A 56,431-nucleotide genomic window follows, 5' to 3' on the forward strand; every position below is an offset into this window, starting at 1 on the left:
CTTCAGTACCGCAGCGACGTGATCGACGGCTGCCTCACCGGCACCGGACTCACCCCCGCCCCACCATGACGACATCACGCATTCAAGGTCAGTAGTGCAGCCCGTGCGGTAGCTCGGCTCCACTTGGCCCCACGTTGTGCGGCGCTCACGAGCTATCAGCGGATCGGGGAACAAACCCGTTGTATCAGTGCAGATCACGATTCGTGCAGGTCGGACAACCCGCGAAGCGAAGCGCAAGCCTAGCTGGAGCGGCCGCTCACGGCCTCGTGATACCACGTCGGTGCCGCCGGTTCTGAGCTAAGAGACGCGGCGACCGTGGGAGGCTGGACAGTGGCGGACTCCTCCGAAACCTTCGATGCGAGGTGCGCGGGTTCCGCCAGGCTCACCACCACCCGGTCGGCCTAGGCACTGGTCCACTCATTGTTCTGGTCTTTGTCCAGTGCGCCGACGGCCGCCACCGTTCACCGCCGTACGCGCACCCCGTCTGACCTGCCTACTGAACCCTCACGAACACCCCCCGTACGGCCACGCGGACAGTTGGAAAGCGTGTTGGGGGCAACCCCTCACGAGTTCGAATCTCGTATCCTCCGCCAGTGCCTCACCGGGCACTACGTCGAAGGCCCCTACCGTTCGCGGTGGGGGCCTTCGTCGCGTGTGGTCGCAGTTTTGGCTGCAGATCCCGGTCGGCACCCGTTGAGGACGGCCCGGCACACGTTGCAGTACATGGCGGCGTTCCGCCTGTAGCGCCGCATCGGCCGGCCGGCCGCAGCTGACGCACAGCCCGAACTCCCACGGCGGGCGTCCCAGCGCGGCGGACCCGGTCGGCTGCCGACTGGGCGGGCAGCATCGAGGACATGCGGCTGATCTTCGGCTGGGTTCCTGTCGACGACCGCGCCTACGACCGCGCCTGGCGGGTTCAGGAAGCCCTCGCCAAGCTGGGAAACACCGAAGCGCCGGAGCCGTCGACCTGGTCGTCGCCGCGACCGCTGAGCTGCATGGGCTCACCCTGCTCCATCGCGATCACGAATTCGAGTGCATCGCCACAGCGACCGGGCAAGCCCTCCAGTGGTACGGCCCGGAACACGGCAAGTAGCCGGCAGCGGACGCAGTTCTGGTTCACCGCCGTACAACATCGTTCAGAAGCCCGCGGTGGCACCACCGGCCCGCCTTTCCCGCCCTGCAGGCCCCGCAGGGCCCCCGCTGGGCCCCCGTGTCCTCCCTGCTCACGCCCGTATTAGCTGGACGTTAGCGGGGCGGCAGTCTGGCGGTAGTGGTTCCGATCAGAGTGGTTGTCGTACGGAGGAGAGACCGACACCGACTTCCCTGGGGGACCCCGAAATGAGCGCCAGCACCTCTGCCCGCATCGCCCGTCGCCGCACCCTGCGCGTTGCCGCCGCGGCCCTGACCGCAGCCGCCGCGCTGTCCCTGACCGCCTGCTCCGGCTCGGACGCCGCCGCCCCCAAGGCCGGGGGCCAGTCGGGCGCGGCCGAGACCGGCGGTGCGGGCTCCGCCGAGTCCGGCGGCGCGGGTTCGTCCGCCGGAACGCAGGACTCCGGTACCCAGCCGGACAGTGCCAAGTCGGGCTCCGGCAACGGCACCTCGCCCCGCGCCGGCTCCGGCGGCGGTGCCCCGTCCCATGCCGGCTCCGGGAACGGTGCGGCGAAGGGCGGGGGCAAGAGCAAGTTCTGCCGGACGAACGAACTGATGATGCAGGCCGCGGACAGCTCGCCCGACCAGAAGACGGGCGATGTCACCGTCCAGATGACGAACAAGGGCGGGCGGACCTGCTCGGTGACCGGCTTCGCGGGCGTCGACCTGAAGGACGCCGACGGCACCTCCGCCCCTGTCCACCGCGGCGGTGAGCAGCCCCGCATCACCGATCTGAAGGTCGGTGACACCGCCACCTTCAGCATCTCGTACAAGGTCGACTCCAGTGGCGACAGCCTCGCGTCCCCGACCAACATCATCGTGACGCCGCCGAACGAGACCCACAGCGTGTCCCTGAAGTGGCCCGCGGAGGCGCTGAAGCTGGCCGGCCCGTACGACGAGAAGATCCAGGTCCACCCGGTCGGCATCGCCAACTGAGGACCACGAGGACCGCGGAGCGGTCTCTTCCAAAATCCAAAATGCGACGACAGCCCCCGGCGCCATGCCGGGGGCTTCATTCGCAGAGTCAGGCGATGTGAGGTTTCGTGGAAGGCACGCGTTGTCCCGGGCCCCTGGGGCCGGGGTGCCTCGTAGCTGGAGCATCCGACTCTGCCGACGCACACGCGGGCGCGGATGGTCCACCTGAGCGCAGCAGCGGACGCTGCGACAAAGGCTGGTGATGGCGTCCCACCCAGGGGGGCACCTCGGATCACGCTTTCGCGAGTCACAGGCGGGAGTATTCGGCCGGATGCTCAGTGTCGTGAAGGTCGCTCAGGTGGGGCGACGGGGCCAGGTATCAGATGGCGAGGCAACACTCCTTCCGCGGCGTGCCGGCCGATGACGGCCCACTTGACAGCCATTCGCCCATGAGCCCCGTTGAACCTGCAGAACACCGCCCGATACCCACCTCCACAGTTGAGCAGGGGGTTGGACCAGACACTTCTACGTTTGGTTCACCTGCCTCTGCACCCGTCAAAGGCAGGCGAAGGGCCCAGCCGGCTCGGCGGTCGGGCCCTTCGCCGTGTTGTCGCCATCTGCCGCCGGTGGGTGATACCCGCCTCGCGGCCCGCCGGGTCAAGAGGCGGTGAGGCGGCTGAGAACTTGTGGGTCGGGGGTATCACAGCCCGGTGACGAGGATACGTTCGGAAGGAGAGCACGGGCCCTGGATTCCAGAGCGTCGATGCGGGGGAGAACGGAAGCAACAGTGCGCACCGCGGCAGCAATGTCACCACCTGGAGCTCGAAGCAGCCGGGAAAAGCCCGCAACCGACTTCATCAGCGTCCCGAATTCGGTGATCTCCGCGGTTCCCGAACGAGTGGACTCCGCCATCTCGATGATCTGGCGGAGAAAGTGCTCGTGCTCCTCGTCACGCTCACCCGGGGGAAGCGCCTCCACACCGTCCAACAGCACATGGATGCCGGTGTCGATGTCCGCCATACGCTCGGCGAACGCTTCGCTGCCCACGCGAAAGGCGGTAGCCGGCTCGGCGATGGCCGTCGAGAACTTTCCGAAGAGCGCAAGACGAGCGCTTGCCGGAGCCTTGGAATCGTTGATCGCGTTCATTTTCGGCGTGTGCTCCTCCGCCACCGCGGCGATCCGCAGGAGTGCCTCGCCCATCGTTTCGATGTCGATGAGGACGGCTCCCAGCTGTTCCTCAGCCTGGGCCAGGCGGTCGACAGTACCGGGTGCGTCGTCCTCGTCCTCGTCCATCGCGGAAACCGTCCCCGGCGAGGGGGATGGCGCGGCGGTATAGGTCAGGGTCCGGAATCCTCGCGTGACGCCCTCGCGGAGGACACGGCTCAACTGATCGCGGGCCTCATGGAGGCTGGACTCATCCCGCCGGAACCGGATCGTCCTCAACTGGGAGATGTCGAAAGGTAGTCGGCCGCTCTCACCGATGAGGATCACCGGCTTTCCCCGGCCGATACGGAAGCCCAGTTCGTACAGCACGTTGGGGTTTCCGCCACTGACATCGGCGATCACGATGTCGTCCTCGTGAAGCCTCCGGTGGATCTGGTCGGTGATTTCCCCGGTGTCGGCGATGGCGTCGGCACGCAGCGGCATCAACCCGTGTTCACGGCACGCGGCGCGGACGATCTCGTCATAGACCCGAAGCGACTCCTCGTACAGCTTTCGCTCCGTGCTTCCGTGCTCCGCATATTTGTCGCCAATGGGGCCGATCACGAAGCAAGTCGGCGCGGTGACCTCGTGTGGGTCACCCGCAGTTGCATCGGTCACTGTGCTCACTGACTCTCCTCCTGCTCGTAAGAGTCTCGATTGATCAAAGCGGAGATTTCAGCACCGGCCTCGACGTCTTCCACGTGGACGGGGAGGTTCTCGATGCCGAGGACCCTCATGAGCGGGACGGTCGGAATGCGGTACTGACGTCCGAGGCGGAACACTGGGCAGGGGAAGCAGCCCAGGTGAATCAGCCGATATGCCGTCGCAGGGCAGACGGCGAAGGCGCGTGCGGCCGTGCGCAGATCGACACTCATGGGGAGGTCGAATGCCTCCGCGAAAGTCAGGGCTCGGGCGGAGTAGCTCATCGCGGGCTCCCGTAAGGGTGGAGGGACAGTGTGCCGATACAACGTCCGGGCCGGGGGCGGCGGGCGCGGTGGACAACGTCACGCAGGCCGATTCCTTCGGCGAGCGCCCCGAGCCGTTCCCCTTCGACGCGCTGTTTGGAAGCTGAGAACCGGAGTGGCGCAGCAAGTCCGCCGGGACCATCAGGGGGCGTGATGTGCACGATCCAGGCGTCCGAAAAGCCGTCCGGCACCACACAGTCCCGTGACAGCGTGTCAGCGTCGGGAACGCTGCACTCCCGAGCGGTCGGCCGCGCGAACCGCCAGGCCCGGGTGGATGCCCTCCGCATCAGGCGTTCACCGGCGCCGGGAGCCGCCGGTTCCACTGCGTGGACGCCTTCCAGGACGCCCTGTACAGCCTCGGCCTCCAGGTCGGCCCGTTCGGCCGGAAGGTAGGCGGCGATTCGGCGCACGGTACGGCGGAGCCTGGGGATGGTGAACCAGACGAGCAGAAGAGCAGCGATGTCTCCAGGGGATGGAGCCGTCACTGCTTCTCCGAGGACGTCGCACCAGATCGACTGGGCCATCGCCTCATGGCGCGACGGTCCGTGCACCAGCGCTCGGGCCTCCCGCAGCCCGAGGACACCAGGCACGGCGCCAGGAGCGACGCCGGAGAAATCATCCCCGAAAGCATCGATGTGCGACTCAACGTTGTCGAACAGGCTGTTGTACTTCAGCAGGGTCACACGCTTCTCCTCAACTGGTGGGCTCCGACGCGTCGGAGGAGCAGGAGGTGGACGAACGTGATCGCGCGTCTTCGGTAGGCAGCAGTCGGGCGGCAAGGGCCTCGGTCGCCGCGTGGGCGCTCTCGGCGAGCACGACGAGTTGGCCGGTCACGCTCCGGAGCAGCATCAGGGCCTTGAACGGGATGCCGGCAGGTTCTTTCTCGTCCTGCTGACTACAGAACCCCGACCGGTCCGATCGGCCCGGGCAAAGGCGGTTGGTGATGAAGATGGTGTCAGCTGATACTCCGCGGAGAGTCGCACCGAATCCCACTTGCTGCGTTTCCAGGATGGAAGGAGTCCGAAGGTGTGGGTCCACTCCCGGGCCGGGGTCGCCTTGCTCCGACGATGCCGTGCTCATGAGCCGTCCGGGGCCTGCCGAGGCGCCGAGTAGTGGTGGACGTCATGTACGGAACTGTTCATGACGGCAATGCCGAGCTCCACGTACTGAGTACAAGTCGACCCGGATGGCAGTTCTACCGGAACAGCGTGGCCGACCTCCGCCTGGTCCTCCTTTGCGGGCGCGGGCCGACCGGCGGTTCCGCGCAGCAGCCCGCCGGATGGAGACGGTACGTACATCCAGGCGGTCTGTGTGAAGCCTTTGCCCGGGACATCGGCCTGGACCTCGGTGAAGCGGGAGCCCGGCAACGCGCAGTACCCCCCGAGAACCACCGTGCGGTAGACGTAATCAGAAATGATTACTACTAGGGGCGTGGCGTTCTTGTCCGTCATGGCCAAACCCTTGCGCGCCGGCTGGGAGTCCAGGAGCCGGTGCGTCTCCCCGCGTGGAGTGGCATTACCGTCACCGGGCAGTCCCGACGCAACGGGCACCGGCCCGCAATGGACGCTCATCCGCAGCCTGATACAGGGACCGGCGCCGGCGTTGCGCTCCAGAAGAAGTGCGTTCAGCACGTCCATAAATGGACTGATCACCAGCGAAAGCCATTTCGGGTCGAACCCGAAGGCCAGGCCATCGCCGGTATTATTCTCAAATTCCCTGCGCATCTCCCGCAGGCCAGCAGCTTCGAGGCCTTTGTCCACCACCTCCACCAGCGCCGCACTGAGCGGCGCCTGCTGCACGGCCCGCAATTGCATTGAATCCTTCACGTCGACAGCCAGGAGACCGAAATGCGGCGGCAATAGATAGCTCTCAGACACGACGACACTCCTCCCTTAGAGGCGCCTTGGCATAACGAGACGGCTCAACTATCGAGAGGCCACGACACGGACGCGAGGAAGAATCTCCGCCTCATGATGTGACGCCGGTCACTCGACCATGGTCGTGGCCACGCGGGGCGACTCCTCCCCTCACTCGTCGCTGTGCGCCAATCCCCTCAGGACCGTCTCGTCGGTGAGGCCGATCACGGGCCAGCTCACCGACACGGCGCCGCGGCGCTCCAACTCGGCAACGGCCTCGTACAGCGTTCTGGGTGTCACCCCCAGGGCATACGCCAGCACCTTCTGCGGGATGCCGGCCACCAGTGGCGCACCCGCAGTCCCGGCGAGGTCCAGCAGTAGTCGACTCAACCCGTTGACCACACCGAAGCTCCGGAGGCCAACTCGTAGGTTGGCCTTCCGGTGCGACTCGTGCGCACGAAGCAGCACCCCGATCAAGTCGTCACTGCGACGCAGTTCGGCGGCGAACCGGTCGCCGTTGACGGCGCGGACGGTGGTGCGACAGACCGCCGTCACATCCGCGTTTCGCTGACCTCCTGTCAGGGCCGATGTCTCGCCCAGTAGTTGCCCCCGGCCGCGGAGTTCGAGAAAGGCACGACGGCCGTCCGGGTGCGGGTCGGTCACCAGGGCCCACCCCTCGACCACGCGCAGCACACAGCCCCTCTGTCCGCCTTTCAAGAAGATGGGTTGATCTTTTCGGTAGGTGAGGGTCCGACCTCGGTCGAAAATATTATCCCAACAGCGATCAGCATCCATCCGATTCGCTCCATACGCAGACTCTGACCGACGGAACATCACCGCCGCACCGAGAAATCATGGATTCTTGCCGCCCTTTGTAACAGAGCGCACGAGCGCGAGATGCGGCGCCCCGCAGACTGGTTGAATTTCTTGCGCCTCCACACGCCCGCCAGGTCTCCGAATTCACACCTTGCGCTCTCGACGCCGACCCAGAATGCAAATGGGCCAGTCGCTGGAGGCATCGGGCACTTGCGAGGTGCTCGCCGGATTCGGTAGGCACCCACCGGCGCAGAGCACGCCCAACACGCACCCCGTTGGGCACCCTGACCGACACCCGCACCAGCAGCCGCCTGTGAGCGAAGTGGACACCGGGCGTTTTCAAGGGCGCGATGTCGCGTGACCGACCGCGGGGGCAGAGACGAACGATTCCGGTGCGGTCGTTCGAAAGCAGAGTTGGCTGCGCAGGGCCGGGCCTTCGTGGACCGGCGAGCGGGCCGGTCTGAGGGCACACGTCGTTCAATCGCTGCTGCGCCGACGCGGCCGTACGCGTTGCGGAGTCGATGCAGGAGGCGTCCGGTCTGTCGCAGGGGGCGGAGTGAAGGGCGGGGGCGCACGCGAGTGCGTCGACGGGGCGTGGTGGTGGGGGATGACGGGCGGGGAATGTGGGGAATGCATTGGGAGGAATCGGTTGGGAGGGGTGGGCCAGGAGGAGGGGGTGGCGCTTGGAGGGGGGAAGAACCTATACGGGGGTGTTCAGGGGCATCACCGACTTGTGACTTCTGCGTTCTGGTTTCTCGTTCTTCGATTCATTGTTTTTCGCGCGGAGTTTGGTTACGGATCTGTTGTCTCGACCCCCACTACCGAGAGGAACCTCATGCTGCACGGCATCGACGTCTCCGCCCACAACACCTCGTACGACCCCAAGGGTCAGGACTTCGTGTTCGTCAAAGCGACCGAGGGCCGTTCCTACGCCAGCCCGCACCGGGCCGGCCAGGCGAACAAAGCCCGGGAGGCGGGGTGTGTGGTGGGTTTCTACCACTTCCTGTGGCCCGGGAACATCGCCGCCCAGGCCAAGTACTTCGTCGAGAAGTGCGGCGCGAAGGAGGGGGATCTCCTCGCCGCGGACTGGGAGTCGACGAGTTCCGGTACGCACGCGAGTGGCGCGCAAAAGGACCAGTTCCTGCGGGAGGTGAAGAAGCTGGCGCCCGGCCATCGCGTGTTGCTGTACACCAACGTGTCCTTTTGGAAGGGGTACGACAGCACTTCGTACGCCGCGGACGGTCTGTGGATCGCCGACTACGTCAGCCCGGGCAAGCCGCGGATCAAAGCGAAGTGGCTGATCCATCAGCACACCAGCAACCCTTTGGACAAGAACGTCGCGCAGTTCGAGAACCGTGACGCGCTCAAGAAGTGGGCCGCTGGTGGGAGGGAGTGAGGGGGCGTGAACCGGGTGGGGCTTCCGGGGCGATAGATGGGGCGTGAGACTGTTCCGCCCCGTGGGGGCAGATCGAGGCGATGACGCCGGCGTTGACGGTGGCCACGGCGATGGCGCTTGTGGTCGCGGTGGCGATGGTGAAGGCATCGGGGGTGAAGACGACGGTGTCCTGTTGCGTGCTGTCGCGCTGGGGGATCAGGCCGCGCTGGCCACGTACTACGACCGGCACGCCGGGTGGCTGCACGCTCGGCTGACGCGGCGCTGCGCGGACCCGGAGACCGTGCGCGAGGTGCTTCAGGACACCTTCGTCACGGTGTGGCGGTCCGCGGGCGCGTACCGCGCCGGGCCGCAGCGTGGTGGAGCGTCCGGCGGCTGGCTGTGGGTGATCGCCGCGCGTCGGCTGGTGGACGCGCGGCGCGCGCACGCCCGCGCCGAACGCGTCGGACAGGTGCCGCCGGAGCCCGCCCCGTCCGCCGAGGAGCGCGCGCTGGCCGGGCTGGAGTACGGGGACGTGGGCACCGCTCTGCGCCGTATCCCGCCCGAACTGCGCGAGGTACTGCGTGCCACGGTCGTCGACGGCCTGACCACCCGCGAGACCGCGTGCCTGCTCGGCATACCGGAGGGCACGGTCAAGACCCGCGCCATGCGCGCCCGGCGCGAACTGCGCGCCGCGCTGGCCCAGCTGCACGGCAGTGACGTTTCGTTGGGAGGGCTCGCGTGACGGGCAGGTTGTTCGAGGGGGCGGAGGCTTCCGTCCCGGCTGGGCCGGTTGCCGGTCATGCCTTCTGGCATGTGGATGTGGCGATGGGGGCGCGGTACGCGGACGGGGCGCTCTCGGAACCCGAGGCGTGGTCCCTGGAGAAGCACGTGGAGGGCTGCGCCCGGTGCGCGGCCACGGTATCGGCCGCGGTGCGTGCCACGGCGCCTGCCGGAGCGCTGCTGGGTGAGGTACGGGGAGCACTGCTGGATCAGGTACGGGGAGCGCTACCGGCCGGGGTACGAGGAGTAGTGCTGCCGGCCGGGGTCGCTGGTACGGCGACGGATGCCGATGTCCGTTCGGTGACGGATACTGCTGCGGCTGCGGCTGCCGATGCCGATGTGACTGCGGGGCGTTTGCCGCCTTCGCCGCGTCCGGCCGCTCCGCTCCCCCGGCGTCCCGCCATCGCCTTCCCCCGGCCGCTCGCCGCTGCCCTCCCCCGGCGCCTCACCCGTGTCCTCTGGTCGGCCGGGCCCGCCCTTCGGGGGTCGTGGCTGATCGCCTTGCTGGTGGTGTGCGCGGGAGCCGCCGGGCTGGCGTACGGCGCCGGATTCGGCGGTGCGCGGCCACTGTTGCTCGCGCTCGCGCCCGTACTGCCGGTGGCCGGCGTTGCCTTCTCGTACGGGCCGTACGCCGATCCGATGTACGAGATCAGCGCCGCGTCGCCGTCCTGCGGGCTGCGGCTGGTCCTGACCAGGGCCGCGGCCGTCCTCGGGGTGAGCCTGCCGCTGCTCACGGGGGTGAGCGCCCTCCTGCCGGGGACGCCCGGCCTGCCCGGCGCCGCGGCCTGGCTGCTGCCCGGCCTGGCGCTGACGCTGGGCGCGCTCGCGCTCGGTTCGTACATCGGGTGCCGGGCGGCCGCCGGGATTGTCGCGGCGGGCTGGTCATCGGCTGTCCTGCTGCCGGTGCTCGCGGCCCGGTCCGGCGGCAGCGGCGGTGCCGGGGCATTTCCGGTACGGGAACTGGCGGAGCAGTTGGGGCGGTACCTCTCCGGGGGTGTGACGCAGGGGGGTTGGGCCGCGGCTGCCGCTCTGTGTGCGGGGCTGGTCCTGTTGCGCCGCGACCGGTTGGAGGCCGCGTGAGGACGGAATCCGGGCGCGGTGGCGGATCGGTGGGGCTCGTGGGGCTGGTGGGCCGGAAGAGGCCGGTAGGGCCGAGGGGAGCGAGGGGCGCGGGCACCCCCGGCGAGAGCCCCGCGGGCGGCTACGGAAGCACCACCGACGCAAGAGCCCACGGAATGGCGGACGAGAAGGCTGCGGACGAGAACACCATGGCTACGAACATCAGGTCGACGAACACCACGCACGTCTCCGGGCTGACCATCCGGCACCGCAGGACCGTCGCCCTCGACGGTATCGACCTCGACTTCGGCCCGGGAGTGCACGGCCTCCTCGGGCCCAACGGGGCCGGCAAGACATCCCTGATCCGGGTGCTGGCGACGGTTTCCCGGCCGAGTGACGGACGGGTCGTCCTACTGGGCAACGACCTGTCCGGGCACCGCGAGCTGACGGCCGCCCGGCGCCGGATCGGCTATCTGCCGCAGGACTTCGGGTGCTACCCGGGGTTCACCGTGCGGGACTTCGTCGCGTACGTGGCGTGGCTGAAGGAGATACCGGGCCACGAGGCCGGGGCGGCGGTCGAGCGGGCCGTGGCGCGGGTCGGGCTGGCGGACCGTATCGACGCGAAATTGAAGACCCTCTCCGGAGGCATGGTGCGGCGGGCCGGAATCGCGCAGGCCATCGTCAACGATCCGGACATCCTGCTGCTCGACGAGCCGACTGCCGGAATGGACCCGGAGCAGCGCGTCGAGTTCCGGTCTCTGCTGAAGGAGTTGGGGGCGGACTGCACGGTGGTCGTCTCGACCCACTTGGTGGAGGACGTGGCCGTGGCGTGCAGCGGGGTCACGCTTCTCGAAGGCGGCCGGGTGGTCTACAGGGGTACGCCGGAATCGCTCGCGGCGGAGGGAGCGGCGGCCGGGCGTGGAGCGACGTCACAGCGCGAAACGGCAGTCGGGCCTGGGACGCCGACCGGCGATGTTCCAGCGGGCGGCCTGGGCGGCAGCCCCGTCGAGCGCGGCTACACCGCCGTCCTCCGCGCTTACCGTGCCAGCCGCCGAGCACCCGTCACGGCGCCTTCCACCACCTCCCCAGGAGCAGTCCGATGACCGCCACCACCCCCACCAAGACCACGGGCGCAGCCACCGAGGCGCACCCCGCGGCTGCGGGCCCGGCTCCCCACCACCACCCCCTTCGTACTGAGGCGCGCGCCGGTATCGCCCCCTGGGCCGTGCTCGCTGTCTTCCTCACACTCGCGGTGGCTGTGGCGGTGCAGGCGGAGCACTGGCAGGGCAGTTGGGGCAGGGCCCGGCTTGAGCTGCACGCCGCGGCCACGATGCTCGGCGGGCCCCTCGCCGCCGCGATCGGCTGCTGGCACGGCGGCCGGGAGCGCCGTTCACGTACGGCCGATCTGCGGATCTCCGCTGCCAGGAGCCGGCTCGCGCAGTTCGCGGTCGCCGCTCTGCCCGTTGTCCTGGCCGTGGTTCTCGGGTACGTGCTCGCCGCCGCCGGCACGCTGCTGGCGTCGTGGCCGTACACGTCGGCGGGGCGGCCCCTCGTGCTGCCGCTGGTGGCGGACGCGGTGTTCCTCGCCGCGACCAGCGCCGCGGCGATGGTCGTCGGGCAACTCGTACGGTGGCGGCCGGCCGCGCCCGTGCTCGCCGGTCTCGTGTACGTGGCGCTCGCCGTCCCCGCATACCGGGCCTCGGCGGTGCGCTTCGTTAGCCCGTCCGTCGAGGCCGGTGTCGGCGAAGAACTGCCCGTCTGGTGGCAGCCGGTGGCGATGGCCGGGTGGACGGGCGGGCTCGCCCTGGCCGTGGTCCTCGCGTACGCCGCAAGCCCGGCGCGTCGCCGGTGGGCCGCGCTGCTTCCGCTGGCCGTCGCGGTGTGCGCTGCCGTGTCCCTCGTACGGGTGGGAGACGGCGCGTGGCGCCCGGACCCGGCTGCCGGGCGCCAGGTGTGCGACGGCGGGTCGCCTCAGGTGTGCGTCAGCGCCCTGGACGCGGATCTGCTGCCGCAGGTCTCCCGGGCCCTGTCGGGCGTCACGGGCCGACTGGCCGGGGTCCCGAACGGTCCGGTCCGCTTCGAGGGGCTGCCGCGCCAGTCGCGCCGCGACGAGGCCGACCTGCCGCAGCTCTTCCTGGGACAGAGCGTCGTACGGGGCGAACTGACCGATCCGGAGCGGTACGCCTGGGAGGCCGCGGCCGGGCTGGCCGGGCGCCGTGAGTGCGGCGGCGCCGCTCCGTTCGGCCGCGTCGACGCGGCCGTACAGGACTGGCTGGTCTCCAACGGACTCGGCGACCGCCGTCGGGCGGCCTGGGCACGGGTGCTCCGGGAGCGGGGCGACAAGGAGTCCGTCGCCGCGGCCGAGGAGGGCGAACGGGCCCTTCGCCATCTCGCGTCGATGGACGACGACCGGCGGCGCGCCTGGCTGGGCCGGTATTTCGCCTCGGCGGAGAGCTGCGACGCGCGGAAGGTTCCTCAGCTGTAGCGGGTGGCCCCTTCCCGTCACCGGTAGCCGACACGCCCTACCCCTGGCCTGCCTCCTTCCGCGCGTAGTGCGTGTCGGCGTCGGCGAAGCCCGCGGTGATCAGGTGGCCGGGGTAGTGGACGGGTTCGGTGCCGGCCGGCAGCCGGTCGCGGAGGACGGCGTACGGGCCCGCGGCGGTGATGCGGCCTGCCTCGCAGATCAGCAGCCCGTCGGGGTCGTGGACGAGAGCTTCCGCGGTGGCCATGTGCGGGCGGGTACCCGTTCCGGGTGGGGGTGGATCTGGCGTACGTCAGCGGGGCGGGCGTGCCGTACAGCCGAACGGGTCGGGTATCGGCCGCGGGCGACAGAGACGGGGGCGGGGACGGCAAGACTGTCTCCGGGCCGGGGAACGGGTCGGCTCCAGGCCGGAGATCGGCTTCGGGCCGGAGATCGGCTTCGGGCCGGGGATCGGTCCGGGTCCGGTGCCGACGCGGCACCGGCAGCCGTTCGGCTGCCGTGCGGCATCCGGTGGACGGTCTAACGGTGGCCGAAGGCAGTCGAGGACGGTCGATGACAGCCGAGGACAGTCGAGGAACAGGGGCCGAATGGGTGGAAGTGCGGGCAGGGGCGCGGGCGGGCGTGGCGCGGGCCGGAGGGCCGGGTGGTACGGCGTACGGGCGGTGGCGGCGGTGCTGGTCCTGACGGGGCTGACGGTGGGCGGGCCCGCCCTCGCGACGCCTGCGGGCGCGCGCCCGGGGCTGCCGGACGCCACGCGGGCGGCCCACGCGGAACACGCCGCGCGGGCGGCCCTGGCGCCACACGCCGCTCGGAAGGAACGCGCGGTCCGGGCGCCGGGCGCCGCCCATGTCCCCCGGGACGTCGAAGCGACCCGGGCGGCCGTCGTCCGGCTGGTCAACCGCGAGCGGGCGAGGGCCGGATGCCGTCCCGTACGGGCGCACCGTACGGTCACGAGGGCCGCGCAGCGGCACAGCGACCACATGGCGCGCGACGGCTCGCTCTCCCACCGGGAGCGCGGCGGCTCGGGGCCCGGCAGCCGGCTCTCGGCGGTCGGGTACGACTGGCGCCGGGCGGGCGAGAACATCGCGCGCGGCCAGCGCGGGGCCGCCGAGGTGGTCCGGGCGTGGGCGCGCAGTCCGGAGCACCGGGTGGTGCTGGCCGACTGCACGTTCCGGCACGCGGGAGTGGGGGTCAACAGCGGTACCGCCGACCGGGGCCCCTGGTGGACGCTGCTGCTGGCTCTTCCGGATTGACGGGATGCGGGGGCTGCGGGCTGCGGGCCAGGGGCTGCGGACTGCTTGAGGCGGAGCCTGACGGGCTTGGGGCGGGGCATCGCGCGAGTCTGATGGGCTTGAGGCGGGTCTGACGGGCTTAGGGCGGGGCTTTGGGGGGCTCTTAGGGGGGCGGAGCCTGACGGGCCTGAGGCCGGCCTGGACGGGGCCGGATTCCGCGAACCCAGCCCCCGAAGGGCCCGGCCCCCAACGCCGCCCCCGTACCGGAAGCGGCCCCCATCCCCCGTACCGGAAGCGCCCCCGCCCCGTACCGGAAGCTCCCCCGCTGTCGAACCTCAAGCGCCCCCATCAGCGCACCGAAGACACCACACCCCCACCCGAACCACCCTCACCACGTGCACCATCCGCACCACCCACAGCAGCACCCCGCCGCGCCCGAACAACCCGTTCCGCCAGTTCACCGAACAGCAGGCCGAAGGCGGCCCACAGAACGAGCTGGACGGCGAGCGCGGAGACCCGGAACTTCCACAGCAGCAAGGCGGGGAAGTCGGCGGGGAGTTCGTTGACGGCCGGCAGGAAGGCGTAGGCGAGTCCGACGGCCACGGCGAAGGCGGCCAGGGCGGCGACCGTCGCGTACCAGGTGCCCAGGCGGGGTGCGAGCCGCTTGCCGAGGATGACGGCGGCGACGGTCAGCAGCACGCTGAGGGCGATCATCAGGAAGTACAGCGCGGTGCGCTTGCCGATGGAGTCGGGGTCGCCGACGGACGGCGGGTTGGCCGGGTATTTCAGGAACGGTACGAGGTAGACCGCGGCGAAGGCGGCGCCGGAGAGCAGCAGGGCGGTGGCGCGGGGGCCGAAGCGGCCGGCGCGGCCCAGCGCGAAGCAGTAGGCGAGGGCGGCGATGCCGCCGAGCGCGACGCCGTACACCAGGACGCCGGTGGCCAGGCCCGCGGTGGACTGCACCGTACGGCTGACGACCTCCGCCTCGTGTTCGTGGGCGTGTGCGTCCTCGAAGGCGATGGCGGCGTCGACCTGGGGCTCGCCCAGCAGGTAGGCGACGAGCAGGGCGAGCAGGCCGGCGGCGAGGCCGGCCGCCATGCCGCGCACCAGGAGGGATCTGACGGTGACGGAGTTCATGTACGACATTCCCCCGGTCAGTGGCAGGGGAAGCCGAGCAGGTGGCGTCCGTCGTGGACCCACTCGTGCACGTCGGTGCCGGAGAGCAGTGCGGTGGCGCCCTGTTCGGCGCCGACGAAGTAGAGCAGGACGAGCATGAGGATGCCGCCGAAGACCGCCCACGGCAGGACCGTCCTGACGGGGAGGGTGGCGGGTGCGGCGGGGCCGGTGGTCGGCGGTGCGACGGACTGGGCCATGACAGAACCTCCTGGGGAACTCGCGTCCCGGTCGGGGAGTCGGGACGACAGGACGGGTCTGGCTCGTCCGGTGGCCCCGTACGGGACCGGTCCGGGCTCACAGTGGCGCGACCGCGCCGGAATTCCACCGGCTTCCGTCATGTCATCGTCAATAATCATCGGGAACGTACCGCGTGGCGGAGGCCGGGCCAAGAGCCCCCGGGCCACCGGAAAGGCGCACGGCGGCGGGCGAGCGCCCCGCTGGTTGCCTTGTGCGCCCTCAGGTTTCCCTGGTCGGGAGAGGTGCGCATGACAACTCGGGTGATGTTGGTCTCACCGGCCTTCGACGACGCCCTGCGCGCGGTGCGCTTCCCGGCCGACGAGCCGCTGACGCCCGGCGGGCTGCGCCGCGCCCGCGCCGTACGCGCCACTGCCGCCGCGCTGCCCGCCGACCGGGCCCTGACCTCCCCTTCCGCGCGCTGCCGGGAGACGGCGGAGGCACTCGGTCTGCGGGCGGTCCCGGACGCGGGCGCGGCGGGGTGCGCGATGGGCCGCTGGCAGGGCCGGACGCTGGACGAGGTGCTGGCCGCCGAACCCGCGGCAGTCACGGCCTGGCTGTCCGGCCCGGACAGCGCGCCGCACGGCGGCGAAACGCTCACACGGCTGCTCGGCCGGGTGACGGACTGGCTGGCGGGCCTCGCGGCGGAGGGCGGCCGGGTCGTGGCCGTAGTGGAGCCGGACGTCGTACGTGCGTCCGTGGTGTGCGCCCTGGGGGCTCCGCCCTCGTCCTTCTGGCGGGTGGACGTACCGCCGCTGGCCCTGACCGTGCTGAGCGGGCGGGACGGGCGGTGGAACGTCCGGGTCACGGGGGAACTCGGCGGGGAGGCGGTTTCCGCGGGGGCGTGTCCTCCGGGGGCGTGACCGTCGGGGCCGTGTCCCCCGGGGGGCGTGACCGTCGGGGCCACGACCGTCAGGGCCGTACCCCTCGGTCTCAAGACCGCCAGGGCCGTACCCCTCGGCCTCAAGACCGCCAGGGCCGCACCCCTCGGTCTCATGACCGCCGGGGCCGTCGGTACCGGGCCGCTCTCCGCCCCCGGCCAGGGCGGCCCCCCATAATCCTCACCCGGCCCCGTACGTACCGCCGTATCCTGGTTCGAGACGTGGTGTTGCACATGGGTTGCAATAACGAGACCGGTGACGAAGGAGCGGTGCCGTGGCATCTCCAGGCTCTCCAGTGGTGCTGGGGATCGAGTCCTCCTGCGACGAGACCGGGGCAGGCCTGGTCCGGGACGGGAAGCTGCTCGGGCACGCGGTGGCGTCCAGCATGGACGAGCACGCGCGCTACGGCGGCGTCGTACCGGAGATCGCGGCCCGCGCGCACGTGCACTCCCTGACGCCGGTGGTCCGCCGCGCCCTCGACGACGCGGGCCTGACCATGTCCGACATCGGCGCGGTGGCCGTGACCACCGGCCCCGGCCTGTCGGGCGCCCTCCAGGTCGGCCTGGCCGGCGCCAAGGGTCTGGCGTACGGGCTGGGCGTGCCGCTGTACGGGGTGCACCACCTCGCCGGGCACGTCGCCGCCGACACCCTGGAGCACGGCCCGCTGCCCGACCCCTGCATGGTGCTGATCGTCTCCGGCGGGCACACGTCCCTCCTCCTGGTACGGGACCTGGCGCGCGACCCGATCGTGCACCTCGGCGACACCCTCGACGACGCCGCCGGGGAGTGCTTCGACAAGGTCGCGCGGGTCTTCGGCCTGCCGTACCCGGGCGGCCCCGCGATCGACCGGGCCGCGCGCGAGGGCGACCCGAAGGCCGTCGCGTTCCCGCGCCCGCTGACCGGGCCGCGTGACGATCCGTACGGCTTCTCCTTCTCCGGCCTGAAGACGGCCGCCGCGCGCTGGGCCGAACGGCACTCCGGCGGCGAACTGCCCGTCGCGGACGGCGCGGCCTCCCTCCAGGAGGCGGTCGCCGACGTGCTGACCCGCAAGGCCGTCGCGGCCTGCAAGGAGCACGGTGTGGGCACCCTGGTGGTGGTGGGCGGCGTCGCCGCCAACTCGCGCGTACGGTCCCTGGCCGAGGAGCGCTGCCAGGCGGCGGGCATCACGTTGCGCGTACCGCCGCTGCGGCTGTGCACGGACAACGGCGCGATGATCGCCGCCGTCGGTGACCTGCTCGTCCGGGCGGGCGCCGAGCCGGCGCCGCTGGACCTCTCGATCGACCCGTCGGCGCCGCTGGAGTACGCGGCCCTGCACCCGGTCGCCAGGGCGGCGCGGGCCGCAGCGGCGACGGCCGCCTGACGGCCGGGCGACCGCCGCCCGACGGACCGACCGCGACCGCCCCTTCCGCCTCCCCCGACCGCCCGGAGCCTCCTTTGCGTACCGCCGAGATCCGCCGCCGCTTCCTCGACTTCTTCGCCGAGCGCGGCCACACCGTCGTCCCCAGCGCGCCGCTGCCGACGCCGGACCCGACGCTGCTGTTCGTCAACGCCGGCATGGTGCCCTTCAAGCCGTACCTGACCGGTGAGGTGGCGGCGCCCTGGCCGCGCGCGACCAGCGTGCAGAAGTGCGTGCGGACCCTGGACATCGAAGAGGTCGGCAAGACCACCCGGCACGGCTCGTTCTTCCAGATGAACGGCAACTTCTCCCTCGGCGACTACTTCAAGGAAGACGCCATCCGCTTCGCCTGGGAGCTGTCCACGAAGCCCGTCGCCGACGGCGGATACGGCCTGGACCCGGACCGCATCTGGGTCACCGTGCACCACTCGGACGACGAGGCACGCACCCTGTGGCGGGAGATCTCCGCGCTGCCCGAGGAGCGGATCGTCTCGCGCGGCGACGAGGACAACTTCTGGTCGATGGGCGTGCCGGGGCCGTGCGGGCCCTGCTCGGAGCTGTACTACGACCGGGGACCCAAGTTCGGCCGGGCGGGCGGCCCGGAGGTCGACGAGGACCGGTACATGGAGTTCTGGAACCTCGTCTTCATGCAGTACGAGCGCGGCGAGGGCACCGGCAAGTCCGGCTACCCGATCCTCGGGGAACTCCCCCGCCAGAACATCGACACCGGCATGGGCCTGGAGCGGATGGCCACCCTCCTCCAGGGCGTCGACAACCTCTACGAGATCGACGAGACCCGCCCGGTCCTGGACCGCGCCGCCGCGCTCGCCGGGGTCCGCTACGGCGATGACGAGCAGAACGACGTACGGCTGCGGGTGGTCGCCGACCACGTCCGTACCGCCCTGATGCTGCTCGCCGACGGCACCACCCCCGGCAACGAGGGCCGCGGCTACGTGCTCCGCCGCATCCTGCGCCGCGCCGTCCGCTCGATGCGCCAGCTCGGCTACGAGGACCGGGCGCTGCCCGAGCTGCTGCCGGTCGCCCGCGACTGCATGGCGCCCAGCTACCCGGAGGTCGCCGAGGCCTACGACCGGATCGCCGGCCAGGCCGCCGGCGAGGAGGACGCCTTCCGCGCGACGCTTCGCCAGGGCACCACCGTGCTGGACACCGCCGTGGCCAAGGTCAAGCAGGAAGGCAGCCGTTCGCTCCCCGGCAAGCAGGCGTTCCTCCTCCACGACACCTACGGCTTCCCCATCGACCTCACCCTGGAGATGGCCGCCGAGCAGGGCGTCGAGGTGGACCGCGAGGGCTTCGCGGCGCTGATGCGCGAGCAGCGCGAGCGGGCCCGCGCCGACGCCCGCGCCCGCAAGTCCGGTGGCGCGGTGGACACCTCGGCGCTGCGTACGGTCCTGGACGAGCACGGGCCGACCGACTGGCGTGCCTGGGACACGCTGGAGACGGACGCCGAGGTACTGGCCGTCCTCGGCGCCCAGGGGCCCGTACCGGTGGCCCGCGAGGGCGACATCGTCACCGTCGTCCTCGACCGCACCCCCTTCTACGCCGAGTCCGGCGGCCAGGACAGCGACGCCGGCCGGCTGTCCGGCACTTCGGTGGAGGCCGAGGTCCTGGACGTGCAGCGGCCGCTGCCCGGCCTGGTCGCCCACCAGGTACGCGTCACCGCGGGCGAACTCGCCCTGGGCGACGCCCTGCACGCGGCCGTCGACCCCGAGTGGCGGCTCGGCGCCCGCCAGGCCCACTCCGGTACGCACGTGCTGCACGCCGCGCTGCGCGAGATCCTCGGCCCGACGGCCCTCCAGTCCGGCTCGTACAACCGGCCCGGCTACCTGCGCCTGGACTTCCCGTGGCGCGGCGGCCTGTCCGCCGCCACCCGCAGCGAGGTCGAGGAGGCCGCCAACCGGGCGCTCCGCCGCGACCTGCCGGTGGGCGTGAAGTGGATGACGCTCCCGGAGGCCAAGGAGCTGGGCGCGCTCGCGCTGTTCGACGAGACGTACGGCGAGAAGGTGCGGGTCGTCGAGATCGGCGGTGCCTGGTCGCGCGAACTGTGCGGCGGTACGCACGTGTCGCACGCCTCCCAGGTCGGGGTCGTCGCCCTGACCGCCGAGTCCTCCGTCGGCGCCGGGATGCGCCGCCTGGAGGCGTCCGTCGGCATCGAGGGCTTCGGCTACCTCGCCCGCGAACGCGACCTCGTCGCCCAGATCGCCGAACAGATCCAGGCGCCGCGCGCGGAACTGTCCGAGCGGGTGGCCGGGCTGCTGGAGCGCCTGAAGGCGAGCGACCGGGAGAACCAGCGGCTCCGGCAGCAGGCCACCGTGGCGCGCGCTGCGGGGCTCGCCGACTCCGCCGTGCAGGCCGGCGGCTTCCGGGTGGTCACCGCCACCGCGGACGGCGGCGCCGACGAGGCCCGCGCACTGGCCATGGCCGTACGGGACCGGCTGCCCGCCGGACAGCCCGCCGCGGTGGCCGTGGGCTCGGCCACGGACGGCAAGGCGGCCCTGGTGGTCGCCCTGAACAAGTCCGCCAAGGAAGCGGGCGCCTCGGCTTCCGACCTGGTCAAGCGCGCGCTCAACGGCCGCGGCGGCGGCTCCCCCGAACTGGCCCAGGGCGGCGGCCTGGCTGCCGACCAGCTGCCGCGGACGCTGGCCGCGCTGCCGGGGCTGCTCGGGGAGTAGTCGGGAGGTGACGCGGGCGGGCGTTCCCCGGTGTGGGCCGTCCCCGCCCGCCGCCGTACGCCGTCAGTCCGTCGCCGTCAGCGGTCCGTACGCGTCCGGGCGGCGCGTGGTGAGGAACGGGAAGAGCTCCAGCCAGTCGCGGCGGGCGTCCAGGTCGAGGTCGGCCACCAGGACGGCGGGTTCGTCGCGGGGGGCCTGGGCCAGGACCCGGCCGTAGGGGTCGACGATGAAGGAAGAGCCGTAGAAGGTGAGCGGACCCTCGGTGCCGATGCGGTTCGGGACGACCATGAAGGTGGCGTTGGCGACGGCGTTGCCGGTGATCACCTTCTGCCACAGCGGCCGGGTGTCGAAGCCGGGGTGGCCGGGCTCGGAGCCGATGGCGGTCGGGTAGACGAGGACGTCCGCGCCGGCCAGCGAGTAGGCGCGGGCGAGTTCCGGGAACCACTGGTCCCAGCAGGTGGGCAGGCCGAAGGTGGCGTTCTCGACGGCGTACGTGGGAAAGGCGTCGGGGGCGGCCGGGCCGGGGCGGAACCAGTGGTCCTCGTAGTAGCCCTCTGACACGGGGATGTGCGTCTTGCGCGTACGGGCGGCGAGGGTGCCGTCGGGGGCGACCAGGACGGCGGTGTTGTAGCCGAGGCCGTCGGGGGTCACCGCGCCGTCGGGGCCGGGGGCGGGGTCCGCCCGCTCGTACAGGGACGCGTGCACGTGTACGCCGTACTCGCGGGCGGCCTCGGCGGCGAAGGTGACGGTGGGGCCGGTGCGCAGCTCCTCCGGCTCGGCGGGCTCGGGGTGGTCGGCCTTGCGGACCACCGCGAAGTACGGGGAGAGGGTCAGCTCCTGGAGGCAGACGACGCGGGCGCCTTCCGCCGCGGCCAGCCGGATGCCTTCGTTGAGGGCGGCGCGGTGTTCGGCGGGGTCGCGGTGCCAGCGCTGCTGGACGAGGGCGACGCGCAGCGGGGCGCGCTCCGCCGGGCGGGTGCGGCTGGGCGAGGCGGGCGGGGTGAGGGCCGTGATCACACGCATGGGGGCTCCCGGGGGAGGTGCGGGGGGGTGGGGATGAGGTGAGGCGGACGCGTTTCAGGGATTGCCGGAACGTTCCGGCACGAGGCAATGTACGACTGCCGGAACGTTCCGGCAAGGGGTGGAAGCGGCTCCGGGGTGGCTACGGGCCGGTGCCGCCGAAGGCGCGGGGCGCCGGTGGGAGCACCGGCAGAGGCACGGCGAAGGCATCACGCCCGCACCGGTGAAGGCACCGCGTCCGCACCGGCGGGGGCACCGGCGAAGGCACCCCGTCCGCACCGGTGGGCGCCCTCCCCCGTACGTCTAGACTTGCGCCCCGTGACCAGCCGCCGCACCGTGACCCTGCTCGACGTCGCGCGGGCCGCCGGGGTCTCCAAGAGCACCGTCTCCGACGCGCTCCAGGGCTCCGGCCGGGTGGCGGAGGACACCCGCCGCCGGGTCCGCGCCACCGCCGACCGGCTGGGCTACCGGCCCAACAGCGCCGCCCAGCGCCTGCGCCGGGCCGGCGCCGGCGCGATCGGCCTGCACCTGCCGCGCACCGCGACCCGGCTGGACTACTACATGACGCTCGCCTTCGGGGCGGTGACGCGCGCCCAGGAGGACGGTCTGGACATGGTGCTGCTGGCCCCGGACGGCGGGTCCGCCGGGCGGCTCGCCTCACGGGTGGACGGCCTGCTCGTGATCGACCCCGATGCCGCCGACTCCGCCGTGTCCGGCCTGTTCGAAGCGGGTCTGCCCGTCGTCACCGGCGAGCGCTACCCCGGCCCGGCGCCATCCCCTTCCGGTGCGGTGGTCTGCGACAACGCCGCCTCGCTGACCGCGCTGCTGGACCACCTGCGCGAGTCCGGCGCCCGCCGCCCGGCCCTGCTCGCGCCCGCCGGCTCCTCGGCGTGGGCCACCGCGCTGCGCGAGACCGCGGGTGCCTGGGGCCGTGCGCACGGGTGCGAGGTCGCCGTACGGACCGTGCCGTTCGCCGCCACGCCCGACGAGGCGGCGCAGACCGTCACCGGTCTGCTGACGGCCGAACCCGCCGTCGACGCGGTGGTCTGCGCGCCCGACGGCGCCGCCGCCGGCGTGCTGGGCGCCGCCGCCGCACTCGGCCGTACGGCCGGCCGGGATCTGCTCGTCGCCTCCTGTGTGGACGGCGCGGCCCTGCGCGCCTGCACGCCGCCCGTGACGGCGATCGACCTGCGCCCGGACGCGTACGGGCGCGCCTGCGCCGCCCTGCTCTGCGACATCCTGGCCGGCCGCGCCGCGCCCCGGACCGTCCGCCACCACGACTGGTCGCTGCGGGTACGGGCGTCGAGCGGCCCCTCGTAGCGCACCGCCCGCCCTGCGCGGCACCCGGCCCGCCCCGGCCCCAACCGGTCGCAACACGACGGATTCCGCCGGCCGTCCGGTCGCTTCACGTCACCTTCCGCCTGATCCCGTCCTCACGGCCGCCCCGCCGCGCCCGGCGCGCGAGCGCCACTACCTTGGGCCTCCTCGCATGGACGGTGATGCTCATGGCGTTCGGCTCCGCCGGGCCGCGTGGCGGGGCGCTGCCCGCCGAAGTGACGGGCTTCGTCGGCCGATCGGCCGAACTGGACACCGCTGAGCGCTTGTTGGGCCGGGCTCGACTCGTCACGCTGCTGGGCCCCGGCGGCGTGGGCAAGACCCGCCTGGCGCTGCGGGCCGCGGCGCGGGCCGCCGGCAACCACGCGTACGGCGCCCGCCTCGTCGACCTGTCCGGCCTGCGCGACCCGGGCCGGCTGCCGCACACCGTCTCCCGCGCGCTCGGACTGCCCGTACGGTCCACGGTTTCGCCGGTGGATGCGCTGACCGCGTACCTGGCCGAACGCGAACTGCTGCTGGTCCTGGACACCTGCGAGCACCTGCTCGACGCCTGCGCCGCCCTGACCGGCCTGCTGCTGCCCCGGGCCCCGGGCCTGACGGTGCTGGCCACCAGCAGGCAGGCGCTCGACGCGCCCGGCGAGCACGTCCTGCCCGTACCGCCGCTGCCCCTCCCCGTGCCCGGCGGCACGGGCGACAGCGACGCACTGGCCCTGCTCGTCCAGCGGGCCGCCGCCGTCGCGCCCGGCTTCGCCCTGACCGACGACAACCGCGCGCAGGCCGCCGCGCTCTGCCACCGCCTGGACGGCCTGCCGCTCGCCATCGAACTGGCGGCCGTACGGCTGCGGGCCCTGCCGCTCGACCGGCTCCCGGCGCTGTCCGGCGGCACCTTGGCGCTGCTCGGCCTCGGCCGTCCGGCGTTCCCGTCGCGGCACCGGACGCTGCGCGCGTCGGTGGACTGGAGCCACGAGCTGTGCACGCCCGCCGAACGGCTGCTGTGGGCGCGGCTGTCCGTCTTCGCCGGGCCCTTCGGCCTGGCCGCCGTCGAGGCGGTGACCACGGACGCGGAGCTGCCCGCGCACACCGTCCTGGACCATCTGGCCGGGCTCACCGAGAAATCGGTCGTCCTGCGTCCGGACGAGCGGGGTGACCGCTACCGACTGCCCGTCCACCTGCGGGAGTACGGCGCCGAGCGGCTGCGCGCGGACGGCGGGGCCGAGCCGGTCCGTCGCCGCCACATCGCCCACTTCCACGGACAACTGGCGGCGTTCGCGGCCGACTTCGCCGCACCGGACCAGCTCACCCGCTACCGCGCCCTGGCCGCGGACCGCCAGAACCTGCACGCCGCACTCGAATACGCCCTGGCCGACGGCGTTCTGCTGGACCTGACCGCCGTCATGTGGACCTACTGGCTGTGCGCCGGACAGCCCGCCGAGGCCACCACCTGGATGGCCAAGGCCCTGCGGGAGCGCCCGGAACCGTCACAGGAACGGGTCATGACACTCGCCTGGTGCTCGATGTTCACCGGGAACCAGGGTGACCGGGCCGGTGCCTCGGTCCTCGCGGCGGAGGCGGTCGACACCGCCGGCCGCCTGGGGGACGCGCGCGCCTCCGCGTGGGCCGCGCTCGCCGCCTCCGCCGCGCGGTTCCACCACGGCGGCCCGGAGCAGGGCCCGGCCCACGTCCGGGCCGCGGGCGCGCTGATGCGCACGGCCGGGGACCGGGTGGGCGTACGGATCGCCGCCCTGCACCTGAGCTTCGCCCACCTCCTCGCCGGACAGCCCGCGGCGGCGCTCGCCACCGCGCACACCACCCTCGAACTGCTCGGCACGGGCAGCGAGGAGTGCTACGTCCAGGGCTCCCAGCTGTCCACGTGCGGCTTCGCGCACATGCTGCTCGGCGCGCCGACCGAGGCCGCGCACGCGCTGCGCCGCGCCGTACGCCTCAAGGGCTGCCTGGAGGACGTGCTCGGCGTGGCGGCCGCGGCGGAACTGCTCGCCTGGCTCGCGGCCGACGAGGGGCGGGCCCGGCGGGCGGCCCGGCTGTTCGGTGTGACCGCCACGCTGTGGCGGCGCGTCGGGCCGCATCCGATGGTCGGCAACGCGCAGTTGCAGGCCCTGCACGAGCGGTACGAGCAGCGGACGCGCACGGCGCTGGGGGCCCGGCGGTTCGCCGCGCTGTGCGCGGAGGGCGCGGCGCTCCCGCTCGCCGGCGCCGTACGGTACGCCGCCGAGGACGAGCCGGACCCGCCCGGACCGGCCCGCCACCGGGCCCTCACGGCCCGCGCCGCCCTCGTCCCCGGCACCCTGACCCGGCGCGAGCGGGAGGTGGCGGGGCTGGTGGCCACCGGGCTGTCGAACCGCGAGATCGCCGAGCGCCTCGTCATCTCCAAGCGCACCGTCGACGCCCATGTCGAGCACATTCTCGGCAAGCTGGGCTACTCCTCACGGACCCAGGTCACGGCGCTGCTGACCGGGGACGGGGCGCCGGAGAGCGGCTGAGGGCCGGGGTACGCGCCGGAGCCGGGACGCACGGCGATGCCGGGGTGCGCCCCGGCTCCAGGGCGTACGCAGGGGCGCGCGCGGACCGGCACCGGCGCGCGGGGCGTGCTTCCCGAGCAGGCGCGCACCGCACCTAGGTATACCGATTCCGTACGGCTACCGATGCCCGGACGGTACCGGCCGTTCCAGGCTGGCGGTCCCCGCGCACCGACGTGCGCGGGCCCCCACCGCGGAGGCACGGGCCCATGCACAAGCCCCGGATACACCGGCCGGCCGCGCCGGTCGGCCGAGACGCCGCGGCCGCCGCACTCGAAACACGGCTGCGGGCCCAGCGCCTGGTGACGGTGACCGGTCCGGGCGGGATGGGCAAGAGCGCCCTGGCCGCCGAGGTCGCGTACCGCATGGCGGCGGCGGGCCGGTGGGCGGCGGTGGGCTTCGGCGACCTGGCCGCACTGGACGACCCCGGCCTGCTGCCGCACCATCTCGCGCGCGCCCTGCGGCTCGACGGCGACCCCGCCCGCCCGCAGCTCGACGCCCTGGCCCGGACGGTCGGCACCCGGCCGGTGCTGCTGGTCGTGGACACCTGCGAGCGGCTCGCCGACGCCTGCGCCGAGGTCTTCGCGCGGCTGGTGGCCGAGTGCCCCGGCGCGCACGTCCTGGCCACCAGCCGCGTCGCGCCGGGCGCGCCGGACGGCGCGTTCCCGCTGCGCCCGCTGACGCTCGACGCGGCCACCACCCTGTTCCGGGCGGAGGCACGGCAGTTCGGCGCCGAGGACATCGGCCCGGGGCCGGCCCGCGAGATCTGCCGTCTGCTGGACGGACTGCCGCTCGCCGTACGGACGGTGGCGGCGCGGCTGGTCCGGCAGGCCGCGGCGGACCTGCTGGCCGGTCTGTCCCGCCCGGAGTACGTCCTCGATCTGCCCGCCCCCGTCCCCGGCCTCCCCGAGCGCCTGCGCACCCTGCGCGGTTCGCTGCGCTGGAGCCTGCGGCTGTGCACGCCCTTGGAACGGCTGCTGTGGGCCCGGTGCAGCGTCTTCCCGTCCGTCTTCACGGCGCACGACGCGGGCGTGGTGTGCGGGGACGAGCGGCTGCCGCCCGGGGCTCTGGCTGCCGCCTTCGCGGGGCTGGAGCGCCACGCCCTGATCCTGCGGGAGCGGGAACGGGAGGGGATGCCGGGCCCGGAGCGGGAGGGGTTGCCGGGGCCGGAGCCGGAGCCGGGCCCGGAGCCGGTCCGCACGGCCGCGTCGCCGACGTACCCGGCGCCCGGCCCGCCCTTCCGCATGCCGCGCGGCACCCGGGCGTACGGCAGGCAGTGGCTGGTGGAGCTCGGCGAGGAGCGGGAGCTGCTGCGACGCTGTCTGGCGTGGTCGCTCGACCACGGGTGACGGGACGTCACGGCCGCCCGTACTTAGGAGTGTTACGGCGTCCCGTACGCCTCGCCCTCCGCCATCACTCCGGCCAGTCGGAGCCCTTGATCACCTCGACGAAGTCGCCGCGCTCGAAGCCCGGGACGAAGTGGGCGAGGACATCCGCCTTGACGTTGCCGAAGGTGGTCGCGGGCCGGTCCTTGATGCCGTCGGTGAAGGCGGCCAGAATCCGGTTCTTGAAGTCCGGACGCGGGTGCGCCGCGACCACGGCGGCACGCTGCTCGTCGGAGACGGCGTGGTAGCCGATGCCCAGCACGTCCAGTTCCACGCCCCGGGTGACCAGGGCCACCTCGGGGGCCATGTGCAGCGGGATCTCCGGCGTGGTGTGCAGGGCGATCGCCGTCCAGACCCGGTCGGCCGGTTCGCCGGTGATGCCGTGCCGGTGCAGGAAGGCACGGGCCTCGTCGGCGCCGTCGATCTCGAAGCGCTGGTCCGTACGGCGGAACCGTTCGGTCAGCCCGAGGTCGTGGAACATCGCGCCCACGTAGAGAAGTTCCGGGTCGAAGTCCAGCTTCTGCTCCCGTCCGCGCAGCGCCCCGAACAGGAACACCCGGCGGGAGTGGTCGAACAGCAGCGGCGGCGCGGTGTCGCGTACCAGCTGCGTGGCCTCCCTCGTCAGGGCGCTGTCCGGGATGCGTACGCCGGCGATGTCTTCGCTCATGACGTCCTCCTTGGTCTCTTGGTCCGTCGGGCGGTCGGGCGGTCGGGCGGTCGGGCGGTCGGGCGGTCGGGCGACGGTTTCCACTGTCGTCCGGTGCGGCGGGTGATGCCAGGTCCGTACGGACAGGTGGGCCACAGATCCGGACACGGGCCTCCCGCGCCCCCGAGCGCTCCCGCGGGCGGGTGCACACTGACGGCATGTCCCTCTCAGCCCTCCAGCCGCGGATTCGGACATCACGGCGGCCGCCACGGCAGCGGCCGGGGCCGCTCCGACGACGATCGCACCGCCCGAAGGGAGCCGGCGGATGACGCTCCGCGTCGCCTTCCTCGTCTTCGACGGTGTCCGGACGCTCGATGTCAGCGGTCCCGTCAAGGTGTTCCACCAGGCGGCGCAGTTCGGCTGCCCGTACGAGCCGGTGCTCGCCTCCGCCCGCGGCGGCACCGTGACGACGTCCTCGGGCATGGCGCTGGGCGCGACCGTGGCCGCGGCCGACGTCGGCCCCGTCGACACGGTCGTGATCGCCGGGGGCGACCGGCTCGCCGAGGCGCCGCCCGGCGGCGGCGCCGAGCTGCTGTCGGCGGCGTCGGTGCTGGCCGGGCGGGCGGCGCGGGTCGCCTCGGTCTGCAGCGGCGCCTTCGTCCTGGCCGCGCTCGGTCTGCTGGAGGGGCGCCGCGCGACCACGCACTGGCGGCACGCCCAAACGCTCGCCCGGGGCTTCCCCCTCGTACGCGTCGAACCGGACGCGCTGCACATCCGCGACGGCCGGTACTTCACCTCCGCGGGCATCAGCGCGGGCATCGACCTCGCGCTCGCCCTCGTCGAGGACGACCACGGCAGTGACCTGGCCCGGCGGGTCGCCCGCGAACTGGTCGTCTTCATGCAGCGGCCGGGCGGCCAGTCCCAGTTCTCCACGGCCCTGGCCACCCCGCCGGCCCGCAACGGCCTGCTGCGCACCCTCACCGCGGCGGTGCTCGCCGATCCGGCCGCCGACCACAGCCTGTCCGCCATGGCCGCGTCGGCCTCCGTCAGCACCCGGCACCTCACCCGGCTCTTCCGCAGCGAGCTGCACACCACGCCCGCGCGCTGGGTGGAGCGGGTGCGCGTCGACCACGCCCAGCGCCTCGTCCTGGACGGGCTCAGCGTCACCGCGGCGGCCCACCACAGCGGTTTCGGCAGCGACGAGACGCTGCGCCGGGCTTTCGCCCGCCATCTGGGCACGACGCCGACCGACTACCGACGGCGTTTCGGCACGGCGCGCGGGCCCGTTCCGTAGGCGTCGCAAGCCGCGCAACCGTCTCCGTGTCCGCCACCCGCCGGATTCTTTCGTCCATTACGGCTCACGCTGCGTCGCGCCCTGGTTACGCTATTGGGCTCGACGTGTCGCCAGGCGGGCAGGTTTCCCGATGCCGCAGCTTCCCCTGGCCGGGACGGACACCCCGCGCCGCGTCCCGGCCGCAGTCCCCCTCGACCGCTTCTCCCGGCCACTGCGAGGAACGTTTCCTCTCGGCGTCGTGGCGCTCTGCGTCGTCCTCGGCCGCCTGCTCGGCTCGCCCCTCGCCTTCCTCTACCTGCTGCCCGCGACCGCCGCCCTCCCCGCGCTCGGCCGGGCCGGTGCGCCGCAGGTCCTCGCGGCGGGCGCCGCCGCGCTCGCGGGCGTACCGGCCCTCGGCTGGGGGCAGCCCCCGCACCTGGTGCTGGCCGCGTCGGCCGGGGTGCTCGCCGCCACCGCGCTGACCGGCCGGGCCGTGTCCCGGCAGCGCCACCAGGCCACCCGGCTCGACGACCTCGGCCGGCTGGCCCGGGTGACGCAGGCGGCGGTGCTGCCCCGGCCGCCCGAGTCCGTCGGCGGGGTGCGGCTGGACGCGCGGTATCTCGCCGCGACACCCGGCGCCACGGTCGGCGGCGACATCTGCGGGGCGGAGCGCACCCGCTTCGGCGTACGGCTCCTGATCGGCGACGTCTCCGGCAAGGGCCTGGACGTCGTCTCGGCGGCGGCTGAGACCCTGCACATCTGGCGCGAACTGGCCCACCACGAGGCGAGCCTGGCGGGCATCGCGCTGCGCCTGGACACCGCCGTGACCCGCGTCCACCGCAGCGACGGCTTCGTGACCGCCCTGCTCCTGAACGTCGGCGACGACGGCCGGATGGAGGTGCTCAGCTGCGGGCACCCGCCGCCGCTGCTCGTGCGCCGCGGCCGCGCCACCTGGCTGGCCGGCCTGGAACCGGCACCGCCGCTCGGTCTGCTGCGGCTGGCCGGCGACCGGTGCCCGACCGCGGTGTTACGGCCGCGGGCGGGCGACTGGCTGGTGCTGTGCACGGACGGGGTGGCCGAGTGCCGCAACCGGCAGGGGGAGTTCTTCCCTCTCGCCGAGCGGGTGACGGCGCTGTCCGTGCTCGAACCGGAGGCCGTGCTCGACACCCTGGAGGACGACCTCGCCCGCCACCGCGGCGCCTCGGTGCGCGACGACGCGATGCTCCTGCTCATCCGGCCGCCCGTCCGCGAGGAGCCGGACGTACGGGGCGCTACTTCGCGTACGGAGTGAGCGCCGCCGCCACGGTCGCCTCCAGCACCTCGGGATCGGCCCCCGTGCGGGACCGCAGGTTGACCCCGTACGCGAGCAGGGCCAGCAGTTCGGCCCCGGTGTCCGGGTCCACGCCCGGGGCGAGCTGCCCGCGCGCGGCGGCGGTGCGGAGCACCGAGCGCAGCGCGCCAGCCAGCATCTCGTGATGCTCTTCGAGAAGCCGGCGCACGCCGGGTTCGGCGCTGGACGGCCCGGTGTGCGCGTTGGCGACCAGGCAGCCCCAGCGGGCGTACCGGCCCCGGCAGCGCAGGCGGATCAGCTCGGTGAAGAACCCGGTGACGGCGGGCAGGCCTCGGGTGTCCTGTGCCAGCCGCGCGAAGGCGGGCCGGGACCACTGGTCGACGTACCGGCGCAGCGCGGCGAGGTAGAGGTCGTGTTTGCCGCCGAAGGTGGCGTACAGGCTGGAGCGGCTGACGCCGGTGCGGTCGACCACGTCCTGGATGCCGGTCGCGGCGACGCCCCGCTCCCAGAACAGCCGGACCACGGCCTCCAGTGCCGCGTCCGGGTCGAAGTGCTTGATGTCCGGCATCCTCGCGGGCCCGCCGCCTCTCCTCGCACGCTCTCGCGCTTTCTTGAATCAGCTGTTCCAAGATAACGCCGTCCACCCCTTGGCAGCGGCGCCCGCGCCGCCTTAACTTGTAACGACCGTTCCAAGTTCCGCCCGGGTTCCGTACCGGCCTCCGTCCCACGTCCCGTGAACGCCCGCACGCCTCTCAGATCAGGTGGACCAGCCCATGAGCCTCAACGCCGAGTTGCACGCCTTCTACGCCTCCGGCTATCCGCAGCTCCCGGCCGCCGCACGGGCGGTCATGGAACGCGCCGGACGCGAACTGGCCGAGTCCGGACAGGCCGGCGCGGCACCCGGGCCCGGCGCCCAGGCCCCCGACTTCACCCTGCCCGCCGCGGACGGCCGCAAGGTGACCCTGAGCGCCCTCCTGGCCGAAGGCCCGGTCGTGCTCACCTTCTACCGCGGCGCCTGGTGCCCGTTCTGCAACCTCGCGCTCCGGGCCCTCCAGGAGCGCCACGACGCCATCACCGCCCGCGGCGCCCGCCTGGTGGCCGTGTCGCCGCAGGTCCCCGACGAGTCCCTGACCCTCGCCGAGAAGCACGGCCTGGCCTTCGACGTGCTCAGCGACGTGGGCTCCACGGTCGCCGGGCGGTACGGCATCGCCTTCGACCTGCCCGAGGACCTGGCCGCCGTCTACGACTCCTTCGGCTTCGAGATGCAGCGCGTGAACGGCGGGCACCCCCGCACCCTGCCGATCCCCGCCACCTTCGTCATCGACCGCGCGGGTACGGTCCGCTGGTCCTTCGCCGACCCCGACTACGTCAAGCGCGCCGAACCGGCGGACATCCTGGCCGCCCTGGACTCCCTCGCCTGACCCCGTCCACCCCCGGGACCTTGGGAACCCCAGGCGCCCCGGGGCACCCCTCTCTCACTTCACAAACCAACCTAATAGGTGGCAAACCTTCCCGCCCGCCTGAGACCATCCCCCCCATGACCACACGCACCTTCGACGACCTGGTGGCCGAGGCGGAGTCCGTCTCCGTCGAAGGCTGGGACTTCTCCTGGCTGGACGGCCGGGCCACCGAGCAGCGCCCCTCCTGGGGTTACCAGCGCCGCCTGGGCGAGCGGCTGGCGCGGGCCGGCGCCGCGCTGGACATCCAGACCGGCGGCGGCGAAGTCCTGGCGGGCGCCGGGCCGTTGCCGCCCGTCATGGCCGCCACCGAGTCCTGGCCGCCGAACGTCGCGAAGGCGACCGCGCTGCTGCACCCGCTCGGCGCGGTCGTCGTCGCCGACCCGGACGAGCCGCCGCTGCCCTTCGCCGACGGCGCCTTCGACCTCGTCACCAGCCGCCACCCGGCGACCGTGTGGTGGACGGAGATCGCCCGCGTCCTGCGGCCCGGCGGCACGTACTTCGCCCAGCACGTCGGCCCGGCCAGCGTCTTCGAGCTGGTCGAGTTCTTCCTCGGCCCGCAGCCCGAGGAGGTACGGCGCAGGCGCCACCCCGACGACGAGAGCCGGGACGCCGAGGCCGCGGGCCTGGAAATCGTCGGCCTGCGTGCCGAGTCGCTCCGTACGGAGTTCCGTGACATCGGCGCGGTGGTCTACTTCCTGCGCAAGGTGATCTGGATGGTCCCGGGCTTCACGGTGGACCGGTACCGCGACCGGCTCCGTGAACTGGACGCGGAAATCCGGGCGGCGGGGCCGTTCGTGGCCCACTCCACCCGGTTCCTCGTCGAGGCCCGCAAGCCCGGCTGACGGCGCGGGCGCGACGGCCGCGCCCGCCCCCCTCACGCCAGGTCCACCAGCTCCGCGTACTGCCGCCCCCACAGGTCCTCCGTCCCGTCCGGGAGCACCAGCACCCGGTCCGGCCGGAGGGCCTCGACGGCGCCCGGGTCGTGGCTGACCATCACGATCGCGCCGGGGTAGGTGCCGACCGCGGCCAGCACCTCGTCGCGGGAGGCCGGGTCGAGGTTGTTGGTCGGCTCGTCCAGAAGCAGCACGTTGGCGCGCGAGTGGACCAGGCCGGCCAGCGCCAGCCGGGTCTTCTCGCCGCCGGAGAGCACCCGTACCGGCTTGTCCGCGTCGTCCCCGGAGAACAGGAACGAGCCGAGGACGTGCCGGGCCTCGCCGTCGCTCAGGTGCGGCGCGGCGGCGGCCAGGTTCTCCCGGACCGTACGGGACGCGTCGAGCGTGTCGTGCTCCTGCGCGAAGTAGCCCAGCCGCAGCCCGTGCCCGGCCACGACGCGGCCCGCGTCCGGGGCCTCCCGCCCGGCCAGCAGCCGCAGCAGCGTCGTCTTCCCGGCTCCGTTGAGGCCCAGGACGACCAGCCGGCTTCCCCGGTCGACGGCCAGGTCCACGCCGTCGAGCACCTGGTGTTCCCCGTACGCCTTGGCCAGGCCGACCGCTCCCAGCGGAACCCGTCCGCACGGCGCAGGTTCGGGCAGGCGGATGCGCGCGGTCTTCTCGACACGGCGTGCCGGCTCCAGTCCGGCGAGCATCCGGTCCGCGCGGCGGGCCATGTTCTTCGCGGAGACGGCCGTGGCGACGTTCGCGCGCATCCGGTCGGCCTGGGTGTGCAGCGCCGCCGCCTTGCGTTCGGCGTTGGCGCGCTCCCGCGCCCGGCGGCGGTCGTCGGCCGCCCGCTGGTCGAGGTAGGCGTGCCAGCCGGTGTTGTGCACGTCGAGGGCGGCCCGTGCCGGGTCGAGGTGGAAGACCCGGTTGACGGTGTCGGCGAGCAGCCCGGCGTCGTGGCTGATCACCACCAGCCCGCCGCGGTGGGCGGCCAGGAAGCCGCGCAGCCAGTCGGCCGAGTCCGCGTCGAGGTGGTTGGTCGGCTCGTCCAGCAGCAGCGTGCCGTGTCCGGCGAACAGGATGCGGGCCAGTTCCACGCGGCGCCGCTGCCCGCCGGACAGCCCGCCTACGGGCAGCCGCATGACCCGGTCCGGCAGTCCCACTCCGGCGGCGACCCGCGCGGCCTCCGCCTCCGCCGCGTATCCGCCACGCGACTGGAAGGCGTCCTCGGTCCGCGCGTACGCGGCCATCGCCTTGTCCTGCGCGCCCGGCCCCACGGCCTCGGCCAGCCTCTCCGAGGCCCGGTGCAGGTCCCGCACGGACTGGTCCAGCCCGCGCGCGGAAAGAATCCGGTCGGTGACGGTGACGGCCGGATCGGCCGCCCGGGAGTCCTGCGGCAGATGGCCGAGACTCCCCGTACGGACGATGTCCCCGGCGGCGGGCCGCAGCCGCCCCGCCAGGGTGTCGAGCAGCGTCGTCTTTCCGGCCCCGTTGCGGCCGACCAGGCCGACACGGTCACCGGGGGCGATGTGGAAGGAGACGCGGGAAAGCAGAAGACGGGCGCCGACGCGCACGTCGGCACCACGAACGGTAATCATGATTTGACACTCCGGAACAGCTCAAGGACACACGGGTGGCGTGGAAGCGGTGTCCTGAGCTAGGAAATGCGGGGTGTCGACATGGGTCCGAGGCTAACCGGCGGCCCGGCGGGCCGCACGGGGATTTCCGCGGGCCGTATCGGACCGGCGCTTATCGGGGCGGCGCTTATGAGGGTGGCGCCTATCGGGACAGCGCGCGTCGGGGCGGCGCGTTCCGGCGGCGGCGCGGGGCCGGACATCCGAAACGCGGGGGCCGACATCCGCAGGTTGTCCGGCGTCCGGAAGATCCGGAGATCGGCGGCTCCCGGCGGCTCCCGAAACACCCGATACGGGTCTAAGGTTCGCGACGTACACACTGAGTTGTGCTGCATCGCAGGTCACCACGTAGCAGCCTGCCGGGTGTACCCCTGGATGCGGCGGCATTTGTGGGGGCTCCATGCACGAGATGGTCAAGGGCGGCAACGTCGGACTCGCCGCCCTGAGCGAGGACACCGGCTCACTGATGGTGAGCCTGAGTTGGAGCAGCGCGTCGGGGGACGGCGACGCGGACGTCTCCGTACTGCTGCTGGGTGCCGACGGCAAGGTGCGCGGCGACGCCGACTTCTTCTTCTACAACAACCCGGCCGCCGCCGACGGCAGCGTGCAGTTACTCGGCAAGACGCCGACGGCCAACGGCAGCGAGGACCGCGTCAGCATCGATCTGACCGCCGTGCCGGCCGAGGTCGAGCGCCTGGTGGTGGCGGCCAGCCAGTACGGCGCGGCCCGCTTCGGGCAGCTGGACGACCTGCGGGTGACGGTCGCCGACCGTACGGGCGAGACGCTGCTGGGGTTCTCCATCGGGGACGCCGGCGAGGAGAGCGCGTTCATCTTCGGTGAGCTGTACCGGCGGTCCGGGGAGTGGAAGTTCCGCGCGGTCGGGCAGGGTTACGAGACGGGGCTCGCGGGTCTGGCCACGGACTTCGGGATATCCGTCGACGAGGAGGAAGAGCCGGTGCCCTCGGAGGGGCCGGCGCCCGCGGACGAGGCGGAGCCGCAGCCGGCCGGGGCGGACGAGGCCGGGACGCGGACGCCGGTGGACGCCGGTCCGGTGGTGATCCCCGCGGCGGTGGCCGGGGCACCGGCCACCGGAGCACCGGCGGCCGTCCCCGCGCAGCGCACGGAACCGGCGCCGGAGGCCGGTCGGCGCCCCCGGGGCCCCCGTACGGCGAAGAAGAAGGTCACCCTGCCCAAGGTGGCGAAGAAGTCCCTCGCCGAGAACGACTCCTGGCGCCAGGCCCGGCTCTTCCCGGCGCCCACCCTCAAGAGCGACCGCGAGCGCGAGATGCGCGCGACGTCGGTGCTGCTGGCGGTGATGGCGCAGGTCCCGGAGTTCGGGCGGCGGCTCACCGCGGCCTTCGGCGCCCCGGCCGGCCGGATGCAGACCTTCACCGAGGTCACGCTCCCGAACGGGGACACGCCCCGGCGCCCGGACGGCGTGATCCGGGTGGAGCGGGCGGGCAAGCTGTGGACCGCCCTGGTCGAGACGAAGACCAACGGCAACACCCTGAAGTCCGAGCAGGTGCAGGACTACATGGACATCGCCGCCCGGCGCGGCTACGAGGCGGTGATCACGCTCTCCAACGACGTGGCCCTGGAGGGCAGTCCGCTGGTCCAGGTGAAGACCGACGGGCGCCGCAAGCACAAGGTGGCGCTGTGGCACCTGTCCTGGGCCGAGGTGGCGCACCAGGCGCAGCTGCTGATCCGCCACGAGGGCGTCGGCAACGCGGCGCACGCCTGGCTGCTCCAGGAGCTGCTGCACTACCTCCAGCACGAGAACTCCGGCTGCCACGGCTTCCAGAACATGGGCCCGGCGTGGGTTCCGGTGCGCAACGGCATCGACACCGACACGCTCTGCCAGGGCGACGAGCGCGCCGTGGCCGTCGTGGAGAGCTGGGAACGGCTGATCCGCCAGGTCTGCCTGCGGCTCGGCGGTGAACTGGGCCAGAAGGTGCTGCCCGTCCAGCGCGCCAGGCGCGGCACCGACCAGGCCAGCCGCCGCGCCGCGCTCGCCGACCGGCTCTGCGAGGAGGGCCGCCTGACCGCGGAGCTGCGCATCGACACCACGCCCGGCATCCTCGCCATCACCGCGGATCTGCGGACGGGGAAGCTGCGTACGTCCATCGAGGTGCCGGCGCCCGAGCAGGGGTATCCGCTCAGCTGGGCCAAGCGCCTGGTCCGGCAGCTCGCCGAGGCACCGGCGGACCTGCACGTCGAGACGCTGGTGGAAGGCAACCGGGGCCCGCGCGGCACGCTGGAGCGGCTGCGCCCGGAGCCGGGGGACCTGCTGCCCAAGGACGGGGTGGCCATCGCGGGGTTCCGGCTCTCCCTGTTCAAGGGCATGGGCAGCACCCGGGGCAACGCCGAGTCCGGCTTCATCCGCAGCGTCGACGACGCGGTGGACCGCTTCTACGCGAGCGTCGTGGCCCATCTCGCGCAGCCCGGCGGTCCGGAGCGGCGGCCCGCGCGGCGCGCTGCCGCGGCCGAGGAGGCCGCAGTGGGCTGATCACCCTGTGTGCACGGTCCCGGAGTACGCCGACGGAGGGGACGCTTCTCGGGGGTACGCCGCCGGGGGCGCTCCTCGGGGGCCTGCGACGCCGGTCTCCACAGGGTTTCCGCGAAGACCGGCGGGGGTGTATCCCGGGGAACTGCTCGTGCTCAGGCCTCGGCGGCGATCCAGGCGATGTGCCAGCCGTTCTTGGCGGCGTATTCCGGGTCGATGGGCTGACGGTCGACACGGCGGACGTAGATGCGGAAGCCGGTGGGGGTGGCTTTGTAAACCGTGTTTCCTCCCGTGGTCATCCACATACGGTCGTCGCCGGTGAGGGCGGCGATATAGGCGGGGGTGTCGGTGAATCCGCCCGCGCTGGTGTCGACGTCGATGTAAACGCCGTCGCCATTGCGGTCCGGATAGTTCTGCCAGCCTTCGCCGGGGGCGGTCCTGCCGGAAAGGAACTTGCCGTTCTGCATTGCTTGCTCCTGTCGCGTCCTCGTCGGAATGCGGACCGGCGATCCACTGATCGGCGGCACGACAGTTTGTGCCCGTCAGTACGCCATTAGCAAGGCCGTTCGACAGAGTTGGCCTGATGTGGGGAGTGCGTGCCGGAGGCCGGGCCGGTGGCCAAAATGGAGGGTTGACCGGGGCGCGGGGCGAGCGTAGCCGGGGCGGGCCACGGGTCCGCGCGGGGCCTGCCGGGGCATCGGGCCGGGGGCCGGCGGCGGGCTCGGGCGGGCACCGGGGACGGGAGTTCAAGATTCTTTTTCGGGAGGGTTGACAGCCTCCCGAAGCCTCACAAATCTAGGACACAGCCATTTCCGGCGGCCCCGCGCACGATGACGCATGAGGAATTCGCGATCCGGGCCTCGCGATAAGGATCTCTCCGGTTACGCGGCCGAACCGCACCGGAGCAGCCGATACGGCCTCTGCGTCGAACGCCGACGACGTTTCCGCGTCGCGCTCGCCGCGCCTTTTCCCGGGCACGAGGCCGATCACGCGCTTTGGAGAGGGATGTGTCAGCGCCGAAGGAGCCGAGGACGGGTGCGAGGGCCGGTACGGGGACGGGTGCCGGCGCGGTGGCCGGGATGATTTCCCGGGCGGCGGCGCCCACGGGGCGAGGTGGCGGCGGGGAAGCGGAGTACGCGTTCCGCGCCGCCGGGGAGTGGGCGGAGTTCGGTGCGGTGCTCGACCTCGCCTACGGCGGCCACCCGCACTCCCCGGCCCACAGCGCCGTGGTCGGCGCGGTCTTCGAACCCAAGCGCTCGCTCGTCGCGTGTTACGGCGGACGCCCGTGCGCCACCCTCGCCGGATACGCGCTGGAGATGACGCTGCCCGGCGGCCCGGCGCCGGTGGCCGGCATCGGATACGTCGCGGTCGCGCCGCCGCACCGCCGCCGCGGGCTGATGCGGGAGCTGGTGCGTCGGGCGCTCACCGCGCTGCACGAGGAGCGCGGCGAGCCGGTCGCGGTCCTGCACTCGACCGAGCCGGGCATCTACGGGCGCTTCGGCTTCGGACCGGCCTCCCAGGTCGTGGAGTTGTCCGTGCCGCCCGAGGCGCGGGCGTTCACGGGGGAGGTGGACACCTCCGGGCTGACGCTGGACGTCGGCTCGCCCGAGGACGCCCGCGCCGCCGTCGCGGACGTCTACCGCGCCTGCCTGCACCAGCGCCCCGGCCTGCTGCACAGGGACGCCGCCTGGCAGCGCCGCGCCGTCGAGGACGAGCCGGAGCGCCGGCACGGGGCGGGCCGGCTGCTGTGCATGGTGGTGTCGGGACCCGACGGCGAGCCACGGGGGTACGCGCTGTACCGGCTGCGCCCCCACTGGGAGCGGTCCCGGCCGCGCTACGCCCTGTCCGTACGCGAGGTGTTCGGCCGCGACCCGGCCGCGTACGCCTTCGTGTGGCGGTCACTGCTGGACACTGACCTGGCAGGAACCGTCAGCGCTACGACCCGCCCGGTCGACGACCCTCTGCTGGCGCTGCTCGACGACCCGCGCAGCGCCGCGCCGACCGTGCGCGACCAGCTCTACGCCCGTGCCGTGGACCTCGACCGGGCCCTCACGGCCCGTACGTACAGCGCGCCGCTCGACGTGGTGCTGGAGGTCCGCGACGCCATGTGCCCGTGGAATGCCGGGCGTTGGCGGCTGACCGCCGCGGACGGCGGCGCCGAGTGCACGCGGACGGGCGCGGCGGCCGACCTCGCCCTGAGCGCCCGCGAAATCGGCGCGGTACTGCTCGGCGGCGGCTCGCTGGTCCAGCTCGCGCACGCGGGCCGGGTCGCGGAACTGCGGGCCGGGGCGCTGCGCGCCGCCTCCGCAGCCTTCCGCCACGACCCGGCACCTTTCTGTCCAACAGCTTTCTGAGACCCGCCGGTCGGCCGGTGATCCCTGCCGGCCTGCCCTGGGCCCGTACGGCTCCCGTACGACTTCGTCGGCTCGTGATGGACGCAAGTCCACCGGCCGTCCCATACATGCCCTTCTTCTAGGAGTCCCCCATGCCCGGACCCGGATATGCCTTCTTCGGTGACGAGGAGCGCGACAACGTCGAGCAGGTGCTGGACGTCTGGTCGCGGACGACAGCCGCGCACTCCTATCCACTGGGCGACCTGACCCAGACCCGGAAGTTCGAGCAGGCGGCGGCGCACCGGATGGGCAGCCCGTACTGCCTGTCCGTCAACAGCGGTACATCCGCGCTGCTGACGGCCCTCGCGGCGCTCGACATCGGGCCGGGCGACGAGGTCATCGTGCCCGCCTACATGTACGGCGCGTGCATCGCCGCCATCGTCTACAGCGGCGCCACCCCGGTGCTCGCCGAGGTGGACGCCTCGCTCACCCTGGACCCCTACGACGTACGGCAGCGGGTCACGCGGCGCACGAAGGCGCTGATGCCGGTGCACATGCTCGGCGCGGCCTGCGACCTGTCCGTCCTGCGGCGGATCGCCGACGAGTGCGGGCTGCTGATGCTGGAGGACGCCGCGCAGGCGTGCGGCGGTACGTACCAGGGACAGGCGCTGGGCACGTTCGGGCAGGCCGGGGCCTTCTCCCTCAATATGTTCAAGATCATCACCGGTGGGGACGGCGGCTTCCTGCTCACCTCCGACGAGCGGGTCTTCCAGCGGGCGTACGGCTTCCACGACCACGGCTGGTTCCCGTACCGCCGCGAGGAGGGCCCCGGCGACCGGCTGTGGGGCCTCAACCTGCGGATGACGGAGCTGACGGCGGCCGTGGCGCGCGCCCAGCTCGACCGCCTGGACGCCGTGCTGGCCCGCACCCGGGGGCTGCGGGACGAACTGCTGGAGCAGATCCCCGTACGGGACGGGATGATGCGCCGCCCCCTGCACGACGCGGCCGGGGACTGCGCGTCCGTCCTCGTGTACGTCTTCGACGAGCGGGCCGACGCGGAAGCCGTCGCCAAGCGCCTCGGCACCAAGACGCTGCTGCACTCCCCCAAGCACTACTACGGCGGGCTGCCCGAACTGCCCGCGCTGGCCGCCCCGGACGGCTCCTCCTGCCCCTTCCGCGTGCCCGCCGAGATCTGGCGGCGGGACGGCTGGCGGGCGGGCGCCCTGCCCCGTACCGACGACGTGCTGGGCCGTTCGCTGGCGCTGACCGTCGGGCTGTCCGACACCTACCTGGGCGCCGACTTCGGAGTGAACGTCTTCAGCGGCACGGACGAGATCGCCGAGGTCGCCGAACGGTTCCGGGAGACGGCCGACGAAGTGCTCGGCTGACCGGCCGGAACCCCCCTCGCGCACACCCCCGCAGCCCGCCCCCAGGAGAGGACCGAAATGCCCGCCACCCGAACGCCCACGCAGCTCACCGCAGTGGCCGCCAGGCCATTGGTCAGCGTCGTGGTGCCGTGCCTCGACGAGGCGGCCGTCATCGGGGAGACGCACCGCAGGCTCACCGCCGTACTGCGCGGCCTGCCGGAGTGCGAGCACGAGGTCGTGTACGTCGACGACGGCAGCCGCGACGCGACCTGGGACCGGCTCACCGCGCTCGCCGCCGCCGACCCGCGGGTCCGCCTGGTGCGGCTGACCCGCAACTTCGGACACCAGCCGGCCGTCCTCGCGGGCCTGCGCGAGGCGTCCGGTGACGCGGTCATCACCATCGACGCGGACCTCCAGGACCCGCCCGGCCTCATCGCCGACATGGTCGAACGCTGGCGCGCGGGCTGGCCGGTGGTATCCGCCCGGCGCACCGGCCGCCAGGGCGAGAGCCGCTTCAAGACCGGCACCGCGCACGTCTTCTACCGGCTGCTGGCCGCCGTCGCCGACCACCCGGTGAACCTCGACACCGGCGACTTCCGGCTGCTGGACCGCGAGGTCGTCCGCACCCTGACCCTGCTCCCGGAGAGCGAGCTGTATCTGCGCGGCGCGGTGTGCTGGGCGGGCTTTCCCGAGACGAGCCTGGAGTACGGGCGGCTGCCGCGGCCGGCCGGCCGGACCAAGTACACGCTGCGCAAGATGGCGGGCCTGTCCCGGCGCGGCCTGCTGGCCTGCTCCTCGGCCCCGGCCCGGGTTCCCGGCGCCGTCGGCCTGGCCTGGCTCGGCGGTACGGCCCTGACCTCGGCCGTACTGCGCCGCCCGCTGCCGCCGGCCGCGTGGGCCTTTGGCGGTCAGGCGGTGCTGCTGGGGGTGCTGGGCGAGTACCTGCTGCTGATCCACCGCGAGGTGCGCGGCAGGCCCCCCTACGTCGTCCACCAGCGCTGGGCGTCCGGCGTCCCGGCACCGGCGGAGCTGGTCGCCGCGGACGTGACCGCGTCCCCGGAGGCGTGGGCCACGGGGAGCGTCCGGTGACGGCCGTGAACGGGCGGCGGGACGAGCTCCCCGGCCGCTCCACCGACAGCTCCCCCGGCGACGACTGGGACGTCATCGTCGTCGGCGCCGGATTCACCGGCCTGGGCGCCGCGCACGAACTCGGCCGGGCCGGGCTGCGCTGCCTGGTCCTGGAGGCGGACGACCACGTCGGCGGCCTCGCGGGCACGTTCACCGTCGGCGACCGGCAGCTGGAACGCTTCTACCACCACTGGTTCGCCTCCGACACGGACATCTTCCGGCTCTGCGCCGCCCTCGGCCGCGCCGACCTGGTGCAGCGCCACCACGGCCGCACCGGCTTCTACTACGCGGGCGGCATCCACCGCCTGTCCTCCCCCCTCGACGTCCTGCGCTTCGCGCCGCTGCCCCCGGCCGACCGGCTGCGCCTGGGCCGGTCGGTGCTGCGCGCGGGACGGGTGCGGCACTGGCGGGAGCTGGAGGCGCTGACCGCGGAGGAGTGGCTGGTCGGCCTGGGCGGGCGGCGGGTCTACGACCGGGTGTGGCGGCCGCTGCTGGAGGGCAAGTTCGGCGCGTACGCGCCGGAGGTCGGCGCCACCTGGATGTGGACCAAGCTGCACCTGCGGGGCGGCAGCCGCAGCCGGTCGGGCCGCGAGGTGCTGCACTACCTGCGCGGCGGCTGCGGCGCCCTGCTGGACGCCTGGCTGCCCCGGCTGGCCGAGCTGGGCGTCCGCATACGGACCGGCAGCCCGGTGGCGGAGGTGCTGACCGGGCCGGAGGGCGTGACCGGCGTCCGGTGCGGCGGGGCGGACATCACCGCGCCGCGGGTGCTGGTGACCTGCGCGCCCGAGCCCGCCGCCGGGCTGCTCGCCGGGTCCGCGCACCCCGCCGTCCCGGCGCTGCGCCGCCGCCTCGGGGCGATCCCGTACCTGGCCAACCTCTGCCTGGTGCTGGAGAACGACCGGCCGCTGTCCGACACGTACTGGCTCAACGTGACCGACCCGCACTTCCCGTACGTCGGCGTCATCGAACACACCAACCTCGACGCCCCGGAGCACTACGGCGGGCGCCACCTGGTCTACCTCTCCACGTATCTGCCGGCCGACGCGCCGCTCTACCGGATGAGCGACCAGGAGGTCTACCGGCACAGCCTCCCGCACCTGCGGCGGATGTTCCCGTCCTTCCGCGAGGAGTGGGTGCGCGCCCACCACGTCTGGCGCGCCGACTACGCCCAGCCGGTCATCACCCGGCACTACTCGCGGACCGTGCCCGGCGTCGAGAGCGCCGTGCCCGGCCTCTACCTGGCGGGGATGGCACAGGTCTTCCCCGAGGACCGGGGCACCAACTACGCGCTGCGGGGCGGGCAGCGCGCCGGACGGCTGATCGCCGACCGCATCCGCACGGCGGGGCCCCGCACGGGCGCCGCCGCCCACGCCACCCACCGGACCGGAGCGGAGCAATGACCCACCACCGCACCCCGCAGCCCCTGTTCACCACGGAAGATTGCGAGCAGATGTCCGCCCACCAGGTGCACGATCTGTACCGGCAGTACGTCAGTCGTTCCCAGGTCTCGCTGCTCGGCTCCTTCGGCTTCGGCCAGGACCTCGTCGACCACGCCGACGGCTGCTGGATCACCCTGCGCGACGGGCGGCGCATCCTGGACTTCACCGGCGGGATCGGCGTCCTCAACCACGGGCACAACCACCCCCGGCTGCTCGCGGCCCGCGGCCGCTTCGCCGACCGGCGCGCGATGGAGGTCCACAAGAACTTCCTGTCCCCGTACGTGGCCGGGCTGAGCCACAACCTGGCCTGGCTGCTGCCCGGCGACCTGAACATCAGCTACTTCCCCAACTCCGGAGCGGAGGCGGTGGAAGGCGCCGTGAAACTCGCGTACAAGTACCACCACGGGCGCCGCGGCACGGTGCTGCACAGCGACATCTCCTTCCACGGAAAACTCCTCGGCGCGGGCAGCCTCACCGCCTCCCCCGAGGTGGACTTCCCCTACCCCTGCCTGCCCGGCACGGACCACTTCGCCTACGACGACGCCAAGTCCTTCGCGCTCGCGCTGGACCGGCACCAGGCCGGGGACGGCAGCAGCGACGTGTACGCGGTGGTGCTGGAGCCGTTCAGCGCGTCGAGCGTGCGCGAGTGCTCGGCGGAGTTCCTGTACGAGGTGCGCAGGCTGTGCACGGAACGGGACATCGTGCTGATCTTCGACGAGGTCTACACGGGCTGGGGCCGCACCGGGACGCTCTTCCACTTCATGCGCCACCCCGGCCTGGTGCCCGACGTACTGACCACCTCCAAGTCCTTCGGCGGCGGCAAGGCCTCCATCTCCGGCTACATCGCGCGCGAACCGGTCTTCCGCGCCGCGTACGACAACCACGCCGACGCGACACTGCACAGCACCACCTACTACGGCTTCGGCGAGGAGACCGCGACCGCGCTGGAAGCCGTCGCCATCGCCGTCGAGGACGACTACGCCGGGCGCGCCTTACGGATCGGCGAACGGCTGGGCGGCGGCCTCGCCGACCTCGCCACCCGCCACCGCACCCTGATCGCCGGCACCTTCGGCCGGGGCGCGCTGCACGGGCTGTTCCTCAACGACAGCTACCCCGCGCTGGACCGGCTGCTGCGCCTGGTGCCCTCCTCCTTCGCGCGCGACCCCCGGGCCCGCCGCAAGCTCATCACGGCCGCCGTGATCGCCTCTCTCTACCGCGACTTCGGAGTCCTGGCCTACTACGGCTCCAACCACGGCCTGCCGCTCATCGCCTCTCCCCCGCTGATCGCCGGGGAGACGGAGGTGGAGGTCTTCCTCCAGGCGCTGGACTCGGTGCTGGAGCAGGGTGCCGGGAGGCTGCTGGCCCGCTTCGCCAAGGACGTACTGGCGCAGCATGTGCCCGTACGGGGCCGGGAGGCCAGGCAGCGGGCGGTGGCGCTGTGAACGGCCCGTACGCGGGACGCACCGGCCGCGCACATGCGGACGACGGCGGCCGGATGGCGCGAGCGCTGCGGGCCAGCGGACTGCCTGCCCTGTGGGCCGACCGCTACCCGGCGCTCGCCGAACCGCCGGCGCGGGCGCGCGCTGCCGCGCATGTCGTCGGCGCGCTGAAGAGACTGCCCGTGTCGTACCGCTTCGGTTTCGAAGTCGGCCTGCGGGGAGTCGGGCTCGGACTGCGGGTCGCCGCGGCGCGCCGCCTCGCGCCCGCTGCCGGGTACGACCGGCTCGCGCGCCTCCCCGGCTTCGGCCGCCTCCTCACCGTCGTCGACGCTCTGGCGCTGTACGGCGGCCTGGACGGTGAACCCGACACATGACCGGATACATGGCCGGACAACCGGCAGGACGCCCGGCCGGCCGCCCGACCGGCCGCCACCGCAACGCCCGTACGGTCTCCTGCGATGCCCTGGTCATCGGCTCCGGCGCCGGCGGGGCGGTCGCCGCGCTGGAGCTGGCCCGCGCCGGCCACCGCACGGTCGTCCTGGAGGAAGGCCCCCGCGCGACCACCGCCGGACTCGCCGCGTCGCCGCCCGCCGCGAACCTCCGCCGCCTCTACCGCGACGCCGGGCTGACCCCCATCCTCGGCAGCCCGGTCATCCCGTACGGAGAAGGGTGCTGCGTGGGAGGCAGCACCGTCGTCAACGGCGGGCTGCTGTGGGCGCCGCCGGACGCGCTGCTGGAGCGCTGGGCGCGGGTCATGGGCACCACCGACTACCGTGCCGTCCGGCTGGCGGCGCATGTCCGCAGGGTGTCCGAGCGGCTCGGCGTCATCGAGCAGCCGTACGGCGACGGCAACGCGGACTCCCTGCTGCTGGCCGACGCGGCCGACGCCCTGGGCTGGCGCCGGGCCACCGCCCGCAGGGCCGCACCCGGCTGCCGCCACCGCAACCGCTGCCCCACCGGCTGCCCCACCGGCGCCAAGCACAGCATGGCCGTCAGCTATCTGCCGGAGGCCGAGTGGTACGGCGCGCGCATCGACTCCGGCACCCGGGCCGTGCTGCTGCGGCACGACGGCCGCAGCGTGCACGGCGTGACGGCCTTCGGCGGCCCGGACGGCCGGACCCGCGTCGACTACCGGCCCCGTACGGTCTTCCTCGCCGCCGGAGCCGTCGGCAGCGCCGTACTCCTCCAGCGCAGCGGCATCCACCGCCGGGCCGCCGGGCGCGCCATGGGCTTCCACGTGAACTTCCGCCTGGTCGCCCGCTTCGCCGACCCGGTGCACGCCGGGCGGGGCACCATCTTCACGTCCCAGCTGCGGGAGTTCGAGGGCCTGGGCATTCACGTGATGCCCGCCAACCTCACCCCCGGTTCGCTGGCCGCGGCGCTCGCCGGGCACGGTCCGGCGGTGGTCAACGCGCTGCTGGCGGACCTGGAGCGGGCCGCCGTGTACACGGTGCAGGTACGGATGAACGGGCGGGTCGCCGTGCGGCAACGGCCGGGATTCGGGCGGCTGTTGCGGCACGGCATGACCTCGCACGATCACGGCCTGCTGCGCTTCGCGCTCGGCCGGGCGGCGCGGCTGCTGTTCCGGTCGGGGGCCGTCGAACTGTACCCGCCGTGCCCCGGCGCGCCGCCGCTGCGCACGGACCGCGCGGCGCAGGAGACCGCGGTCCGCTCCGACCCGCGCCGCTGGGACCTGGTGTGCGTCCACGCCATGGCGTCCTGCCCGATGGGGCGGCCCGCGCTCGGCGGCGTGTGCGACCAGGACGGGCGCCCCTACGGTTTCACCAACCTCCGGCTGTGCGACGCCTCGGTGCTGCCGGGGCCGGCCGGCGTCAGCCCGCAGGGCACGATCATGGCGTTCGCGCACGAGATCGCCGCCCGCTATCTCTCCTCAGCACCACAGGTCCCCACGAGGAGGCACCGTGACAGCGACACCCCGTTCTGACGGCGCGCGCGGCAGCACCGAAGGGCGCCCGCGCGGCCTGCTCCGCCCCACCGGCCCCGTCGTCGACTGCGACATCGCCGTCATCGGCTCCGGCATGGGCGGCGCGACGCTCGCGTACGCGCTGCGCGGCACCGGCGCGCGTGTGCTGGTCGTCGAGCGCGGCGACTTCCTGCCCCGGGAGTGGCAGAACTGGTCCGCGCCCGCGGTCTTCACCGCCGGGCGCTACCGCAACGCCGAAGCCTGGTACGACGCCGGGGCGGGCCGGTTCTTCTCCCCCGGCGTGCACTACTACGTCGGCGGAAACACCAAGCTCTTCGGCGCCACGCTGCCGCGCTTCCGCGAGGCCGACTTCGGTCCGCTGGAGCACGCGGAAGGCGTCTCGCCCGGCTGGCCGTTCCCGTACGGCGTCCTCGAACCGCACTACGCGCGGGCCGAACGCCTCTACCGGGTGCACGGCACCCGCTCGGCCGACCCGACCGACCCCTGGCGCTCCGGCGACTACCCCTGGCCCGCCGTGCCCCACGAACCCGCCGTCGCCGCGCTGGCGGAGTCGCTGCGCGGCCAGGGCCTGACACCGTACGCGCTGCCCACCGGCATCGACCTGCGCGACGACGGCGGCTGCCTGCGCTGCGCCAGCTGCGACGGCTTCCCGTGCCTGGTCGAGGCCAAGAGCGACGCCGACGTGTGCGCCCTGCGGCCCGCCCTGGCCTCCGGCAACGTCTCGCTGCTCACCCGGGCCACCGTCACCCGGCTGGTGACCGGGGTGACCGGGCGGCGGGTGACCGAGGCGCTGGCCCAGTACGAAGGCGGTGAGCTGCGCATCCGCGCCGGCCGGTTCGTGCTGGCCTGCGGTGCGGTCAACACGGCCGCCCTGCTGCTGCGTTCGGAGCCCGGCGCCCTGCATACGGGACCGATACGCGCCGACGGCCTGGCGAACGGCTCCGGGCGGGCCGGACGCAACTACCTGGTGCACAACAGCACCTTCCTCATGGCCGTCGACCCGCGCCGCACCAACGATGCGGTGTTCCAGAAGACGCTGGGCGTCAACGACTGGTACCTGGACAACGGCGCGCACGGGCCGCTCGGCAACATCCAGGCCCTGGGCAAACTGCGTCCCCCCTCGGCGGGCGGCCTGTGGCCGCGTACCCCGCGCCCGCTGCTCGCCGCCGCCACCCGGCGCAGCATCGACCTGTACCTCACCAGCGAGGACCTGCCGGTGCCGGAGAACCGCGTGACCGTCGGCGCCGGGGGACGCGTCGAGGTGCACTGGCGGCCGGTGAACCTGCCGCCGCACCGCGAACTGGTGCGCCGCGCCGCGTCGATGATGCGCCGCGCGGGCTTCCCCCTGGTGCGCACCCGGCGCATGGGCATCGCGGTCAACTCGCACCAGTGCGGCACCGCGGTGGCCGGCGACGACCCGGCGACCAGCGTCGTCGACCCCCGGTGCAAGGCCCACGAGCTGGACAACCTGTGGGTCGCGGACAGCTCCTGGTTCCCGTCCTCGGCCGCGGTCAACCCGGCGCTGACGATCGCCGCCAACGCGCTGCGGATCGCGCCCGGGGTGGCGGGGGTGGCCGAGGAGACGTACGGCGTGTACGCGGCCGACACCCCGCACGCCTCCGACGCGGCGGGCGGCGGTCGCGGGGACGGGGGGTCGGCCGCCCCATGATCGTCGACCACGCCTACGAACTCGTCACCGACGACGTCTTCCTGCGCCTGGACGGCCTGCTGCCGCACGCCGAGCTGTTCCTCAAGCTCGAAGGGCTCAACCCGGCCGGCTCGGTCAAGCTCAAGACCGCCACCGGCCTGGTCGAGGACGCCGAACGCCGCGGCGTGCTGCGCCCCGGCGGCGCGCTGATCGAGTCGTCCTCCGGCAACCTGGGCATCGCCCTGAGCGCCGTCTGCGCGGCCAAGGGCTACACCTTCACCTGCGTCACCGACCCGCACGTACCGCGGCAGTCCGTCGCACTGATGCACGCGTACGGCGCCCACGTCTGCGTCGTGGACACCCCCGACCGCAACGGCGGCTACCTCGGCAGCCGGATCGCCCTGATCCGCAGCGCCCTGGACCTCGACCCGTCGCTGACCTGGCTCAACCAGTACGCCAACCCCGCCAACCCGGCCGTGCACGCGGCCCGCACCGCGGCCGCCGTCCTGCGCGAGATCCAGGGCGTGGACTACCTCTTCGTCGGCGCCGGCACCACCGGCACCGTCATGGGCTGCGCCGCGCACTTCCGCCGCCACTCGCCCCGGACCACGGTCGTCGCCGTGGACTCCGAGGGCTCGGTCACCTTCGGCGGACCGCCCGGCCTGCGCCGCGTCCCGGGCCTGGGCACCAGCCGGGTGCCGGAGCTGTGCCGCCCACGGGACGTGCACCGCGTGGTGTCCGTACCCGAGCGGGACGCCGTGCTGATGTGCCGCCGGCTCGCCCGCTCGCACGGCCTGGCCGTCGGCGGCTCCACCGGCTCCGTGCTCAGCGCCGTCCTGCGGCTGCGGCCCGCCATCCCGCCGGGGGCCCGCGTGGTGGCGCTCTCCGCCGACCTCGGGGACCGCTACCTGGACACCGTGTACGACGACGCCTGGGTCGCCGAACACTTCGGCGCGCCGGCGGCCGGACCGCCCGGCCGCTCCCGGCTGCCCGGCCCCGCGCCGGCCGCCCCAGAGGAGGTGCGTTGAATGATCCCGCCCGCTGTGAACACCGCCCCGGCCCCCGGCCGCCCGCATCCCCCCGAAGACCCGGAGAGCGGCGACGGCCTCCAGGACCTGTACTGGCCGCCCGTCCACCCCTTCGAGTCCCTGGACCCCGCGCTCGTCCGCTTCCTGGCCGCGCCCCCGGCCGCCCGGTCCGCCCTGCTCGCCCGGCTGCGCGCCGACCCCGAGGCCCACGGCCGCTTCCTCCACGACCACCTGGCCACCCTGTGCGCCCACTCCTTCGGCTACCGCGACGGCCCGGCCGCGCTCGCCCCCGACGACGACCTGGAAATCGCGCTGTACGCGGCCCGCACGCGGCTTGAGCACGAGTTCCTCACGTACGGCTGCACCCCCGCGCCCTTACCGGACCTCCGCGCCCAGGAAGCCGCTGCCGACCACCTGGAGGCGCTGGCCGCCGACAACCCCGGCGCCGCCCACCCCCTCTTCCCCTTCCTCGCCACCGAGGCGACCCGCGAGCAGATCGAGTACTTCCTGCGCTGCGAACTGATCCGCAATGAAGTCGTGGACGACGAGGTCGCCCTGCTCGTCGTCGGCCTCCAGGGCCCGCAGAAGGCGGTCGCCGCGGCCAACCTGTGGGACGAGTGCGGGCGCGGGCGGCTGGAGAACTTCCACACGTACTGGCTGCGCCGCCAGCTCGGCTCCCCCGCCGGGTGGGAAGCGCTGGCCCGCTACCGCCGCGACCACCCGTGGTTCGCCAAGCCGACCTCCAACCTGTTCGCCTCCCTGCTGCTGCGCCCGGCGCACGTCCAGGCCGCGTACGGCTGCTTCCTCGTCTTCGAAAGCTGGGTCGAACCGCACTTCACCCTCCTCCTGGAGGGAATGACGCGGGTGGGCATCCACGACGACGACATGCGCGTCTACTACACGGCCCACACCCGCATCGACCCCCGGCACAGCCAGGAACTGTGCGACGGTCTGCGCGCCCAGCGCCCCCGCCTCACCCCCCGGGAGGTCCGGGCCGCCCTGTACGGGGCCCACCTCGCGGTCGACACGGGTGTCCGGCAATACGACCGCATCAGGCGTCACTTGGAGACCATGGGCCCGCGGAGCACACACGCACCGCGGCCCCAGGACCACTGAGGCCGGCCGCGATCGGAGGAAACATGACGGACCCGGAGCGCAGCGCCCACCAGCAGGCAGGGGCGGCCGACACCGTACTGACCCTGCCCGGCTCGACGCCGCCCCCGCCCGGCACGCCCACCGCGTCCGGCGGCGGCCGGACCACCGGCACCGCCGTACCCGCGTTCGCCGGCGCACGGCCGCACGACGCCCACCCGCACGACGGGCCCGGCGGCCTCACCCTCGGGCTGGACATCGGCGGCACCCTCATCAAGTCCGCGCTGGTCGCCCCCGACGGCACGGTCCGCTCCGAGAGCCGCTGCCCCACCCGCTCCGAGGACGGCCCCGACGCCGTCCTGCGCACCGTCCTCGGCCACGCCGCCACCGCCCTCGCCGCGGCCCGCGCCGCGGGCGAGGACGTGCGCGCGGTGGGCATCGCCTCGTGCGGGCTGGTGGACGAGGACGCGGGCACGGTCGTGTTCTCCGCCTCCATCCAGTGGCGCGACCTGCCGCTGCGGCGCCTCGCGTCCGAACACCTGGGCCTGCCGGTGGCGCTCGGCCACGACGTACGGTCCGGCGGCCTCGCCGAGGCGCGGCTGGGCGCCGGGCGCGGGCACCGGGTCGTCCTCTTCGTGCCCGTCGGCACGGGTGTGGGCGGCGCGCTGCTGCTGGACGGGAAACCGTTCCCGGGCAGCCACTGGCGCTCGACGGAGATCGGCCACGTCGTCACCCGGCCGGACGGGACGCCGTGCCCCTGCGGGCAGCGCGGCTGCCTGGACACCATCGCCGGCGGAGTCGCCGTGGCACGCCGCTACAACGAGCGGAGCGGAGCGCGGCCCCCGGTGTCCGGCGCCGAGGAGGTGGCGCGCCGCGCGGCGGCCGGCGACCCCGCGGCCGTACGGGTGTGGGCCGAGGCGGCCGACGCGATGGCGCAGACGCTGCTGACGGCGATCACGCTCTTCGACCCGGCCGTCCTGGTGCTGGGCGGCGGCCTCAGCCAGGCGGGCGAGCAGCTGCGCGTACCGCTGCGGCGCGGCCTCGAAGAGCGGGCCGCCTTCCAGGCCCTGCCCGACATCGTCCTGGCCCAGCTGGGTGAAAGGGCGGGCCGGATCGGCGCCGGGCTGCTGGCCCGGGACCTGCTCGCCGCAGCCGGCGGAGTACGGGCATGACCGTCGGCGACCGGGCAGGTCCGGGCACGGCGGCGCCCGTACGCGGGCACGGCGAGCCCCAGCTCCGTACCCGCGTCGGCTGCCGACCCGGCTCCGACCGGCCGCGCGGCCCCCGCTGACCGGCTCTGCCCGCGGCGCGCCGCGATCAGGGGAATCGGGCATGTACACAGCAGTGGGCGCGGCGGACCGGCTCCGGGGGCCCCTCGTCGGGTTCGCTGTCCCCGAGCCGGGTTCGCTCCCCGCGAGCCGCATCCGCGCTGCCTGCGCCGGGTTCTCCTCCCCTGAAAGGGGCCCGACCATGAAGCACCCCGCCTCCGGCACCGGTCCCTCCGGCGCCGAAGCACCCCGCCCCGCCGGCACCCCGGGAAACCCGCCCGGAACCGGTACCCGCGCCGCGCCCGGCGGGCCGGACCACCACCTCGTCGAGGTCCGCACCATCGACGCCGTGCCGGAGGACGCCCGGCACGGCCGCCCGCGCGACCTGTTCGCCGTCTGGTTCGCCGCCAACATCAGCCCGCTGACCATCGTCTCCGGCACCATCGCGCCGCTCGTCTTCGGCCTCGGCCTGTGGCCGGCCATCGCCGCGGTGACCCTCGGCAACCTGCTCGGCGGCTTCCTGATGGCCCTGCACGCGGCGCAGGGCCCCCGCCTCGGCGTCCCCCAGATGATCCAGAGCCGCGGCCAGTTCGGCAGCCACGGCTCGCTGCTGGTCACCCTCGTCGTCGTCTTCATGTACGCGGGCTGGTTCGCGTCCAACCTGGTCATCGCCGGTCAGGCACTGAACCGGTCGGTGCCCGCCGTGGACACCTCCGGCTGGCTGGTGCTGTGCGCGCTGGCCGGGCTGGTCGTCGCGGTCGTCGGCTACGACCTGATCCACCGGGTCGGCCGCTGGGCCACCGTCGTGACCCTCGCGCTGCTCGCCCTGTGCGCCGTACGGGTCTTCATGACGCCCGGCGTCCTGGAACGCGCCGCGAACGCCACCGGCTTCACCCTCGCCGGCTTCGTCGGCATGACCGCGATCGGCATCCTGCTCCAGATCACCTACGCCCCGTACGTCTCGGACTACACCCGCTACATGCCCGCGCACGCCGCGTCCCGCCGCTCCACCCTGTGGTTCACCTACTGGGGCAGTGTGCTGGGCAGTGTGCTGCCGATGTTCCTCGGCATCGTGATGGGCATCGCGGTGGCCGACGACGCGATCGCCGGACTCGACACGGTCCTGGGCGGCGCCCTGTCCGCCGTGGTCCTGTGCTCCTTCGCCGTCATCGTCGTACACGTCAACTCGATGAACCTGTACGGCACCTCCCTGTGCCTGGTCACCGCGGCCCAGACCTTCCGGCACCGCTGGCTGCCGGGCCGCCCGGCCCGTGCGGCGCTGATCGCGGCCCCGCTCGCCCTCGGACTGACCCTGGCCCTGGCCTTCCAGGACACCTTCCTCGCCGCGTACACCGACTTCCTGGCGATCCTCCAGTACGTCCTGATCCCGTGGACCGCCATCAACCTCGTCGACTACTACCTGATCCGGCGCGGCCACTACGACGTACCGTCCTTCTTCGCGCCCGGCGGCGGCGTGTACGGCCGCGTCAACGGCCCGGCCGTCCTCGTCTACGCCGTCAGCTTCGCGCTGGAAGTCCCGTTCATGCACACCACGGCCTACACCGGACCGGTCGCGGTGGCCCTGGGCGGCATAGACCTCTCCTGGGCCGTGGGCCTGCTGGTCCCGGGCGTCACGTACTGGCTCGTCGCCCGCCGCCGCACCGCCGCCGCACCCGTCCCCACGGCCGCGCCCGCCGCCCCCCTCCCCCAGGAAGGCTCCTGACCATGTCCACGATCCCCGACTTACGCACCGAGGCGGCCCGCCTCCTGCACACCAACCGCTACCTCACCCTCGGGACCGCCACCCCCGGGGGCGCCCCCTGGACCGTCCCCGTCACCTTCGCCTGGGACGACGCGGACCACTTCTACTGGTGGTCCGCCTCGGACGCGCTGCACTCCCGCAACATCCGTGCCAACCCCGCCGTCTCACTCCTGGTCTTCGACTCCCAGGTGTCCGACGCCGAAGCCCAGGCCCTCTACGGCGAGGGCACCGCCCACGCCCTCGCCCCCGCCGACCTGGCGGCGGCCCTCGCGGTCTTCTACGCCCGCCGCTATCCGGACCCCGCCGTCCGCGCCCGCAAAGCCCGCGGGCCCGCCGAATTCCAGGGCGACTCCCCCAAGCGCTTCTACCGCGCCACCGTCCACGCCTATTCGGCGCTCACCCCGGAACCCCACCCGGTCCACGGCAGCGCGGTGCCCCACCGCGTCGCCTTCCCCTTCACCACGGCGTGGGCGAAGGCGCACGCGCCCGGGTGAGCCCAAGAGGGCCGGACTCAGCGGCTTTTGCGCAGCCAGGCGAGTAGCGCCACGAGCGCGATCGGCGCGGCGACGGCGGCCTTGACGGCCAGTTTCGTGCTGAGGAAGGCGAACCCGGGGCTCCACAGCTCCAGCCACCAGGCCACCAACAGAGCCAGCACGGCCACCAGTACGGCGCACGCCACGGACACCGCTATGCGGACAGCCCGGCTGCCGGACTGCTCCACATCCTTTTCCCCGTTCATGGGTGCGATTGTAGAGACGAGGGGTGACAGCCGCGGTTCAGGTACCGGCCCTGCCCGGGATGTCCGGGCGGCGTCGGCCGTGCCCCGCGGCCGCTTCGTACGCGGCGCCGATCCGCAGTACGGACAGGTCCGCGCGCGGCGGCCCGACGACCTGGAGGCCCACGGGCAGGCCGCCGGGGGTGAAACCCGCCGGGACGGACAGGGCGGGCGCGCCCAGCACGGACACAAAGTAGGCCGACCGCATCCAGTCGATGTACGTGTGCTGCGGACGGCCGTCGACGACATCCGGGTACTCCGACTCCGCGTCGAACGGCACGACTTGGGAGACCGGCGCCAGCAGCACGTCGTGGCGGGCGAAGAAGTCGAGCGCCCGCAGGTGCAGCCGAGCGCGGCCCGCCGTGGCGCGGGCGAGGTCGGGTCCGGTCAGGCGGCGGCCCTGCTCGATGTTCCAGGCGAGGCTGGGTTTCAGGGCGCCGGGGGACGCGTCGAGCACCGCGCCGAGCACGAGGTCGAAGTGGTGGGCCCGCAGGATGCGGAAGACGTCCTCGGCCTCGTCCAGGTCCGGGCAGTCCTCCTCGACCCGGCAGCCGAGACCCCGGAACACCTCCAACTGCGGCTCCAGTACGGCCAGTACATCGGCGTCGACCGGCACCCGGCCGCCCAGGTCGGGCGTCCAGGCCACCCGCAGCCCGGCGAGGTCGCACCCCAGCGCGCCCCGGAACACCTCCCCCGGCTCCTCCAGACTGACCGGACAGCGCGGATCGGGCCCCGCCATGACCGACAGCAGCAGCGCGGCGTCGGCGACCGTACGGGCCATCGGGCCGGGCACGGTCAGCGTGTCCCACGGGTTGCACGCCGGATACGCCGGCACCCGGCCGGGCGTGGGTCGCAGCCCGACGACGTTGCAGAAGGAGGCGGGGTTGCGCAGCGATCCGCCCATGTCGGAACCGTCGGCGAGGGGCTGCATCCCGGCTGCCAGCGCGGCAGCCGCACCGCCGCTGCTGCCGCCCGCCGAACGGGTCAGGTCGTACGGGTTGCGGGTCACGCCGAACACCGGGTTGTACGTGTGCGAACCGGCCGCGAACTCGGGCACGTTGGTCTTGCCGATCCGGACCGCCCCGGCTGCCTGGATGCGCTGGACGAGCAGTTCGTCCTCGTCCGGGACGGTGTCCGCGTGCAGCGGTGAGCCGCAGGTGGTGCGCATACCGCGGGTGAGGTGGGTGTCCTTGAAGGCGACGGGCAGCCCGTGCAGGGGGCCGGGCGGACCACCGCGCGCCAGGTGCTCGTCGGCGGCAGCGGCGGCCGCCATCGCACCTTCGGGGTCGAGGGTCACGATGGCGTTCACCTGCGGGCCGACGCGGTCGATGCGCTCCAGGTGCGCGCGGACGACCTCGCGCGCCGAGAGTTCGCGGCGGCGGATGCGGGCCGCCAGGTCGGTGGCATCGGCGTAGGTGAGGTCGGTGTCCGAGGTATCGGTGCCGGTTGTGGTGCCGGGGGCGATACCGGTGGAGGTGCCGGGGCCGGTGCGGGTATGGGTTCCGGTGCCGGGGGTGTGGGTCATGGCCGTCCTCACCGTTCGCGGGCACGAGGGCTCATCGTCGGGACGCGGGGCGAGGACCGTCAAGAGGGCCCGGCGGGCGGCGCGCCGGGGCCGGGCGACGGTAGCTGCCCCGCCCCGGCCCCCGCGCCCGCTCTCAGGCCCGCAGCGCCACGTGCGGCGTCTGCGCGCCGAGCACGCCCCGGGCCCGCGCCACGGCTTCCTCGTCGCCGTGGCGCACCCCGCACGCCATCACGCCGACCGCGTCGAGCGCCGCGAGCGTGGGCAGCGCGTACCGCTCGGCGTCCGTCAGCTCCCGCCCGTAACCGCGCAGGAAGGCGGCGCCCAGGGCCCGGTCGCGCTGCCAGGGGCCGTACGCCATCCGTACGAGGTCCTCGGCCGCGCAGCCGCCGCGTGCCTGCGCGAAACCGACGAGCGCGAGGCGGGCACCCGCCGCGTCCCACAGCAGGTGGTCCTCACGGAGGTCGCCGTGGAGGAACGCCGCGGGCAGCGGCGGGAGCAGGTGGAGCACCGCGGCGCGGTCGAGGACCAGCCGCCGCTCCGCCGCGTCCAGCGCCCCCACGGCCGTCAGCGCGGCCACCTGCTCCTCGGCGGCGGCGCGGCGGTCGGCCGCCCAGCGGTCCGCGCCGCCCGCGGGCGCCGCGCCGCCCGCGTCGTGCAGACGGCGCAGCAGCGCCCCTGCCTGCCGGTACCTCTCCGTGCGGCCCGCCGCCTGGGCGGTGGCGTCCAGGCCCGGCGCGGCGGTGAGCAGCAGCGCGAGGGCTCCGGGGTCGCTGTCGACGAGGACGGGCGCGTGGGCGTGGCCGAGGGCGGGTACGGCGTGGCGGTAGGCGTGGGTCTCGCGCGTGTAGCGGGCCGCCGTCGGCGCCACCTTGAGGAAGAACCGGGACGCGTCCGCGCGCGTCAGCTCCCACACCCGCGAGCCGGCCGGCCGCCACGAGACGCCACGGACCGCGGTGATCTCGCCACCGGCCCGGCGACGGGCCCAGGCACCGATGGGATTCGGGACGGATTGCACAGTTCCTCCTCGGTTGACGCCGGTTCGGACGGGTGCTCGCAGAACGAGGCCCGCGGACCGTCCGTCACGGTCCCACGAGGGCCCCTTCTCGGTCGAAAGTTCGACCACCCCGTCAACGCGCTGCCCCACGGGGGCCGCGCGCGGCGCGATTCACCCGGCCGTGGCAGGCCACCCGATCCGGGGATTGCGGGCTGCCGGATGGCCGGAAGTCGGCCGCCGGGGAGCCGGTACACCCGCGCCGAGTTATACAGTTGCGCAAACCGGCAAGTCACTCGCCGGTTCACCACGTCCACAGCGCACCGCGTGACGGGCACCCATCCGCCGGGGGGATCTCCATGCCAGGCACCGACTCCCTACGGGCCGAGGAAGCCGCCGTCTTCGCGCACGTCCTCGGCGAGGCACTCGACTCCCCGGAGGTCAGGGCGGCGATGCGCCGCACACCGGACGCCGCCGACCGCGAGCGACTGCGCCTCCGGGCCCACCGGGAACGCGACACCCT

Annotated in this window: 48 protein-coding genes, 2 pseudogenes and 1 riboswitch (1 of these 51 cut by a window edge); of the genes and pseudogenes, 34 read left to right on the forward strand and 16 right to left on the reverse strand. The window is 73.5% G+C overall.

Annotated features, from left to right (window positions below):
• Positions 1–818 precede the first annotated feature (818 nt).
• Positions 819–1,093 (forward strand): annotated as a pseudogene (locus ACFV57_RS10950) (PIN domain-containing protein); the annotation flags it as partial.
• 245 nt (positions 1,094–1,338) lie between these two features.
• On the forward strand, positions 1,339–2,085 hold the full coding sequence (locus tag ACFV57_RS10955; RefSeq protein ID WP_385228585.1) for a DUF4232 domain-containing protein: 747 nt from the start codon (positions 1,339–1,341) through the stop codon (positions 2,083–2,085).
• Between the two features lie 636 nt (positions 2,086–2,721).
• Here the strand turns inward: ACFV57_RS10955 and ACFV57_RS10960 are convergent.
• The 5 genes from ACFV57_RS10960 to ACFV57_RS10980 form a co-directional block, all read right to left on the reverse strand.
• Positions 2,722–3,894 carry a hypothetical protein gene (locus ACFV57_RS10960; protein ID WP_385228588.1) on the reverse strand — a complete coding sequence of 391 codons (1,173 nt, stop codon included), beginning with the start codon at positions 3,892–3,894 and terminating at the stop codon, positions 2,722–2,724.
• Positions 3,891–4,193, reverse strand: coding sequence for a DNA-binding protein (locus ACFV57_RS10965; RefSeq protein ID WP_385228591.1), 303 nt, complete (start codon positions 4,191–4,193; stop codon positions 3,891–3,893). Before ACFV57_RS10965 ends, ACFV57_RS10960 begins: the two co-directional genes overlap by 4 nt.
• Entirely contained in the window at positions 4,190–4,915 is a 726-nt protein-coding gene (locus ACFV57_RS10970) for a hypothetical protein (RefSeq protein ID WP_385228594.1), read from the reverse strand. The genes ACFV57_RS10965 and ACFV57_RS10970 overlap by 4 nt, the downstream gene beginning before the upstream one ends.
• Before the next feature lie 393 nt (positions 4,916–5,308).
• Positions 5,309–6,109: a hypothetical protein gene (locus ACFV57_RS10975; protein ID WP_385228596.1), complete on the reverse strand. Its 801-nt coding sequence runs from the start codon at positions 6,107–6,109 to the stop codon at positions 5,309–5,311.
• Between the two features lie 150 nt (positions 6,110–6,259).
• Positions 6,260–6,883: a Crp/Fnr family transcriptional regulator gene (locus ACFV57_RS10980; protein ID WP_385228599.1), complete on the reverse strand. Its 624-nt coding sequence runs from the start codon at positions 6,881–6,883 to the stop codon at positions 6,260–6,262.
• An 856-nt stretch (positions 6,884–7,739) separates the two neighbouring features.
• Here ACFV57_RS10980 and ACFV57_RS10985 point away from each other — a divergent pair.
• The 6 genes and pseudogenes from ACFV57_RS10985 to ACFV57_RS11010 all read left to right on the forward strand — a co-directional run bounded on the left by ACFV57_RS10985 (position 7,740) and on the right by ACFV57_RS11010 (position 12,603).
• Positions 7,740–8,300, forward strand: a complete 561-nt coding sequence (locus ACFV57_RS10985; protein WP_385228602.1) for a glycoside hydrolase family 25 protein — start codon at positions 7,740–7,742, stop codon at positions 8,298–8,300.
• Positions 8,301–8,472: 172 nt separating this feature from the next.
• Positions 8,473–9,021 carry an RNA polymerase sigma factor gene (locus ACFV57_RS10990; RefSeq protein WP_385228605.1) on the forward strand — a complete coding sequence of 183 codons (549 nt, stop codon included), beginning with the start codon at positions 8,473–8,475 and terminating at the stop codon, positions 9,019–9,021.
• Between the two features lie 83 nt (positions 9,022–9,104).
• Positions 9,105–9,182: pseudogene (locus ACFV57_RS10995) on the forward strand (zf-HC2 domain-containing protein); the annotation flags it as partial.
• Positions 9,183–9,413: 231 nt separating this feature from the next.
• On the forward strand, positions 9,414–10,139 hold the full coding sequence (locus ACFV57_RS11000; RefSeq protein WP_385229041.1) for a hypothetical protein: 726 nt from the start codon (positions 9,414–9,416) through the stop codon (positions 10,137–10,139).
• Positions 10,140–10,327: 188 nt separating this feature from the next.
• The gene (locus ACFV57_RS11005) at positions 10,328–11,221 is read left to right on the forward strand and encodes an ABC transporter ATP-binding protein (protein WP_385229044.1); all 894 of its coding nucleotides are present in this window, start codon (positions 10,328–10,330) and stop codon (positions 11,219–11,221) included.
• Positions 11,218–12,603: a hypothetical protein gene (locus ACFV57_RS11010; protein ID WP_385228608.1), complete on the forward strand. Its 1,386-nt coding sequence runs from the start codon at positions 11,218–11,220 to the stop codon at positions 12,601–12,603. The genes ACFV57_RS11005 and ACFV57_RS11010 overlap by 4 nt, the downstream gene beginning before the upstream one ends.
• A 37-nt stretch (positions 12,604–12,640) precedes the next feature.
• Here ACFV57_RS11010 and ACFV57_RS11015 read toward each other — a convergent pair whose 3' ends face one another.
• A complete protein-coding gene (locus ACFV57_RS11015; protein ID WP_385228611.1) occupies positions 12,641–12,847 on the reverse strand; it encodes a hypothetical protein in 207 nt (68 codons plus the stop codon).
• Positions 12,848–13,187: 340 nt separating this feature from the next.
• On the opposite strand from ACFV57_RS11015, the gene ACFV57_RS11020 reads away from it, so the two are divergent.
• A complete protein-coding gene (locus ACFV57_RS11020; protein WP_385228614.1) occupies positions 13,188–13,853 on the forward strand; it encodes a CAP domain-containing protein in 666 nt (221 codons plus the stop codon).
• Positions 13,854–14,180: 327 nt separating this feature from the next.
• Here ACFV57_RS11020 and ACFV57_RS11025 read toward each other — a convergent pair whose 3' ends face one another.
• Both ACFV57_RS11025 and ACFV57_RS11030 read right to left on the reverse strand, forming a co-directional pair.
• Positions 14,181–14,969 carry a CbtA family protein gene (locus ACFV57_RS11025; protein ID WP_385228617.1) on the reverse strand — a complete coding sequence of 263 codons (789 nt, stop codon included), beginning with the start codon at positions 14,967–14,969 and terminating at the stop codon, positions 14,181–14,183.
• Positions 14,970–14,986: 17 nt separating this feature from the next.
• Entirely contained in the window at positions 14,987–15,205 is a 219-nt protein-coding gene (locus ACFV57_RS11030; RefSeq protein WP_385228620.1) for a CbtB domain-containing protein, read from the reverse strand.
• A 33-nt stretch (positions 15,206–15,238) separates the two neighbouring features.
• A riboswitch (cobalamin riboswitch) is annotated at positions 15,239–15,383 on the reverse strand.
• Positions 15,384–15,508: 125 nt separating this feature from the next.
• On the opposite strand from ACFV57_RS11030, the gene ACFV57_RS11035 reads away from it, so the two are divergent.
• The 3 genes from ACFV57_RS11035 (at position 15,509) to alaS (ending at position 20,209) form a co-directional block, all read left to right on the forward strand.
• Entirely contained in the window at positions 15,509–16,105 is a 597-nt protein-coding gene (locus ACFV57_RS11035; protein WP_385228623.1) for a histidine phosphatase family protein, read from the forward strand.
• A gap of 313 nt (positions 16,106–16,418) precedes the next feature.
• Entirely contained in the window at positions 16,419–17,483 is a 1,065-nt protein-coding gene (gene tsaD, locus ACFV57_RS11040; protein WP_385229047.1) for a tRNA (adenosine(37)-N6)-threonylcarbamoyltransferase complex transferase subunit TsaD, read from the forward strand.
• A gap of 74 nt (positions 17,484–17,557) precedes the next feature.
• Positions 17,558–20,209 carry an alanine--tRNA ligase gene (alaS, locus tag ACFV57_RS11045; protein ID WP_385228626.1) on the forward strand — a complete coding sequence of 884 codons (2,652 nt, stop codon included), beginning with the start codon at positions 17,558–17,560 and terminating at the stop codon, positions 20,207–20,209.
• Between the two features lie 63 nt (positions 20,210–20,272).
• Here the strand turns inward: alaS and ACFV57_RS11050 are convergent, their stop codons facing one another.
• Positions 20,273–21,232: a carbon-nitrogen hydrolase gene (locus ACFV57_RS11050; RefSeq protein WP_385228628.1), complete on the reverse strand. Its 960-nt coding sequence runs from the start codon at positions 21,230–21,232 to the stop codon at positions 20,273–20,275.
• A gap of 315 nt (positions 21,233–21,547) precedes the next feature.
• Here ACFV57_RS11050 and ACFV57_RS11055 point away from each other — a divergent pair, with 315 nt between their 5' ends.
• From ACFV57_RS11055 to ACFV57_RS11065, 3 genes are all read left to right on the forward strand, one after another.
• Positions 21,548–22,549 carry a LacI family DNA-binding transcriptional regulator gene (locus ACFV57_RS11055; RefSeq protein WP_385228630.1) on the forward strand — a complete coding sequence of 334 codons (1,002 nt, stop codon included), beginning with the start codon at positions 21,548–21,550 and terminating at the stop codon, positions 22,547–22,549.
• A 185-nt stretch (positions 22,550–22,734) separates the two neighbouring features.
• Complete coding sequence (locus tag ACFV57_RS11060) at positions 22,735–25,062, forward strand: LuxR C-terminal-related transcriptional regulator (protein WP_385228632.1); 2,328 nt, start codon at positions 22,735–22,737, stop codon at positions 25,060–25,062.
• A gap of 245 nt (positions 25,063–25,307) precedes the next feature.
• A complete protein-coding gene (locus ACFV57_RS11065; RefSeq protein WP_385228635.1) occupies positions 25,308–26,447 on the forward strand; it encodes an ATP-binding protein in 1,140 nt (379 codons plus the stop codon).
• Positions 26,448–26,511: 64 nt separating this feature from the next.
• Here ACFV57_RS11065 and ACFV57_RS11070 read toward each other — a convergent pair whose 3' ends face one another.
• Complete coding sequence (locus ACFV57_RS11070) at positions 26,512–27,150, reverse strand: HD domain-containing protein (protein WP_385228637.1); 639 nt, start codon at positions 27,148–27,150, stop codon at positions 26,512–26,514.
• Positions 27,151–27,454: 304 nt separating this feature from the next.
• Here ACFV57_RS11070 and ACFV57_RS11075 point away from each other — a divergent pair, with 304 nt between their 5' ends.
• The gene (locus tag ACFV57_RS11075; RefSeq protein ID WP_385228640.1) at positions 27,455–28,423 is read left to right on the forward strand and encodes a GlxA family transcriptional regulator; all 969 of its coding nucleotides are present in this window, start codon (positions 27,455–27,457) and stop codon (positions 28,421–28,423) included.
• A gap of 130 nt (positions 28,424–28,553) precedes the next feature.
• Positions 28,554–29,693 carry a PP2C family protein-serine/threonine phosphatase gene (locus ACFV57_RS11080; RefSeq protein WP_385228643.1) on the forward strand — a complete coding sequence of 380 codons (1,140 nt, stop codon included), beginning with the start codon at positions 28,554–28,556 and terminating at the stop codon, positions 29,691–29,693.
• Here ACFV57_RS11080 and ACFV57_RS11085 read toward each other — a convergent pair.
• On the reverse strand, positions 29,674–30,261 hold the full coding sequence (locus ACFV57_RS11085; protein WP_385228646.1) for a TetR/AcrR family transcriptional regulator: 588 nt from the start codon (positions 30,259–30,261) through the stop codon (positions 29,674–29,676). The two genes, ACFV57_RS11080 and ACFV57_RS11085, sit on opposite strands and share 20 nt — an antisense overlap.
• 205 nt (positions 30,262–30,466) lie before the next feature.
• On the opposite strand from ACFV57_RS11085, the gene ACFV57_RS11090 reads away from it, so the two are divergent.
• Positions 30,467–31,114, forward strand: a complete 648-nt coding sequence (locus ACFV57_RS11090; RefSeq protein ID WP_385228649.1) for a peroxiredoxin-like family protein — start codon at positions 30,467–30,469, stop codon at positions 31,112–31,114.
• Positions 31,115–31,230: 116 nt separating this feature from the next.
• The gene (locus ACFV57_RS11095) at positions 31,231–31,995 is read left to right on the forward strand and encodes a class I SAM-dependent methyltransferase (protein ID WP_385228652.1); all 765 of its coding nucleotides are present in this window, start codon (positions 31,231–31,233) and stop codon (positions 31,993–31,995) included.
• A 32-nt stretch (positions 31,996–32,027) separates the two neighbouring features.
• On the opposite strand, the gene ACFV57_RS11100 is transcribed toward ACFV57_RS11095, so the two are convergent.
• Positions 32,028–33,629, reverse strand: coding sequence for an ABC-F family ATP-binding cassette domain-containing protein (locus ACFV57_RS11100; protein WP_385228655.1), 1,602 nt, complete (start codon positions 33,627–33,629; stop codon positions 32,028–32,030).
• A 445-nt stretch (positions 33,630–34,074) separates the two neighbouring features.
• Between ACFV57_RS11100 and ACFV57_RS11105 the strand changes: the two genes are divergently transcribed.
• A complete protein-coding gene (locus tag ACFV57_RS11105) occupies positions 34,075–36,171 on the forward strand; it encodes a TerD family protein (RefSeq protein ID WP_385229050.1) in 2,097 nt (698 codons plus the stop codon).
• A gap of 152 nt (positions 36,172–36,323) precedes the next feature.
• Here ACFV57_RS11105 and ACFV57_RS11110 read toward each other — a convergent pair whose 3' ends face one another.
• The gene (locus ACFV57_RS11110; RefSeq protein WP_385228658.1) at positions 36,324–36,635 is read right to left on the reverse strand and encodes a hypothetical protein; all 312 of its coding nucleotides are present in this window, start codon (positions 36,633–36,635) and stop codon (positions 36,324–36,326) included.
• A gap of 612 nt (positions 36,636–37,247) precedes the next feature.
• On the opposite strand from ACFV57_RS11110, the gene ACFV57_RS11115 reads away from it, so the two are divergent.
• The 13 genes from ACFV57_RS11115 to ACFV57_RS11175 all read left to right on the forward strand — a co-directional run bounded on the left by ACFV57_RS11115 (position 37,248) and on the right by ACFV57_RS11175 (position 53,111).
• Positions 37,248–38,522: a GNAT family N-acetyltransferase gene (locus ACFV57_RS11115; protein ID WP_385228660.1), complete on the forward strand. Its 1,275-nt coding sequence runs from the start codon at positions 37,248–37,250 to the stop codon at positions 38,520–38,522.
• Between the two features lie 131 nt (positions 38,523–38,653).
• A complete protein-coding gene (locus ACFV57_RS11120) occupies positions 38,654–39,889 on the forward strand; it encodes a DegT/DnrJ/EryC1/StrS family aminotransferase (protein ID WP_385228663.1) in 1,236 nt (411 codons plus the stop codon).
• 57 nt (positions 39,890–39,946) lie between these two features.
• On the forward strand, positions 39,947–40,957 hold the full coding sequence (locus ACFV57_RS11125; protein ID WP_385228665.1) for a glycosyltransferase family 2 protein: 1,011 nt from the start codon (positions 39,947–39,949) through the stop codon (positions 40,955–40,957).
• Positions 40,954–42,396, forward strand: a complete 1,443-nt coding sequence (locus ACFV57_RS11130; protein WP_385228668.1) for an NAD(P)/FAD-dependent oxidoreductase — start codon at positions 40,954–40,956, stop codon at positions 42,394–42,396. The genes ACFV57_RS11125 and ACFV57_RS11130 overlap by 4 nt, the downstream gene beginning before the upstream one ends.
• The gene (locus ACFV57_RS11135; protein WP_385228671.1) at positions 42,393–43,877 is read left to right on the forward strand and encodes an aspartate aminotransferase family protein; all 1,485 of its coding nucleotides are present in this window, start codon (positions 42,393–42,395) and stop codon (positions 43,875–43,877) included. Before ACFV57_RS11130 ends, ACFV57_RS11135 begins: the two co-directional genes overlap by 4 nt.
• On the forward strand, positions 43,874–44,248 hold the full coding sequence (locus tag ACFV57_RS11140) for a hypothetical protein (RefSeq protein ID WP_385228674.1): 375 nt from the start codon (positions 43,874–43,876) through the stop codon (positions 44,246–44,248). The genes ACFV57_RS11135 and ACFV57_RS11140 overlap by 4 nt, the downstream gene beginning before the upstream one ends.
• Positions 44,245–45,819: a GMC family oxidoreductase N-terminal domain-containing protein gene (locus ACFV57_RS11145; protein WP_385228677.1), complete on the forward strand. Its 1,575-nt coding sequence runs from the start codon at positions 44,245–44,247 to the stop codon at positions 45,817–45,819. The genes ACFV57_RS11140 and ACFV57_RS11145 overlap by 4 nt, the downstream gene beginning before the upstream one ends.
• Complete coding sequence (locus ACFV57_RS11150; protein WP_385228680.1) at positions 45,797–47,488, forward strand: GMC oxidoreductase; 1,692 nt, start codon at positions 45,797–45,799, stop codon at positions 47,486–47,488. The genes ACFV57_RS11145 and ACFV57_RS11150 overlap by 23 nt, the downstream gene beginning before the upstream one ends.
• On the forward strand, positions 47,485–48,495 hold the full coding sequence (gene sbnA / locus ACFV57_RS11155) for a 2,3-diaminopropionate biosynthesis protein SbnA (protein WP_385228683.1): 1,011 nt from the start codon (positions 47,485–47,487) through the stop codon (positions 48,493–48,495). The genes ACFV57_RS11150 and sbnA overlap by 4 nt, the downstream gene beginning before the upstream one ends.
• Positions 48,496–49,611: an iron-containing redox enzyme family protein gene (locus ACFV57_RS11160; protein ID WP_385228686.1), complete on the forward strand. Its 1,116-nt coding sequence runs from the start codon at positions 48,496–48,498 to the stop codon at positions 49,609–49,611.
• 23 nt (positions 49,612–49,634) lie between these two features.
• Entirely contained in the window at positions 49,635–50,759 is a 1,125-nt protein-coding gene (locus ACFV57_RS11165) for an ROK family protein (RefSeq protein WP_385228689.1), read from the forward strand.
• Between the two features lie 298 nt (positions 50,760–51,057).
• Entirely contained in the window at positions 51,058–52,578 is a 1,521-nt protein-coding gene (locus ACFV57_RS11170; RefSeq protein ID WP_385228692.1) for a purine-cytosine permease family protein, read from the forward strand.
• Positions 52,579–52,580: 2 nt separating this feature from the next.
• Positions 52,581–53,111, forward strand: coding sequence for a pyridoxamine 5'-phosphate oxidase family protein (locus ACFV57_RS11175; RefSeq protein WP_385228695.1), 531 nt, complete (start codon positions 52,581–52,583; stop codon positions 53,109–53,111).
• 17 nt (positions 53,112–53,128) lie between these two features.
• Here ACFV57_RS11175 and ACFV57_RS11180 read toward each other — a convergent pair whose 3' ends face one another.
• The 3 genes from ACFV57_RS11180 to ACFV57_RS11190 all read right to left on the reverse strand — a co-directional run bounded on the left by ACFV57_RS11180 (position 53,129) and on the right by ACFV57_RS11190 (position 55,932).
• The gene (locus ACFV57_RS11180; protein WP_385228697.1) at positions 53,129–53,356 is read right to left on the reverse strand and encodes a hypothetical protein; all 228 of its coding nucleotides are present in this window, start codon (positions 53,354–53,356) and stop codon (positions 53,129–53,131) included.
• A gap of 37 nt (positions 53,357–53,393) precedes the next feature.
• Positions 53,394–54,917, reverse strand: coding sequence for an amidase (locus tag ACFV57_RS11185; RefSeq protein ID WP_385228699.1), 1,524 nt, complete (start codon positions 54,915–54,917; stop codon positions 53,394–53,396).
• A 133-nt stretch (positions 54,918–55,050) separates the two neighbouring features.
• Positions 55,051–55,932 (reverse strand): phosphotransferase, encoded by an 882-nt coding sequence (locus ACFV57_RS11190; RefSeq protein WP_385228701.1) that lies wholly within the window; start codon positions 55,930–55,932, stop codon positions 55,051–55,053.
• A gap of 335 nt (positions 55,933–56,267) precedes the next feature.
• Between ACFV57_RS11190 and ACFV57_RS11195 the strand changes: the two genes are divergently transcribed.
• On the forward strand, positions 56,268–56,431 hold the beginning of the coding sequence (locus tag ACFV57_RS11195; RefSeq protein WP_385228703.1) for a hypothetical protein. The gene runs 649 nt beyond the window's last position; 164 of the gene's 813 nt are visible here — the first part of the coding sequence; its start codon is at positions 56,268–56,270; the stop codon falls past the right edge of the window.

The sequence above is a fragment of the Streptomyces sp. NPDC059788 genome (genome assembly GCF_042732265.1).
In the GTDB taxonomy this organism is placed as follows: domain Bacteria; phylum Actinomycetota; class Actinomycetes; order Streptomycetales; family Streptomycetaceae; genus Streptomyces.

Bases quoted from the DNA above. Each gene is read 5' to 3' on its own strand.
- ACFV57_RS11160 (WP_385228686.1), top strand. From the start codon at position 48,496: ATGATCCCGCCCGCTGTGAACACCGCCCCGGCCCCCGGCCGCCCGCAT.
- ACFV57_RS11065 (WP_385228635.1), top strand. From the start codon at position 25,308: ATGCACAAGCCCCGGATACACCGGCCGGCCGCGCCGGTCGGCCGAGAC.
- ACFV57_RS11100 (WP_385228655.1), bottom strand. From the start codon at position 33,629: ATGATTACCGTTCGTGGTGCCGACGTGCGCGTCGGCGCCCGTCTTCTG.
- ACFV57_RS11135 (WP_385228671.1), top strand. From the start codon at position 42,393: ATGACCCACCACCGCACCCCGCAGCCCCTGTTCACCACGGAAGATTGC.
- ACFV57_RS11110 (WP_385228658.1), bottom strand. From the start codon at position 36,635: ATGCAGAACGGCAAGTTCCTTTCCGGCAGGACCGCCCCCGGCGAAGGC.
- ACFV57_RS11095 (WP_385228652.1), top strand. From the start codon at position 31,231: ATGACCACACGCACCTTCGACGACCTGGTGGCCGAGGCGGAGTCCGTC.
- ACFV57_RS11170 (WP_385228692.1), top strand. From the start codon at position 51,058: ATGAAGCACCCCGCCTCCGGCACCGGTCCCTCCGGCGCCGAAGCACCC.
- ACFV57_RS10985 (WP_385228602.1), top strand. From the start codon at position 7,740: ATGCTGCACGGCATCGACGTCTCCGCCCACAACACCTCGTACGACCCC.
- ACFV57_RS11050 (WP_385228628.1), bottom strand. From the start codon at position 21,232: ATGCGTGTGATCACGGCCCTCACCCCGCCCGCCTCGCCCAGCCGCACC.
- ACFV57_RS11105 (WP_385229050.1), top strand. From the start codon at position 34,075: ATGGTCAAGGGCGGCAACGTCGGACTCGCCGCCCTGAGCGAGGACACC.
- ACFV57_RS11025 (WP_385228617.1), bottom strand. From the start codon at position 14,969: ATGAACTCCGTCACCGTCAGATCCCTCCTGGTGCGCGGCATGGCGGCC.
- ACFV57_RS10955 (WP_385228585.1), top strand. From the start codon at position 1,339: ATGAGCGCCAGCACCTCTGCCCGCATCGCCCGTCGCCGCACCCTGCGC.
- ACFV57_RS11080 (WP_385228643.1), top strand. From the start codon at position 28,554: ATGCCGCAGCTTCCCCTGGCCGGGACGGACACCCCGCGCCGCGTCCCG.
- ACFV57_RS11115 (WP_385228660.1), top strand. From the start codon at position 37,248: ATGATTTCCCGGGCGGCGGCGCCCACGGGGCGAGGTGGCGGCGGGGAA.
- ACFV57_RS10965 (WP_385228591.1), bottom strand. From the start codon at position 4,193: ATGAGCTACTCCGCCCGAGCCCTGACTTTCGCGGAGGCATTCGACCTC.
- ACFV57_RS11035 (WP_385228623.1), top strand. From the start codon at position 15,509: ATGTTGGTCTCACCGGCCTTCGACGACGCCCTGCGCGCGGTGCGCTTC.
- ACFV57_RS11165 (WP_385228689.1), top strand. From the start codon at position 49,635: ATGACGGACCCGGAGCGCAGCGCCCACCAGCAGGCAGGGGCGGCCGAC.
- ACFV57_RS11120 (WP_385228663.1), top strand. From the start codon at position 38,654: ATGCCCGGACCCGGATATGCCTTCTTCGGTGACGAGGAGCGCGACAAC.
- ACFV57_RS11015 (WP_385228611.1), bottom strand. From the start codon at position 12,847: ATGGCCACCGCGGAAGCTCTCGTCCACGACCCCGACGGGCTGCTGATC.
- ACFV57_RS11185 (WP_385228699.1), bottom strand. From the start codon at position 54,917: ATGACCCACACCCCCGGCACCGGAACCCATACCCGCACCGGCCCCGGC.
- ACFV57_RS11090 (WP_385228649.1), top strand. From the start codon at position 30,467: ATGAGCCTCAACGCCGAGTTGCACGCCTTCTACGCCTCCGGCTATCCG.
- ACFV57_RS11060 (WP_385228632.1), top strand. From the start codon at position 22,735: ATGGCGTTCGGCTCCGCCGGGCCGCGTGGCGGGGCGCTGCCCGCCGAA.
- ACFV57_RS11085 (WP_385228646.1), bottom strand. From the start codon at position 30,261: ATGCCGGACATCAAGCACTTCGACCCGGACGCGGCACTGGAGGCCGTG.
- ACFV57_RS11020 (WP_385228614.1), top strand. From the start codon at position 13,188: ATGGGTGGAAGTGCGGGCAGGGGCGCGGGCGGGCGTGGCGCGGGCCGG.
- ACFV57_RS11010 (WP_385228608.1), top strand. From the start codon at position 11,218: ATGACCGCCACCACCCCCACCAAGACCACGGGCGCAGCCACCGAGGCG.
- ACFV57_RS10980 (WP_385228599.1), bottom strand. From the start codon at position 6,883: ATGGATGCTGATCGCTGTTGGGATAATATTTTCGACCGAGGTCGGACC.
- ACFV57_RS11125 (WP_385228665.1), top strand. From the start codon at position 39,947: ATGCCCGCCACCCGAACGCCCACGCAGCTCACCGCAGTGGCCGCCAGG.
- ACFV57_RS11075 (WP_385228640.1), top strand. From the start codon at position 27,455: ATGACGCTCCGCGTCGCCTTCCTCGTCTTCGACGGTGTCCGGACGCTC.
- ACFV57_RS11145 (WP_385228677.1), top strand. From the start codon at position 44,245: ATGACCGGATACATGGCCGGACAACCGGCAGGACGCCCGGCCGGCCGC.
- ACFV57_RS11030 (WP_385228620.1), bottom strand. From the start codon at position 15,205: ATGGCCCAGTCCGTCGCACCGCCGACCACCGGCCCCGCCGCACCCGCC.
- ACFV57_RS11180 (WP_385228697.1), bottom strand. From the start codon at position 53,356: ATGAACGGGGAAAAGGATGTGGAGCAGTCCGGCAGCCGGGCTGTCCGC.
- sbnA (WP_385228683.1), top strand. From the start codon at position 47,485: ATGATCGTCGACCACGCCTACGAACTCGTCACCGACGACGTCTTCCTG.
- ACFV57_RS11070 (WP_385228637.1), bottom strand. From the start codon at position 27,150: ATGAGCGAAGACATCGCCGGCGTACGCATCCCGGACAGCGCCCTGACG.
- ACFV57_RS11005 (WP_385229044.1), top strand. From the start codon at position 10,328: ATGGCTACGAACATCAGGTCGACGAACACCACGCACGTCTCCGGGCTG.
- ACFV57_RS11175 (WP_385228695.1), top strand. From the start codon at position 52,581: ATGTCCACGATCCCCGACTTACGCACCGAGGCGGCCCGCCTCCTGCAC.